The organism is Pantanalinema rosaneae CENA516 (genome assembly GCF_050753385.1).
Classification (GTDB): Bacteria; Cyanobacteriota; Cyanobacteriia; order Leptolyngbyales; family Leptolyngbyaceae; genus Pantanalinema; species Pantanalinema rosaneae.
The window spans coordinates 1-54,859 of record NZ_JBLZFZ010000045.1 but is presented as its reverse complement, the minus strand read 5'-3'; the positions used below and the strand labels follow the sequence as shown (position 1 = coordinate 54,859).

53 protein-coding genes and 1 riboswitch are annotated in these 54,859 nt (G+C 49.2%); of the genes, 23 read left to right on the top strand and 30 right to left on the bottom strand.

From position 1 onward, the window contains the following. Positions 1-42: 42 nt before the first annotated feature. Positions 43-1,968 (bottom strand): CHASE2 domain-containing protein, encoded by a 1,926-nt coding sequence (locus ACN4EK_RS22610; RefSeq protein WP_431660565.1) that lies wholly within the window; start codon positions 1,966-1,968, stop codon positions 43-45. 151 nt (positions 1,969-2,119) lie between these two features. On the opposite strand from ACN4EK_RS22610, the gene ACN4EK_RS22605 reads away from it, so the two are divergent. After that, the gene (locus tag ACN4EK_RS22605) at positions 2,120-3,463 is read left to right on the top strand and encodes a four-carbon acid sugar kinase family protein (RefSeq protein ID WP_431660564.1); all 1,344 of its coding nucleotides are present in this window, start codon (positions 2,120-2,122) and stop codon (positions 3,461-3,463) included. Here the strand turns inward: ACN4EK_RS22605 and ACN4EK_RS22600 are convergent. From ACN4EK_RS22600 to ffh, 6 genes are all read right to left on the bottom strand, one after another. Further along, positions 3,460-3,825: a hypothetical protein gene (locus tag ACN4EK_RS22600; RefSeq protein ID WP_431660563.1), complete on the bottom strand. Its 366-nt coding sequence runs from the start codon at positions 3,823-3,825 to the stop codon at positions 3,460-3,462. The genes ACN4EK_RS22605 and ACN4EK_RS22600 overlap by 4 nt on opposite strands. Before the next feature lie 122 nt (positions 3,826-3,947). After that, positions 3,948-5,123, bottom strand: a complete 1,176-nt coding sequence (locus ACN4EK_RS22595) for an alpha/beta hydrolase (RefSeq protein WP_431660562.1) — start codon at positions 5,121-5,123, stop codon at positions 3,948-3,950. A 206-nt stretch (positions 5,124-5,329) separates the two neighbouring features. Beyond that, the gene (locus tag ACN4EK_RS22590; RefSeq protein ID WP_431660561.1) at positions 5,330-6,286 is read right to left on the bottom strand and encodes a PhoH family protein; all 957 of its coding nucleotides are present in this window, start codon (positions 6,284-6,286) and stop codon (positions 5,330-5,332) included. 5 nt (positions 6,287-6,291) lie between these two features. Next, the gene (locus ACN4EK_RS22585; RefSeq protein ID WP_431660560.1) at positions 6,292-6,666 is read right to left on the bottom strand and encodes a KH domain-containing protein; all 375 of its coding nucleotides are present in this window, start codon (positions 6,664-6,666) and stop codon (positions 6,292-6,294) included. Further along, positions 6,659-6,907 carry a 30S ribosomal protein S16 gene (rpsP, locus tag ACN4EK_RS22580; protein WP_431660559.1) on the bottom strand — a complete coding sequence of 83 codons (249 nt, stop codon included), beginning with the start codon at positions 6,905-6,907 and terminating at the stop codon, positions 6,659-6,661. Before rpsP ends, ACN4EK_RS22585 begins: the two co-directional genes overlap by 8 nt. Positions 6,908-7,080: 173 nt before the next feature. Continuing rightward, positions 7,081-8,544 (bottom strand): signal recognition particle protein, encoded by a 1,464-nt coding sequence (gene ffh / locus ACN4EK_RS22575; RefSeq protein WP_431660558.1) that lies wholly within the window; start codon positions 8,542-8,544, stop codon positions 7,081-7,083. Between the two features lie 383 nt (positions 8,545-8,927). Here ffh and ACN4EK_RS22570 point away from each other — a divergent pair, with 383 nt between their 5' ends. Beyond that, complete coding sequence (locus tag ACN4EK_RS22570; protein ID WP_431660557.1) at positions 8,928-11,255, top strand: GAF domain-containing protein; 2,328 nt, start codon at positions 8,928-8,930, stop codon at positions 11,253-11,255. A 251-nt stretch (positions 11,256-11,506) separates the two neighbouring features. Here ACN4EK_RS22570 and ndhO read toward each other — a convergent pair whose 3' ends face one another. Beyond that, positions 11,507-11,740, bottom strand: a complete 234-nt coding sequence (gene ndhO, locus ACN4EK_RS22565) for an NAD(P)H-quinone oxidoreductase subunit O (RefSeq protein ID WP_431660556.1) — start codon at positions 11,738-11,740, stop codon at positions 11,507-11,509. 80 nt (positions 11,741-11,820) lie between these two features. Further along, on the bottom strand, positions 11,821-13,548 hold the full coding sequence (locus ACN4EK_RS22560) for an MBL fold metallo-hydrolase (protein WP_431660555.1): 1,728 nt from the start codon (positions 13,546-13,548) through the stop codon (positions 11,821-11,823). Positions 13,549-13,952: 404 nt separating this feature from the next. Here ACN4EK_RS22560 and ACN4EK_RS22555 point away from each other — a divergent pair, with 404 nt between their 5' ends. Then, positions 13,953-14,624, top strand: a complete 672-nt coding sequence (locus tag ACN4EK_RS22555) for a DNA-3-methyladenine glycosylase (protein ID WP_431660554.1) — start codon at positions 13,953-13,955, stop codon at positions 14,622-14,624. A 27-nt stretch (positions 14,625-14,651) separates the two neighbouring features. Here ACN4EK_RS22555 and ACN4EK_RS22550 read toward each other — a convergent pair whose 3' ends face one another. The 3 genes from ACN4EK_RS22550 to ACN4EK_RS22540 form a co-directional block, all read right to left on the bottom strand. Next, the gene (locus tag ACN4EK_RS22550) at positions 14,652-15,275 is read right to left on the bottom strand and encodes a DUF3611 family protein (protein ID WP_431660553.1); all 624 of its coding nucleotides are present in this window, start codon (positions 15,273-15,275) and stop codon (positions 14,652-14,654) included. Positions 15,276-15,372: 97 nt separating this feature from the next. Next, positions 15,373-16,875, bottom strand: coding sequence for a bifunctional aminoglycoside phosphotransferase/ATP-binding protein (locus tag ACN4EK_RS22545; protein WP_431660552.1), 1,503 nt, complete (start codon positions 16,873-16,875; stop codon positions 15,373-15,375). A gap of 141 nt (positions 16,876-17,016) precedes the next feature. Further along, positions 17,017-17,229, bottom strand: a complete 213-nt coding sequence (locus ACN4EK_RS22540; protein ID WP_431660551.1) for a YqaE/Pmp3 family membrane protein — start codon at positions 17,227-17,229, stop codon at positions 17,017-17,019. Positions 17,230-17,422: 193 nt separating this feature from the next. On the opposite strand from ACN4EK_RS22540, the gene ACN4EK_RS22535 reads away from it, so the two are divergent. Next, positions 17,423-17,797: a phage holin family protein gene (locus ACN4EK_RS22535; protein WP_431660550.1), complete on the top strand. Its 375-nt coding sequence runs from the start codon at positions 17,423-17,425 to the stop codon at positions 17,795-17,797. Between the two features lie 72 nt (positions 17,798-17,869). Here ACN4EK_RS22535 and ACN4EK_RS22530 read toward each other — a convergent pair whose 3' ends face one another. The 4 genes from ACN4EK_RS22530 to ACN4EK_RS22515 form a co-directional block, all read right to left on the bottom strand. Then, positions 17,870-19,222: a recombinase family protein gene (locus tag ACN4EK_RS22530; protein ID WP_431660549.1), complete on the bottom strand. Its 1,353-nt coding sequence runs from the start codon at positions 19,220-19,222 to the stop codon at positions 17,870-17,872. Beyond that, positions 19,219-20,571 carry a hypothetical protein gene (locus ACN4EK_RS22525; RefSeq protein WP_431660548.1) on the bottom strand — a complete coding sequence of 451 codons (1,353 nt, stop codon included), beginning with the start codon at positions 20,569-20,571 and terminating at the stop codon, positions 19,219-19,221. The genes ACN4EK_RS22530 and ACN4EK_RS22525 overlap by 4 nt, the downstream gene beginning before the upstream one ends. 132 nt (positions 20,572-20,703) lie before the next feature. Beyond that, positions 20,704-21,171 (bottom strand): bis(5'-nucleosyl)-tetraphosphatase, encoded by a 468-nt coding sequence (locus ACN4EK_RS22520; protein WP_431660547.1) that lies wholly within the window; start codon positions 21,169-21,171, stop codon positions 20,704-20,706. A gap of 7 nt (positions 21,172-21,178) precedes the next feature. Then, on the bottom strand, positions 21,179-21,763 hold the full coding sequence (locus ACN4EK_RS22515; RefSeq protein ID WP_431660546.1) for a DUF3611 family protein: 585 nt from the start codon (positions 21,761-21,763) through the stop codon (positions 21,179-21,181). Positions 21,764-21,833: 70 nt separating this feature from the next. Between ACN4EK_RS22515 and ACN4EK_RS22510 the strand changes: the two genes are divergently transcribed. The 3 genes from ACN4EK_RS22510 to ACN4EK_RS22500 all read left to right on the top strand — a co-directional run bounded on the left by ACN4EK_RS22510 (position 21,834) and on the right by ACN4EK_RS22500 (position 24,169). After that, positions 21,834-22,508, top strand: coding sequence for a response regulator (locus tag ACN4EK_RS22510; protein WP_431660545.1), 675 nt, complete (start codon positions 21,834-21,836; stop codon positions 22,506-22,508). Positions 22,509-23,033: 525 nt separating this feature from the next. Further along, the gene (locus tag ACN4EK_RS22505; protein WP_431660544.1) at positions 23,034-23,417 is read left to right on the top strand and encodes a PadR family transcriptional regulator; all 384 of its coding nucleotides are present in this window, start codon (positions 23,034-23,036) and stop codon (positions 23,415-23,417) included. Between the two features lie 203 nt (positions 23,418-23,620). Beyond that, on the top strand, positions 23,621-24,169 hold the full coding sequence (locus ACN4EK_RS22500) for a cofactor assembly of complex C subunit B (protein ID WP_431660543.1): 549 nt from the start codon (positions 23,621-23,623) through the stop codon (positions 24,167-24,169). 158 nt (positions 24,170-24,327) lie between these two features. On the opposite strand, the gene ACN4EK_RS22495 is transcribed toward ACN4EK_RS22500, so the two are convergent. After that, on the bottom strand, positions 24,328-24,651 hold the full coding sequence (locus ACN4EK_RS22495; protein WP_431660542.1) for a DUF3155 domain-containing protein: 324 nt from the start codon (positions 24,649-24,651) through the stop codon (positions 24,328-24,330). 375 nt (positions 24,652-25,026) lie between these two features. Between ACN4EK_RS22495 and ACN4EK_RS22490 the strand changes: the two genes are divergently transcribed. Further along, complete coding sequence (locus ACN4EK_RS22490) at positions 25,027-26,433, top strand: sensor histidine kinase (protein WP_431660541.1); 1,407 nt, start codon at positions 25,027-25,029, stop codon at positions 26,431-26,433. Between the two features lie 166 nt (positions 26,434-26,599). On the opposite strand, the gene ACN4EK_RS22485 is transcribed toward ACN4EK_RS22490, so the two are convergent. Next, entirely contained in the window at positions 26,600-27,856 is a 1,257-nt protein-coding gene (locus ACN4EK_RS22485; RefSeq protein ID WP_431660540.1) for an S-layer homology domain-containing protein, read from the bottom strand. Positions 27,857-28,421: 565 nt separating this feature from the next. Here ACN4EK_RS22485 and ACN4EK_RS22480 point away from each other — a divergent pair. Then, positions 28,422-30,563, top strand: coding sequence for a PAS domain-containing sensor histidine kinase (locus ACN4EK_RS22480; protein WP_431660539.1), 2,142 nt, complete (start codon positions 28,422-28,424; stop codon positions 30,561-30,563). Here the strand turns inward: ACN4EK_RS22480 and ACN4EK_RS22475 are convergent. Next, entirely contained in the window at positions 30,553-31,452 is a 900-nt protein-coding gene (locus tag ACN4EK_RS22475) for a DMT family transporter (protein ID WP_431660537.1), read from the bottom strand. The genes ACN4EK_RS22480 and ACN4EK_RS22475 overlap by 11 nt on opposite strands. Before the next feature lie 224 nt (positions 31,453-31,676). Here ACN4EK_RS22475 and ACN4EK_RS22470 point away from each other — a divergent pair, with 224 nt between their 5' ends. Next, entirely contained in the window at positions 31,677-32,111 is a 435-nt protein-coding gene (locus tag ACN4EK_RS22470) for an FKBP-type peptidyl-prolyl cis-trans isomerase (RefSeq protein ID WP_431660536.1), read from the top strand. A gap of 389 nt (positions 32,112-32,500) precedes the next feature. Here ACN4EK_RS22470 and acsF read toward each other — a convergent pair whose 3' ends face one another. Both acsF and ACN4EK_RS22460 read right to left on the bottom strand, forming a co-directional pair. Continuing rightward, on the bottom strand, positions 32,501-33,571 hold the full coding sequence (acsF, locus tag ACN4EK_RS22465; protein WP_431660535.1) for a magnesium-protoporphyrin IX monomethyl ester (oxidative) cyclase: 1,071 nt from the start codon (positions 33,569-33,571) through the stop codon (positions 32,501-32,503). A 201-nt stretch (positions 33,572-33,772) separates the two neighbouring features. Beyond that, positions 33,773-34,063 carry a hypothetical protein gene (locus tag ACN4EK_RS22460; RefSeq protein WP_431660534.1) on the bottom strand — a complete coding sequence of 97 codons (291 nt, stop codon included), beginning with the start codon at positions 34,061-34,063 and terminating at the stop codon, positions 33,773-33,775. 735 nt (positions 34,064-34,798) lie between these two features. Between ACN4EK_RS22460 and ACN4EK_RS22455 the strand changes: the two genes are divergently transcribed. From ACN4EK_RS22455 to ACN4EK_RS22425, 7 genes are all read left to right on the top strand, one after another. Continuing rightward, positions 34,799-35,011 (top strand): hypothetical protein, encoded by a 213-nt coding sequence (locus ACN4EK_RS22455; protein WP_431660533.1) that lies wholly within the window; start codon positions 34,799-34,801, stop codon positions 35,009-35,011. A 135-nt stretch (positions 35,012-35,146) separates the two neighbouring features. After that, complete coding sequence (locus ACN4EK_RS22450) at positions 35,147-35,638, top strand: hypothetical protein (RefSeq protein ID WP_431660532.1); 492 nt, start codon at positions 35,147-35,149, stop codon at positions 35,636-35,638. A gap of 267 nt (positions 35,639-35,905) precedes the next feature. Beyond that, positions 35,906-36,520: a hypothetical protein gene (locus ACN4EK_RS22445; protein ID WP_431660531.1), complete on the top strand. Its 615-nt coding sequence runs from the start codon at positions 35,906-35,908 to the stop codon at positions 36,518-36,520. Between the two features lie 543 nt (positions 36,521-37,063). Further along, positions 37,064-37,150: a hypothetical protein gene (locus tag ACN4EK_RS22440; protein WP_431660566.1), complete on the top strand. Its 87-nt coding sequence runs from the start codon at positions 37,064-37,066 to the stop codon at positions 37,148-37,150. Positions 37,151-37,166: 16 nt separating this feature from the next. Then, a complete protein-coding gene (locus ACN4EK_RS22435; RefSeq protein ID WP_431660530.1) occupies positions 37,167-37,478 on the top strand; it encodes a DUF433 domain-containing protein in 312 nt (103 codons plus the stop codon). Next, complete coding sequence (locus ACN4EK_RS22430) at positions 37,479-37,796, top strand: DUF5615 family PIN-like protein (protein WP_431660529.1); 318 nt, start codon at positions 37,479-37,481, stop codon at positions 37,794-37,796. 156 nt (positions 37,797-37,952) lie between these two features. Next, entirely contained in the window at positions 37,953-38,105 is a 153-nt protein-coding gene (locus tag ACN4EK_RS22425) for a hypothetical protein (RefSeq protein WP_431660528.1), read from the top strand. Positions 38,106-38,251: 146 nt separating this feature from the next. Here ACN4EK_RS22425 and ACN4EK_RS22420 read toward each other — a convergent pair whose 3' ends face one another. The 6 genes from ACN4EK_RS22420 to speB all read right to left on the bottom strand — a co-directional run bounded on the left by ACN4EK_RS22420 (position 38,252) and on the right by speB (position 43,522). After that, a complete protein-coding gene (locus ACN4EK_RS22420) occupies positions 38,252-39,028 on the bottom strand; it encodes an ABC transporter ATP-binding protein (protein WP_431660527.1) in 777 nt (258 codons plus the stop codon). Positions 39,029-39,041: 13 nt separating this feature from the next. Continuing rightward, positions 39,042-39,893: an ABC transporter permease gene (locus tag ACN4EK_RS22415; RefSeq protein ID WP_431660526.1), complete on the bottom strand. Its 852-nt coding sequence runs from the start codon at positions 39,891-39,893 to the stop codon at positions 39,042-39,044. A 36-nt stretch (positions 39,894-39,929) separates the two neighbouring features. Beyond that, positions 39,930-41,147, bottom strand: a complete 1,218-nt coding sequence (locus tag ACN4EK_RS22410) for an ABC transporter substrate-binding protein (protein ID WP_431660524.1) — start codon at positions 41,145-41,147, stop codon at positions 39,930-39,932. Next, positions 41,096-41,803, bottom strand: a complete 708-nt coding sequence (gene hypB / locus ACN4EK_RS22405; RefSeq protein WP_431660523.1) for a hydrogenase nickel incorporation protein HypB — start codon at positions 41,801-41,803, stop codon at positions 41,096-41,098. Before hypB ends, ACN4EK_RS22410 begins: the two co-directional genes overlap by 52 nt. A gap of 119 nt (positions 41,804-41,922) precedes the next feature. Continuing rightward, on the bottom strand, positions 41,923-42,294 hold the full coding sequence (gene hypA, locus ACN4EK_RS22400) for a hydrogenase maturation nickel metallochaperone HypA (RefSeq protein ID WP_431660522.1): 372 nt from the start codon (positions 42,292-42,294) through the stop codon (positions 41,923-41,925). Between the two features lie 16 nt (positions 42,295-42,310). Further along, positions 42,311-43,522 (bottom strand): agmatinase, encoded by a 1,212-nt coding sequence (speB, locus tag ACN4EK_RS22395; RefSeq protein WP_431660521.1) that lies wholly within the window; start codon positions 43,520-43,522, stop codon positions 42,311-42,313. Between the two features lie 111 nt (positions 43,523-43,633). Then, positions 43,634-43,754, bottom strand: a riboswitch (guanidine-I (ykkC/yxkD leader). A 245-nt stretch (positions 43,755-43,999) separates the two neighbouring features. On the opposite strand from speB, the gene ACN4EK_RS22390 reads away from it, so the two are divergent. Both ACN4EK_RS22390 and ACN4EK_RS22385 read left to right on the top strand, forming a co-directional pair. Continuing rightward, positions 44,000-45,478: an alpha-amylase family glycosyl hydrolase gene (locus tag ACN4EK_RS22390; RefSeq protein ID WP_431660520.1), complete on the top strand. Its 1,479-nt coding sequence runs from the start codon at positions 44,000-44,002 to the stop codon at positions 45,476-45,478. A gap of 456 nt (positions 45,479-45,934) precedes the next feature. Then, a complete protein-coding gene (locus ACN4EK_RS22385; RefSeq protein ID WP_431660519.1) occupies positions 45,935-47,542 on the top strand; it encodes a sensor histidine kinase in 1,608 nt (535 codons plus the stop codon). A gap of 61 nt (positions 47,543-47,603) precedes the next feature. Here ACN4EK_RS22385 and ACN4EK_RS22380 read toward each other — a convergent pair whose 3' ends face one another. Next, positions 47,604-48,326 carry an amino acid ABC transporter ATP-binding protein gene (locus ACN4EK_RS22380; RefSeq protein WP_431660518.1) on the bottom strand — a complete coding sequence of 241 codons (723 nt, stop codon included), beginning with the start codon at positions 48,324-48,326 and terminating at the stop codon, positions 47,604-47,606. Continuing rightward, positions 48,319-49,857 carry an ABC transporter substrate-binding protein/permease gene (locus ACN4EK_RS22375; protein ID WP_431660517.1) on the bottom strand — a complete coding sequence of 513 codons (1,539 nt, stop codon included), beginning with the start codon at positions 49,855-49,857 and terminating at the stop codon, positions 48,319-48,321. The genes ACN4EK_RS22380 and ACN4EK_RS22375 overlap by 8 nt, the downstream gene beginning before the upstream one ends. A 297-nt stretch (positions 49,858-50,154) precedes the next feature. On the opposite strand from ACN4EK_RS22375, the gene ACN4EK_RS22370 reads away from it, so the two are divergent. The 3 genes from ACN4EK_RS22370 (at position 50,155) to ACN4EK_RS22360 (ending at position 52,799) form a co-directional block, all read left to right on the top strand. After that, on the top strand, positions 50,155-50,754 hold the full coding sequence (locus ACN4EK_RS22370; RefSeq protein ID WP_431660516.1) for a TetR/AcrR family transcriptional regulator: 600 nt from the start codon (positions 50,155-50,157) through the stop codon (positions 50,752-50,754). A 194-nt stretch (positions 50,755-50,948) separates the two neighbouring features. Beyond that, positions 50,949-52,133, top strand: a complete 1,185-nt coding sequence (locus ACN4EK_RS22365) for an ABC exporter membrane fusion protein (RefSeq protein ID WP_431660515.1) — start codon at positions 50,949-50,951, stop codon at positions 52,131-52,133. Positions 52,134-52,163: 30 nt separating this feature from the next. Beyond that, on the top strand, positions 52,164-52,799 hold the full coding sequence (locus ACN4EK_RS22360) for a CatB-related O-acetyltransferase (protein WP_431660514.1): 636 nt from the start codon (positions 52,164-52,166) through the stop codon (positions 52,797-52,799). Between the two features lie 42 nt (positions 52,800-52,841). Here ACN4EK_RS22360 and ACN4EK_RS22355 read toward each other — a convergent pair whose 3' ends face one another. Further along, complete coding sequence (locus tag ACN4EK_RS22355) at positions 52,842-53,057, bottom strand: hypothetical protein (RefSeq protein ID WP_431660513.1); 216 nt, start codon at positions 53,055-53,057, stop codon at positions 52,842-52,844. Between the two features lie 367 nt (positions 53,058-53,424). Between ACN4EK_RS22355 and devC the strand changes: the two genes are divergently transcribed. Continuing rightward, on the top strand, positions 53,425-54,591 hold the full coding sequence (devC, locus tag ACN4EK_RS22350; protein WP_431660512.1) for an ABC transporter permease DevC: 1,167 nt from the start codon (positions 53,425-53,427) through the stop codon (positions 54,589-54,591). The last annotated feature ends 268 nt before the right edge of the window (positions 54,592-54,859 follow it).

Below are 54,859 nucleotides of genomic sequence, written 5' to 3'. Positions count from 1 at the left end.
AGATGTGTATAAGAGACAGCCCCACTCCCCACTCCCCACTCCCTACTCATTCTGTCCCAGAACTCGATAGACCTCGACAGTTCGTTGTTTACCGCGCAATTGCAGACTACCCCAGGACTCTACCTGAAAGCGATCGGCTAAATACTCTAGCGTCTGCCGCGCAATCAAAATCCGGCAGTGGTCAGGTTGCCGATCTTTTTCGCAGCTTTCCAGCCGGGAGGCAATATTGACACTATCCCCAATCACCGCATATTCCAGCCGATCTTTACCCCCCAAACTTCCTGCCATCACTGGTCCAGTAAAGATGCCCACCCGCATACTCACAACCGGCAAGCCGCGTTCCTGCCAATCTCGATTCAAGGCTTGTAAGCGATCGCCCATCGTCACTGCACAGGCAACCGCTCGTTGGGCATCTGCTGCCACCTCTGCCCAGGTGGTGCGGGGTAGTGGCACACCGAATACCGCCATCAGTCCATCTCCCAGGAACTTGTTAATAATCCCATCATAGGTACGGACGGTCTGAGTCATGGTTCGCATGTACTCATTTAACCAGTGCAGTACCTGGTCTGGCGATCGCTGCTCTGAAATGGTGCTGAAGCTTTTGATGTCGGCAAACATTACCGTGACGGTCAAGCTTTGTCCTGCCAACATCCCCGATTGCAACAAGCGATCGCGCGAGTTCCATAGGGCAGCGGCGACCTCGGGTGATGTTTGTTGCCCCAATAGTTTCATCACAATTTGGCGTTGCTGATGTGCTTGCTGCATCTGGTAAGCGATCGTAAAACTGCCGGTAGCGATCGCCGCAACGGCGGGAGTTGCGATCGGGATCCAGATCTGGTGATTAAACAGATAGAATCCAACCCCAAATAGCATCAGGAGTAAACTACCTTCCAGAACAATCAGCACGACCGGATACCGCACTCTCCAGGCAATTCCCCCCCCGATCGCTGCCCAGCCGATAATCCATAAAATTTCTGCACCTTCTGACCAAAAGCGAAACAGGGGACGCTGATCGAGCACAGCCGCCAAAACTTGACTCACTTGTTGAGCATGGATCATCACTCCCGGCATCGTGCGGTTTTCAGTAGCGGCGGCACTATAGGGGGTGAAAAACAAATCCTTTAAGCTAATTGCCGTCACCCCAATTAACACAATCCGATCCTGCACCCACTCTGGTTGGAAGTCTCCATTCAATACCTGGGTGAGAGTGACAGTTTGCGCCGGACTTCCGCCAGAACGGTAATTGAGCAAAATCTGATAGCCCCGATCGTCGATCGTTTGATAGCCGCCTGAGTGCGATCGTAAGCGGGGAAACACTGTATTGCCTAACTGGAGTTGATCATTCGGCGTTACCCGTCCCGGATCGCGGAGATACAGCATTGCCAAGCGTAGCGAGAATGAGGTGAGGGTTTCCTGCCCATCGGAGGCAAACATTAGATTGCGGCGGATTTTACCATCGGGATCGGTGACAACTTCGCTAAACCCAATCTGCAACTTGGGCATAACGGGTGGCCCAGGAATGGCATCCTCCGATGTATTGCCAATGTAATTAATCGCAATCACATTGGGACGTTTCAGTTCAGGCACTAACTCTGCATACCCCGGTTCGTTCGGAATATCGCGGAATAAATCCAGTCCGATCGCCCGTGGCTGATATTGCTGAAGCTGCTTTAACACCTTTGCTAGAGTGCGATCGGACAAGGGCCAACGGCGTTTGGCTCGGATATCGGCATCGGTAATCGTGACAATGAGTAAGCGCGGATCAGGAGGAGCATCCGATCGCAGTCGCACCATCTGATCATAGATTGCCAGTTCGCTCCCTTCTAAGCCACCAATATGACGAATGCCCAGCAGTATCCCGACGATGCCCACTCCAGCCAGCACAATGGTTTTAATGTCGATCGAAACTCCAGATAACGACCCTTTTTGCCATCTTGATAGCGTTTGACGAAGTACCTGAGCAATCAAGGAAACCCTCTCTGAATCGACTCAACCTCCTGAGCCTGGGCAGAGGCAACCCGTTCGTTATTGTCTCAATCTTATCTATAACCTGGGGCTACGGCGGAATTGTTACCAGGAGCGATCGTCCTTAACGGCATAATGATCACAGGTTTACCCAATGTTTCCTCGCCTGATTATGACCAGTAACCCCAAAATAATTGTTCTGGATGATGACCCCACGGGCTCCCAAACCGTCCATAGCTGTCTGTTGTTAATGCAGTGGGATGTCGATACGCTGCGATTGGGGTTAGCTGATGAGGCACCAATTTTCTTTGTGCTGACGAATACCCGCGCTCTGACTCCCGAAAAAGCGGCTGCCGTGACCCAGGAAGTTTGTCACAACTTAAAAGCCGCGATCGCGGCAGAAAACATTCATGACTTTTTGGTAGTCAGTCGATCGGACTCTACTTTACGAGGACATTATCCGATCGAAACCGATGTGATTGCGGCAGAACTCGGTGGCTTTGATGCCCATTTCCTCACACCCGCGTTTTTTGAAGGGGGACGCACCACCCGTGATAGTGTGCATTACCTGAAGGTCAATGGAGTGGATACTCCAGTGCATCAAACTGAGTTTGCCAAAGATTCCGTTTTTGGCTACAGCTACAGCTATTTACCCGATTATGTGGCTGAAAAAACCCAGGGTCGCATTCCGACCGATCGCGTTGAACGCTTCCTACTAGCAGACATTCGGGCGGGGGTGCGCGATCGCTTAATGCAGTTGCACGACAATGTTTGTGGTGTGGTTGATGCCGAAACCCAGGCGGATTTAAATCAATTTGCGATGGATATTTTAGCTGCCGCCGCTCAGGGCAAACGTTTTCTCTTCCGCAGTGCCGCCAGTTTGTTGACCGCCTTAGCTGCCCTGCCACCGCAGCCGATCGCGCCAGAAGCAATGGCGAAATATGTCCGGGCAGGGAAACCGGGAGCCGTCATCATTGGTTCCCATGTCAAAAAGACCACTGAACAGTTAACGGAATTATTACAACAACCCGGAATCATCGGAGTCGAAGTCGAAGTGGCGCGGTTATTAGATCAATCCAGTGACCCGCGATCGCAACTTTTGCAGGACATTAGCCAGCAAGTCAATCAAATCCATGCAGATGGAAAAACTCCAGTGATCTATACCAGTCGGCAGGAGTTAACGTTTGAGGATGCCCAAACCCGGTTAGATTTTGGTGAAGCCGTTTCCGGTTTGTTAATGGACATCCTGCGCCAACTACCGTCGGATATTGGATTTCTGATCAGTAAAGGAGGGATTACCTCGAACGACACCCTCAGTACCGGACTGGCGCTGAGAACGGCTCGGTTACTGGGTCAGGTCATCCCCGGAGTTTCGATGGTACGCACCCCGGCGGATCATCCCCAGTTTCCGGATCTGCCCGTCGTCTTGTTTCCCGGTAACGTGGGAGATGCGTCGGCGCTGGCTACCGTCTATCAACGGTTGAGCCAACCTGGCTAGGTACGAGTTAAACGTTGGGAATTAATCCATCCCTCCTGACCCCTAGCACCCGTGATAAACACCCAAACCTTACCACTGCGATCCTTATAGGAACGGCTGACCGTAACCAATTCATCCCGTTTCACCTTAGCCACCTCATACCCCTGATCCTTATTGGGGTGGCTAAGTAGCTCTAAGGTATTTTTAGACAGTACCTTTGCCGAATAGGGTTGAACGGTTTCCCCTAAGGTTTGCGTTACCTGATCCGCACTGTCACTGCCATTGGGATTAGTTGTTCCAGAGCAACCCGTTACTCCCGCTGAAACCGCGATCGCCATTAGCAGCCATACTGCCCAACCAGATTTTTGCCACAGATTCACCATGCTTATTACCTCCTGAATGCCGGAATCCGCTAGGCATCACGATAGCAAAGGAGATAGAAAAGATCAGCGAATTTTGATTTTTTGATCTCTCCTATCTTCCTTACCTCCTCTATCTCCCCCACCTAAAGGACTGCTGGCACAGGCGGTAAATCCACACTCTGATCCAGGTTACTCAAATTATCGCGATCGACCTGCCCCGTCGTTAAAAAGCGGAACGTCTCTTGATACAGACTTTGCCAGAACCGATTACTCATCCCCTGGCTAACTTCCGTAGGGTCAACCATCGGATGGGGCACTAAATCACTGGCAGGGTAGAAATGATACTGATGCCCATTGGCTTTACCCCCAATCTTAGAGAAAAAGTCCTGATTCGTTTTAATGTCCGCCGCATCTTCGTTTTCGGTCAGCACTACAAAGGTCGGTAGGGTTTGCAACGTTTCCAGAGATTGAGGACTTAACACTACGGTACTACCGAAGCGATCGACTGCCGTTAAGGCTCCCACGGGAAACCGTAGATCCGGATCCCAACCCGATTCACTGATATCTAAGGGACCTGCTAAATTCACGTAACGCCGCCGATCGTCACCATAAATTCGCAATAGAGGCGCATAGGCCACCGCTTGCTGGATGCGATCGGGACGACTAGCCGCTAACGCTAATGCCACCGCCCCCCCGACCGATAACCCCACTGTAAACACGGGTCCCGGCATGGCTTCTAACTCCGCCAACCGAGCCTGGGCATTGGTCAGGTAGTCCAGATGGGAGGAAATAAAATAACGGTCAAAATTAGGATCATGGGGAGTTTCGATCGCTTGCACAATCTCTAATAGCCGGGGTTCGATCGCCACCAACCGAGCCATTAAGGCGATTTGCTGCACTCGATTCGGACGGGTGAACTCTCCCGAACTATGCTGCAAATTCGCAAAGTAGTTTTGCAGTACCGGATCCTGCTTGACCTTAGCCTTTAATGGCTGGGCAATTTCCGGTTTTAGATCGATCTGCGGCCAGGTTCGCGCCGGATTGAGGTAAACATGCCCCGCGATCGCGGGTTGATAAACATTAAAGCCATTCCGAAACAGATAATCCGCTAACCGCCACAGTTGATGGGGTTTGGCACTAAAGCCATGAAACATCATCACCGTCCCATAAATCGGCTGTCCCGGTTGATGCAACAGGGCGTATGGATAGGCTCCCTCCCGCCGCTCTGGATTCGCATCAATCTGCTGAACGTAAGCCGCGATCGCTTGCTGGGTTTGCGTAATTTGAGCCGCCGTCGGGGAAAAAGTTTTGGGGTTCATAGAATACTGAAGTGACACATGACACTGGGGACAATGGTGCTTGCCGTCAATAACCTAGCATTAAGCCAACCGCCGGAGAAATTTTCATGCTTCCTCAGGCTGTCAGGATCATCATGGGCTGAGTGCCACAATCCGGAAATCCGATCGGGTCGGGAGGATGCAGTCCGGAAACCCCTAACAAAATTCTGGAGAGCAGCCCGGACTGCTCAAGCGTCTTCGTAATGTTCGTAAGCAGCGACAATTCGTTGGACTAATGGATGCCGTACCACATCTGCCTTCGATAAATGACAGAAAGCAATCCCTTCAACAGATTGAAGAATCCGTTGAGCAACCGCCAAACCCGAAGATTGATGAGTGGGTAAATCGGTTTGGGTTAAATCGCCCGTCACCACCATCCGCGATCGAAAGCCCAATCGGGTCAGGATCATTTTCATTTGTGCCGGAGTGGTATTTTGTGCCTCATCCAGAATCACAAAGGCATTATTCAGGGTTCGTCCCCGCATATAGGCGATCGGAGCCACCTCAATTACCCCCCGTTCCATCAAACTAGGAATTTTTTCGGGATCAATAAACTCGTACAGCGCATCGTAGAGTGGTCGCAAATAGGGGTTCACCTTCTGCTGAAGATCCCCTGGCAAAAAGCCCAATCGTTCCCCCGCTTCCACCGCCGGACGGGTTAAAATCAGCCGCTCGTATTGATTCGACAGCAACGCCTGTACAGCCAACACCGCCGCGAGAAATGTTTTTCCCGTACCTGCTGGCCCGATACAAAAGGTTAGATCATGGCTACGAACCGCCTGAATATACTGGCGTTGGCGAAACGTCTTTGCCCGGATTTCTTCACCCCGCCGAGTTCGCGCTAAGACATCTTGCTGTAAATCTTGCAGTTCATCCTGCCGTTGGGTGTCCAGGGCATGGCGGGCAGTCATAATATCTACCCCAGTGATTGCCCTACCCTGTCGCCAGAAATCTGCCAAAGCTTGAACCAGGCGATCGCAGAGATCCACCTGGTTCTCAGTTCCCGAAATCAGTAATTCTTGACCTCGCAGAACCACCGTTGCACCAGTTTGGCGCGATAACACTTTCAGGTTTTCCTCTCGTTCTCCCGCTAGAGCGATCGCGCTATCAATACTGGGCAACTGAATGGTCAATGAATCTGCCATGCAGTCTACCTGGAAGCTCCTTTAGGACTGGGACGGCGAGAAGGTCTACTACCACCATGATGATGAGCATCACGAGAGTCCCCACCTCGCTCAGAACCACCCTCGCGACTATGGGGGGCACTGCCATACACATCCAGATGGGCAGAATGCCCTGCTGTGCGAGCTACAGCCTCTAGAACGGTTTTAATCGCCTGGATATTGCGTCCACCCCGACCATATACCCGTCCTTTATCACTGCCCTCAAAGGCAAGCCGCACCCATACCCGCGATCGGTTCTGGGATACTTCACAGTCTACTTTTAACGACTCTGGTGATTCCAGAAAGGGTTGGATTAAGAATCGGATCAGTCCTTCGTAGTTAGGAGCCACAGGTTCAGGCATTGAGTTGTTCAAAAACGTTAGCTTTTTGTAGGATACTCCGCACCGTTTCGGTAGGTTGTGCGCCTTCCTGCAACCGCTTGACGATCGCGGGAACATCCAGACGGACTTCATCTTTCCGGGGGTTGTAGAAGCCAAGTTCCTCTAGAGGCCGACCATCGCGGCGATCGCGGCTATTCATTGCCACAATCCGGTAACTCGCTTCACGCTTCTTGCCCAATCGCTTCAATCGCAGTTTGATCATGCTGACGTTCGGTGTGTTTCCTGGTAATGAGCAGCGATTCGCTATTGGAGTAGCGGCTCGCTAAAGAAAAAATTTCATGGACTACCTATCATATCACGGATCACGAGAGCGATCGAGAGTTTGAGGTCATCTTCTCCCCCATCTTCCCGACCTGCCCCAGCGTCCGATTGAGGCTACAGCGTCCCAAACCCCTTCTTTTTCTTCTCTTTCTTTTTCTTCTTACCCGGAGCCGCCCCCCCTGGATACCCGCGCCAACCGGGTTGGGCACCACCTCCATAGGGATTCCCCATTCCCGGCATTCCCATTCCTGGCATCCCCATTCCCGGCATTCCCGGAAAGTTGCCCTGTCCTAACTGTTGCATCATGTTCCGCATTTGTTGGAACTTGCTGACCAGTTCGGCCACATCCGTCTCGGCATAACCGGAACCTTTGGCAATCCGGCGACGACGACTGGGCGAACTCGATAACAGATCGGGATTTTTGCGTTCCTCGATCGTCATGGAGCCAATCATCGACTCGGCTTTTTTCAGTTCCGACTCGCCTTTTTCCAGTTGTTCACTGCTGATTTTGCCCATACCGGGGATCATCTTCATGATGCCGCCGAGGGAACCCATCGTTTTGAGTAAACGAGTTTGCTTGAGAAAGTCCGTGAAGTCGAATTTGGCGGAGAGGATCTTCTCCTGCATTTTCTCGGCTTCAGCAAAATCAACTTCTTCCCGGGCTTTTTCCACCAGGGTCAGGACATCGCCCATGCCTAAAATCCGGGATGCCATGCGATCGGGGTAGAAGGGTTGCAGCGCTTCCACCTTTTCCCCTGTGCCAATAAACTTGATCGGTTGTCCCGAAATCCGCCGGACTGATAAAGCCGCCCCGCCACGGGTGTCGCCATCCATCTTGGTCAGGATTGCCCCCGTGATGCCAATCTGCTCATGGAAGGTGCGAGTCAGGTTCGCCGCCTCCTGACCGGTCATGGCATCGACCACCAGCAGAACTTCGTGGGGCTGCACTGTTTCCTTGATTTGAGCCAGTTCCGCCATCATGTCCTGGTCAATCTGCAACCGACCTGCCGTGTCAATAATCACGGTATCAATGCCATCGGCTTTGGCTTTTTCCACCCCTTGCCGCGCAATCTCTACCGGATTGGCATCTTTACCCAATTCAAAAACTGGCACATCGATCTGCCGACCCAGAGTAATTAACTGATCGATCGCGGCGGGACGATACACATCCGTTGCCACCAATAACGTGCTGCGCTTTTCTTTCCGCAGATGGAGAGCTAGTTTGGCGGTTGCCGTAGTTTTCCCAGTTCCCTGTAACCCTGCCATTAAGACGATCGTCGGGGCAGGTTTCACCTCCGCCAGGGGGATATTCGTTTCCCCCATTACCTTAACCAGTTCGTTGTAAACAATCTCAATGAACTGTTGGGCAGGGCTAACTCCGGCGATTACAGAAGCCCCTTGTGCCGTGGTTTCCACTTCCGCCACAAAGTCTTTCACGACCTGGAGGTTGACATCTGCCTCCAGCAAAGCCCGTCGGACTTCTCGTACCGCTTCCTTAATATTGCTCTCCGAGATCTTGTCTTGACCTCGCAGCTTTTTCCAGGCAGATTCCAGGCGATCGGACAGTGCTTCAAACATACGTTCTGCTTCGGAATTCTCTAGCGTTCAGCGATCCATACGCTGCCTAATGGCAACCGGGATGGAAGTTTAAGTTTTGTCTATTTACAGATTAGCGCTTCCGGAACCTTGGTCACTGGATCAGCAAGATTAAACATCAGAGATGTAAATTTTTCTGATCGTTGGAGAAAAACCCTGAAGTCGGTAAACTAGCGGATCGATGACGCTATTATTCAGGGCTGGCAAATCTATTGTTCCGGATATCCGATTCGTATTCCTACCTATGCGGGATAGTTGACAACTGATAATCTGTACCTCAGTCAGTCTGTTTAGTGGAACAAACGAGGAACAATAGGGGGTAATTTTCGTTCCGATCGTCAAAAAAGCTTTAGGGAATTTGCCCTATGCCAATGTCTGAGTCAGTATTTCATTCCCAAACCAACCAGCGCTCGTTCTTAAGGTCGTCTCAGCCTGTTACCGCCGGAGATATGCCAGAGGATCTTGAACTCAATCAGAGCTTGCTGGACTTGGCGGCTCAGTTACCGCGATCGCCGGAACTTCAGCAAATCCAGTTCTGGGCAGAACAACTGAACTGGTTAAACTACATTCAACGCTGTAGTCGGCTATTGATGGCAGTCGTGGAACCAACCACCCTAACGGTGCGGTATGCCAATGATTATTTTTATGAATTTTTGGGTTTACCGGAACGGGATGAGCAGCACAATTGTCCCGCGATCGCGTTGGCGGCAGTTCTGAGTCGGCTGGCATCGGAGGCGGATCATCAGGCGGTTCAGAGTCTCTATCGTCGGCATATTTTGCACCTGGTACTGCGCGATTTTTATCAGATCGATGCCCATAGTTGTCGATTACTAGAGGCTCCGGTCATGGTGGCAATGCGGAGTCCCTTGTTTCGCGAGACGCGCTACATCGAGTTTTGGTTGCGTTCCGAGCAGTTACAGATCCGCCGATGCGATCCCAACCTGGATGAGTTTGCCGATTTACAACTGGGTTATCTGTCGCAGGAGGTGGTTGCCAACCAGTTAGCCAATCTAGATCAGCTTCAGGCATTAGAACAACGGCTGTGTCTGGAGAACTACGAGATTGAGGGGCAACTGCTGCTAGAGGGGTTGGATGTCACTCCCCAGGAAACCATTCGGCGGATTACCCAACTGTTAATCGATCGCGATTCCATCCTGCATCCTCGCAAGTTTCGGCAGGTCAATCGTCAGATGCGATCGCTGTTTCGAGCCTGGAATACGGTGATTGCCAGTATTGAATCCGATGAAATTCGGCTATTCATGGGGTCAGTGGGACGCGAGCTAGAAACGACTTCCTACCCCTTGTCATCCTTACAAGGGTCGTCGCTGATGCAGGCGATCGCCACGAATCGCGTTATTCCTGTCACCGATCTGACCCAGGAGGCAGGAACCGACTGTGGTAAACACATGCTGGAGCTAGGAGTGCGATCGCTGTTACTGATTCCTTTGGTGTCGCAGGTCGGTGGGATGGGAACTCATGCGCCCCATACGCAAGTCATGGGATTAGTGGGAGTCGTTAGCGATCAACCGAATAATTTTGATGCCCTGGATTGTCGCTGGGCTGAACAACTAATTCCTGCCTTTACCAGTGCCCTGACCTCGGCGCAACGGCAACTGGTACAACAACGGTTTATCACCAATATCCATCCGGCGGTGGAATGGAAATTTCTGGAGGAAGCCGAACGCCGCAGTTTGGGATTACCTGCCGAACCGATCGTCTTTACCAATGTCTACCCGCTCTACGGCATTTCGGATATTCGGGGGTCGTCCGAGGAACGAAATCGGGCGATTCAAGCCGATCTGCTCGAACAGTTAAATTTGGGTTTAGCCGTTGTTGAAGCTGCCTGCCAGGGACAGGAGAGCGCTTTAGGCGAACAATTGCGGTTAGATTTGCTGGAACGGATTCAGAATTTGCAAGAGCGCCTGACGGTAGATGCCGAGGTTTCAGAACTGCGCTATCTGCGCCACCATCTAGAGGTGTATTTTGATTACTTTAAGCAATGTGGTGAAGCGGCAGTAACGGCGATCGCGACCTATCAATTTGCCTGTGCTAATGATCACCAGTGTGTATATCAAGCTCGGGCGAATTACGATCAAACGATCGGGCGAATTAACGCCATTCTGCGCGAAACCTGGGAACGCTGGCAGGCGCGAATGCAACAGGTCAGCCCCCATTACTGCGATATCGAGACGACAGATGGGATTGATCACATGATCTACGCTGGCGACTCGATCGATCCCAAGTTCGGCAGCTTTCAACTCCGGAGTCTACGCTACGAACAACTGCGGGCAATTTGCGACTGTGCTCGGGCGGCGATGCGATTACAGGCAGAAGAAGGCTTAGCCCTACCTGTTGTCCACCTGGTACTGGTGCAGGATTCTACCGTAGACATCTTCCACGACGAAACCACCGAAAAACTCTTCGATGTCCGGGGCACTCGCGATACCCGTTACGAGATTGTCAAAAAGCGGATCGATAAAGCGATCGATGAACAAACCCAAACCCGGATTACCCAACCTGGGATGATGACGCTGGTTTATTCGACTAATGAAGAATGGGACGAGTACCAGCAATATCTCCGCTACCTGATGCGCGAAGGCTGGATCGACAGCCCAATTGAACATGGCACCGTCGAACCCCTCCAGGGAGTCACGGGATTAAAATTTGCTCGGGTTCGGGTGTTACCTGGTTAGGGGCAACGCATTCGGGCAAAAATCTCCGAAATTCTTGCAGGGTCGATCAACCAAAGGCTTCGCCCCTACGATGCAATTCGGCGTTACTGCATCAAAGGATGAATCATCAGATCTGCCCACCCTACGGGAAGCAAGCTACACCCCAGCCCTCTTCCGAGGGAGAGGGAACAAAGCTTCTAGCTCCCTTCTCCTTAGGGAGAAGGGTTGGGGATGAGGGTAATCATATTTGCATTCAGCAACGCCTGAAACTTTTATTTAAAGGCTTCTAGTTGATCGACTCGCAGCCAAACATTGGGAGTGGGAACAATGCCGAACTTGACGAGAGCATAATCACCACTTAAATCGACGACCTCACCTTTGGTATCAAAGATATAGGACGGGAACCGAGCATCACTGGCTTTGGCTTCCAGGCTATTCTCTAGTTTTTCTTTGACTGCCCGCACCATATCGCCGCGTTTGATTGCCATAACCTGTTTCTGTAACATGAAGACTACTCAATCAGCATTCTAAGCTGCTTCCGCGATCGTGCCTATGGGAATTTTGCCGCCTCTGAAGGGACGATCGCCTATTCCTCCTCGTTTTCGTTGTCTGGCTCCCCTTCTTCGAGGATCTGTGCCGACTCAAACACCGGACAGAATCCCTCCGGAGTTACCTTAAATTCAAATAAGGGAGAGGCAGGATTCCAGCAGCGCTGCCCCCGGTAATGGCGACAATTACCACAGCAGTTGCGTAACGGCGAGTTGGCATCCATCCAGTCCAACAAGCGATCGCCACCCTGCCGCAACAGTTCTCGCTGCGTTAATCCCCGTAAAACCAGTTCATCCCCCTGCCAGCGAGCCTCAATCAGTCCCGTATCTGCTAGAGCCTGCCAGCGTGGATCGGCGGTCACGGCATTCGGCAGAGTAATCGTGATCACTGTGTCTAATTCCGTCAATTCCCCTTCGTAATTACTTTCTGGGGCAGCCGGTTGCATGAAGGTTTCCCCGATCGGGAGGTCTACCAAACTCCCAGTGGCAGGGGAGTGGAGTTGATAGCGATGTTGCAGTTCCTCCAGTCCGGTTAAATCTGCCAGATAGGTGGGTGAACCATGCACGAACACCACATGCTGCGGACGCAGATTATGGATTAATTGGGTGGTTCCCGGCCCATCACAATGTTGAGCTAGTAGGTAAGTTTCCGTTAAGGGGCTGGGGGTTGCCTGCATCGGCTCCGGTTGCGACTTACCCTTAGTTCCAGGCTGATCTGGCTTAGCGGCTTCCATCGCTTTAAATCGGGAGCGGTGCGGCTCCTGTGGCAGCAATACTAACCACTTTTCGGGTTTAGCGTGATAATACTGGCGTAGATCCGTGGCTTCATCCACCAGGACGATCGCCGGAGTCTCTTCCCAGTTAGGGGGGTACTCTGGATCAAAGCGGCGCACTCGGGGACGAATCCGTTCATCCCAGAACAGCGATTGATGACGGGCAAAATTTTGGACAGAGGTAGGCAGATGCGGCAGGATATCCAGATATAAATCACAGCCTGCTGCGACCGAGCGATCGACCCAAATATCGATATCTCTGCCTGTGAAGTAATGATGGCTGCGTAGCAGCATTAACAATTCCTGTCCCAGTCCTAAGGGTGAGGCAGGTAATAGAATCGACTGCTGATTAGCTAGTGCCCGATTGATGCGATCGGCGAATTGGTTTTCCTGCTGGCGACGATGGGGATGTCGAGCCGTACCGTAGCTCCCTTCAATAATCAGCACATCGGGCGACAGCCCCCGTAACTCCTCTAAGGGAAACCCTTCCACTAACCGAGAGTTAGACAAAAAAAAGTCACCCGTATAAAACACGCGATAGGAGCGATGAGTTAACTCTCCCGATGGAGTGGGAGTGTAGGTTAACAGAATGGCTGCCGCTCCGGGCAAATGTCCGGCAGGGTAGATCTCTGCGGTTAAGCCATCCAGAAACTCGACTGGAGTTCGCCAGGGCAACGCCTGACAAAATACAGGGAGTTCATCGGGAACGGTCTCAAGCCAATTAAACGGTAATAATTGAGTCGTAACTTCGCTAGCGTAAATTGGTAGCTTGGGAAATTCTTGATGCAGTTGCAATAAGCCCCTGGCATGATCCGCATGGGCATGGCTACACAACACAACATCTGCTGGAGGAATGCCTTTACGAGTAATCAAGGGAGTCAGGTTGGCAAGCCCACAATCCAGCAGAATGCGATATTGTCCAATCCGCAGTAGAAGACAAATTCCTTCATCTGCGTGACCAGCACCATAAATCAGGCATTCTAGCTCTATCACGTTGCTGTTGCTGCTTAAGCATAGCGATCGCAAAATTCCCCACAGTTGTTAGTGGAGCAATCCCGCGATCGAGAATTATCTCTTTCTAAAGACTATTTATGAATGACGCAAATCGCCAATCACCCGCTGTTAACGATGAATTACGATCCTGAACGATGGTCTAGTGAGCAGATCCATTGCCGTGATAATTGTCAGAATCGTAGAATCCATTCCGAGTGCCAAAGAACAGGCAAGCTACTGTGAAAATAACTGTCAGCACCACCAGAATTAATTTGACATCCATTTTTTTTATGGCTCTTGAGGACAAACTAGCAGGTTACAAAATGATACACAGTCTACACATGGGCGAACCCAACTTGCAGGCATTGTAAAACAGTTTTGCCGTATCCTACCAATTCCCTGGTTTGAGAAACAAGTCCTCTCCCCACTCCCTATCTCCCCACTCCCTATCTCCCCACTCCCTATCTCCCTTGCCCCCATCCCCCATCTCCTCCTCCTGGCTATCCCAACCTTCCACCCAAGTCGCCCCTGACCTGATCGGTTGTACCCTGGTGCGGCAGATGCCAGATGGTCAGATGATTCGAGGGCTGATTGTGGAAACAGAAGCCTATGCCCCAGGTGATCCGGCTTGCCATGCCTATCGTCGCCAAACGGCTAGAAATCGGGTGATGTTTGGTCGGGCGGGGATGACCTATGTGTATTTAATTTACGGAATGTATCACTGTTTAAATATTGTCACCGATCGCGAAGGGATTCCCAGTGCAGTATTAATCCGGGCGTTACAGCTAGACTGCATTCCAGCCTGGATGGATCTGACCAAGCGACCCCAACTCGATCGCGTGGCGGCGGGCCCCGGTAAACTTTGCCGCACCTTACAAATTGATCTGAACCACACAGCGTTACCCTTACAGCCTGGACAACCGTTATGGTTAGAACATCGTGATTCGCCATTTCAACAGCAGATCGATCGGGGGGTACAGTCCTTAATTCAAACGACTCGGATTGGATTGACGCAGGGAGTTGATCTCCCCTGGCGCTGGTATCTATCAAACTGTGCCGCCGTCTCTAAACTTTAAGAGGGGGCTTGCGTTCCGATGAATTGCCTACTCTTCCATCCCTTTGATCACCAGGGACGACGGAGCCGTATGGCGATCGACCCGGTTGAGCAACCACAATGCCGCTACAACCCCGACCGTGGCGGCAGCAATGCAAAAAAAGTCTGCCTGAAGCGCAATCATATTCATGGGATTAATCAAGCTATAGGGACTCAGCACCATTGAGTCTGGATTTTGAGTCACCACTCTCGACCCCGGTGGTAGACTCAGCAACCGCACTAATAAATTACCAGTTTGACTAATGCCGATAATCGTTGCACAACTAATGCCGACAAGATTCACGACCAATCCTGCCCATAGCTGTTGGATCACCCTGACTTTGGATGGACGACGTTGCGGATCAACCAATTGGATGGCTAAGCGAGTATAGCGATAACACCAGTACAGACTAAATAACAAAATCACTAAACAGGCATAGGCAAGGGTGACTGACAGATTGAAATAGGTTTGGGGCGGATTGCGGTGAAAGAATAGAGCAAACACCAAAATAAAAATTGGCATTGCTCCCAGTAAGGCTTGAGCGGTTAATGCCGACCACCCAACCCAACGAAACGTATCAGCCACCTGGCGAATGGTAAGCGGTGGCGAGGAAGAACTACCAAGATCAAACATAGGCGATCGCAGGAGGGAATGAGAGGCAAGTCATGATCCATTATCTATGACTAACCTCTAAAATTCTCTCTTGGTAGGCAAGCAGGAGGAAATTTTCTTATTGGGTTGTATCTACGGTCGTGAGATATGCCTGTTCACGATCGCTGAAGGGTTCCATTGATTGCTGCAATAGGACATCCACCGTGGCATCGGAAATATCCCCTTGTCGTTGGCGCAACCGATCTTGCAACACCTCAATGGGCGCTGTGCAATGAATAATTTGTAGGGGTAACCCACTGGCCTCAGCTTGTTCGATCGCAGGTTGGCGTAATGCCTGTCGATCGTATTTAGCATCCAGAATCACGGGATATCCTTGCTTTGCCAATGTGATGCCCAGTTGCAGTAAGCGATCGTAGGTTTTCTGAGTCATTTCTGCACTGTAGAGGTTGGCATCCCCCGCCGCCTCCAAGGGCACCCCTGCCAAATGTTTCCGAACCGCATCCGATCGCAAATGGACTCCTCCCAGTTGGGCGGCTAACTGCCGAGCCAGGGTACTTTTACCCGATCCTGACAAGCCAGACATCAGAATTAAGCGACCCTCACGCGGACAAGTATAGTCCCATGCCAAGCGATAGTAACGGGCAGCAGAGGCGGCAATTTCTTGTTTAGCCGCTTCGTCAATCGAGGGATCGTCCAGTAGAAAGGAAGTCACTTTTGCCCGAACGTAGGCTTGCCGACTGAGATAGAGCGGTAACACCTGTAACCCTTCCCAGTCACCCATTTGTTCAACATAGGCATTCATGAACCGATTGCTTAAATCTTGGCGATCGCGCACATCCAAATCCATGATGATGTAAGCAATATCGAACATAACATCGACAAATCGGAACGATTCATTAAATTCAATGCAATCGAATAAATAAATGCGGTCTTGCCACAAGGCAATATTCCGCAAATGCACATCACCGTGGCACTCACGAATCCAATTCTGCTGTATCCGTTGATTAAATAGTTCAACCTGCTCAGCAAATAAGCGATCGGTATATTGCCGAGTTTCGTCGAATTGCGCTTGAGTTTGTGCCAGACCAATATATTTTTGAGTTTGCTCGTAGTTTTCGTCGATCGCTTGCCGAATCTGCGTCACTTCACCAAAACTACGAATGTAGTCATTGATCGCGGCTTGGCGATGGAACTCTGCCAATTCTCGCGCCAGTTGTTCCAGTAGCGATTCGGTTAACTCACTGCGATCGTATACCTCAGTCAATAACGCCGATTGGGGAAACTGCTGCATTTTGACTACATATTCCACCGCTTCCCCATCTCCATCCAACTGAAACTGATCCCCTATCTGGACGATCGGCAGAACAGCTAAATAGAGTTCGGCGGCTCCCCGTTGGTTCAACCGCAGTTCTTCATTACAGAAGTGATGGCGCTTTTCCAGGGTGGAGAAATCCAGAAAACCAAAATTGACAGGCTTTTTGACTTTGTACGCAAAATCGCCTGTCAATAACACGTAGGAAACGTGGGTCTGCATCAGTTTAATGGGTGCCGTCACCGGGTGGGGATAGAACTCCGGCTGGGTCATTTGCTGAATTAGTGCGGAAAGGGTTGCTGCTGTCATTGCGTGGCTGATTAGGAGTAACTGATTGGCGACGATCGCCATGATTCGGCATACTCCACAATACTCTAGAAGGTGGCTCCTGCTGCCGCTAACCTGTTCATTTGCCAGCCAAGCTTAACCCTCAAACGCAACCTAAATGCGTTATCCAAGCTGACGGTTGTAATTTTCTTCATGCTTAGCGATCGCCCACAGCGCATGAATACTTCCCGGCAACCAACCTAATAGCGTCAAGCCGATATTAATCAAGAAAGTGACATTAAATCCAAAGGTGAGAAACACACCTAGCGGGGGTAGAAAAACTGCCAAAATTAACCGCAGTAATCTTGAGGTTGAAACAGTATTATTTACAGCCATTATGGTTCTATCTCCTGAATATCTATTCCTTCTATTTTGAGCAACGGCAGTCAGGCACATCGTCCCTCTCTGGGTCGATCCACTGGTGAGAAGCGGAATCTATCTTTTTATAGAAGTTTAATTTGATCGGAGATCACAAGATTGAATAGTGATATTGAAATTGCACATTTTTGAGCGTTTTGAGGAAAACACTATGCTTGGATTCTTTTTTACAACCTTAGCTACGGCATTAAGTCTTTTAGTCGTCGATTTAGCGGTTCCTGGTGTGGATATTGCCACATTTCCGGCGGCAATCATCGCTGCGATCGCCGTTGGTTTAATTAACTCTTCCGTTCGCCCTACCTTGTCTGCGTTAACAATGCCGATCAATTTCCTCAGCCTGGGAGCCTTTTCTCTAGTGGTAAACGGACTGTGCTTCTGGTTAGCCGCTGTCTTGGTTCCGGGCTTTAGAGTGCATGGTTTGCTGGCGTTTATCCTCGGACCCGTTGTGCTTTCCTTTATCAATACGTTCTTGAGTAAGTATTTTGCAGAACGCAAGCCAGAGTTGAACATTCAAAGTCGTGCTTAATCGCTACTCTGCGATCGTCATAGAACTTTGAGGGGCGTTGAATTAAGCGCCCCAATTGCTGTTTAAAGTGATTCAAAATTCAAAAATAAAAATGAGTTTTAACTGCCAGCTTGAATTTGGCGCAGTTTGATGCCGAATCAATTCAATCTGCCGAATAAACTCTCGAAAATAAAATCGGCGTTCTGATTCCGATAGATCTAACCAGAACTGGGGAATTGATACTGCTTGCGCGATCGACTGGAGGTTTACCGGCGGTAATTGAGCTAACTTCGTTTCTAATTCGGCAATTTCTGTGCGTAAGTTGTAACTACGGAGATCGGCGGTTTCCTGATCTAAAACGCCACTACTGATCAGAGATGGTAATTGCTCCAGAATGGCTTGCTTCGCCGCGATCGCTCCCGTCATTCCCTGTTTAATCTGATCCACATCCGGCAAATCCATGCCAGTCACCGCCCGAGGTAAATCCTCACAAATGCGCTGAATCGTCGTTTGCAGAATTTGGTCGTAGGCGATCGCGGGACACTTGGGACGCTTGGGGCAAGTGCGGGGACGCAGATATAAATAGGCTTTTTCCCGTCGGGGAGCGGATACGTTAGCCACCGTCATCGGTGACTGACATTCACTACAGACCACCAATCCCGCCAGGGAACGGGGGGCGCTGGCGGTGCGAGAGGGCAACCGGCGATTGCGGCGTAACAGACGATCGACCTGTGCAGCTTCTTCCCGAGAAATAATCGGTACATGGGTATCCCGGATCAGTTGTCCGGTTTGGTAGACCAAATCACCCCGGTAGGTCGGATTGGTTAACCATCGCTGGCCGGTGGACACGGCAATTTTCTTGCCATATTTTTTCGCTAAATGTCGCACCGCCCCTCGCAATGAGCCAAACAACAAAAATTGGTCAAAGAACTCCTTGACGACCGGAGCCGTACTGCGATCGAGAACATAGCCACTTCTGCCCCGCCGATACCCATAGGGAGCTTTCCCCGGTGGCGGCAGTGCTTTTACCCGATTACGGGCATGTCCCTGCCGAATGCGCTGACTGCGTTGGTGATACTGAAGTTGTTGCAGTAAGGACAGCAACTCCGATCGCACATTCGGCTGATCCAGGGCAATTAGTTGGATACCTAGTGCCTCTAACGCCGTCAGGCGATCGCCCACAGCCTGCACTGACCCCCCCAAATCTTCCAGTCGCCGCACTAATACGGCATCAATCTCCCCCTGTTCGCAGTCCTGAAGCAATTGCTGCCATTGGAGACGATCGGGGAGCGATCGGGATTTACTTGCCTGCCGGGAGTCTGATTTGTGGCTGCCTGCGGTTGCCAGATCTTGATAAGTCTGCTCTATCTGCCACTCTCCCCAAATCGCTGGACTGGGGGCAGGTTCCAGCAAGGGGTCATAGTACACATAGGCAACAACCTTCATCGTTGGCGAAATCCGGCAGCCGCTTTCCGTTTAGACTTCTCTTTCGGCTGGCTGTCCTTCTTACTTTTATGCACCTCTAGCAGAGCATCCTGAAATAAATCATTCAAATGAATCGGTACACTTGCCGTCTCCGGTAGTTCGGGCTTAATCGGTTTGCCAAACTCCTGCAAAACTTCATCCAGATCGGTCTGGAGGTTAAAAGTCGGGCGATCGAGTACCGTCTGCAACACATTCTCTAGCGATTGGGGAAACTGCTCCGCTAAACGATGCCACACAAACGCATTCATCTCTAGGTCTTCTAACGCCTGTCGGACGACTTTAGCGGCATTCGGTCCACTCTGCCAATCTTCAGCGACAAGCAGGGCTTTCAGCACCGGATAACGGCTTAGAAACAACTGTCCCCAGTGGGGATGGGATAGCATTGTCACTTGATCCGCTTTTTTCAAGGCATCGGGTAGGGCAATTTTAGGGGCGACCATTTCCGGTTGTTTACCGGCTTTCAGATCAGTCAATGTCTTTGGATCGGCACCCATCGCTTCCGCTGCCTCGGCAATCTCATCATCTGACAGCCCTGCCTCTGTGGCTAGCTCTTCCAGGGATTTGGACGGATCAATCCCAGCCGCCTCAAATCGCCGTTCAGTAATCACTTTCTGGAATTCCGCCAGCTTCTTGTCGAGTTGATACCCCGGTAGCGTCAATTCCTCACTGCCAAAGAACTCAACAAATTCCTCATGATACCGAGCAACGGACTTCCAGGCTTCCGCCAGGAGTTCTGGCGCATCACTATAGAGATAGTTTTTGTAATTATCTTTAAAGCTGCCGATCGCCACAGCTAACTTCGGTTTGCCCAGTTTTCCTAATAGAGCGGGTGGATGGAAAAACATCCAGGCATCATCTGTCACCGGAGCGATCGGCGCTAGCAAAATATCCCCCGCTTTCAACCGCGCCAGTCGTTCTTGTTCACGCGGGTCTTGCTCTTTGACCTGATAGTGTTTAGCGGTCGTCCAACTCATTAACTCAAAGCCATCGGGCAGCACTTGCATCACTTCAAACAAGCCCATAAAGGTACGCGACCAGTTTTGAATTAAGGTGCGATCGTTCGCAGATAAGGACGCTTGCTCCTGCATAAACACCTGCAATGGCGTTTGTTCCCCGACTTGACCTTCCAGTAGGAATAGCGTCATCACCAATTCCCGCAGACTCCCCGTTTGCTGCGGCGATTTCGAGATCTGAGCCAGTTTGGCAGCACTATACGATTCCAATGCCACCGCTAAATCGCCTTCTGCATCCAAGACAAAATCAATCACTGCCTCTCGTAGTTCCTTTGCTTGTGCCAAAAGCGCTTCCATGACAACCTCTTACTGCTATGCTGTGCATCAGCTTAAGCCACCCTTTAGACAGACAAGAACTTTCTCAAGGTAGAAATTTTCCCATCTCCCCCATCCCCCTCATTACCCCTATCTCCCTATCTCCCTATCTCCCTATCTCCCTACCTCCCTACTCCCTACTCCCCCCTCCTGCTGCAAATACTCACCCACCTGCATCAAAATCTGCTTCGACCCCTTAAAGGTCAACTGCTCGATCGCAGTCTGGTAGTCTGCCCAGATCGAGGCTTGGATCTCAGCTTCCTGATGGATCACCGACTCTGATTGCACCCAGGCTGGAAAGTAGACCACCGTTTTCTCATACCGAGTGCCATTGTTGGTAAAGGCATACTGTTCCACAAACGACACATCTGCCAACACCTGATAGTCCGTAATCCCCGTTTCTTCCACAAACTCCCGACATGCTGCCGCGATCGCGGTTTCCCCGGGATCAGCGTGCCCTTTGGGAAAGCCCCAGTGCCCAGCATGGTGTTGAATGAGTAGGAAGCGATCGATCCCGTTCTGGCGCAGAATCGGCACAATCCCAAAGGCTTCATCCGTCGCGGTTTTCTCGTGTTTACCCATCTGCCCCTTACTTACTCATCCGATTCAATAACCATAATGCCGCAACAATGCCAGCAAACTGCGCCAGAATCACATTAATACTGGCTTGCACCACAAAGGTATCGGCTGGCTGAATAAACCGACTGGGATCTACCGCCACCAACCCCCCAATCCCCTGACTTAAGGCTTTGCCCACCAGTAGCCCTACGATCGTTTCCGCCCCCAGAATGGCTAACAACATACCGACCAGGCTGACCGTCAAGCCAAACCGAATTGCCTGGATCGTTTCTGATTTCCTCGGGCGCACCATCTTATTCCCACTCAACCGTCTGCCAAAGGCAACATAGCGAGTTAGTGCCCAATACATATTAAATGCCAGCACAGCAATGCCCAGAATGGTTAACAATCCACCTATTCCGGTGCCAGGGTTTGTGCTACCTCCCCCGGTTGCCGGATTGGGATTGCTCCCCGAGGCAGCGGCAAAGACCAGGGTAATCGTAGAAATGACGGTTAAAACTAACTGCACCCAAAAACTGATCCAGCCGGTCTGGCGAAACGTTTTGGCAATTTTTTGCAGATTAACGGAAGAATCCTCCGGAAGGATATTGCTCATAACTTGATTTTCCAGTCTCAGGTAAGAGAACCTTGCAGTAGTATAGGTCAGACGTACATGGCTGTTCCCTATGTCTGATGCTACTGTATTCCCCAATCCCGCTTCAGAGTTGCCGATCTTACGATTACTGCTGGTCGAAGATGACCCCATGATGCAACTGGGATTAGAGCAATCTCTAGAAGACTATCCCCACCTGAAGGTGATTGGTCAGGCAGCCGATGGTTATATGGCAGTGGAAGCGGCACAACGCCTAAAGCCAGACATTGTGGTGATGGATATTGGCTTACCCCGTCAGGATGGGATCGCGGCTACTCAGCAAATCAAGGCGGCGATGCCAGAGGTTCGGGTTGTGATGTTGACCTCCCATACCACCGAGAATGAAGTGATTGCTGCCCTATCCAGTGGCGCTGATGCCTATTGTATTAAGGGAACCAATGTCGATCGCCTGATTGCCGCGATCGCAGCGGCTCAAGAAGGAGCAACTTACCTGGATCCCCAAATTGCCCGTCGCGTGATTGACCATCTCAAGACTCCGGCTATCGCCCCCACTGTTGGTCAGTTATCCCAGCGAGAAATGGATGTCTTGAAGCTGATGGTAGAGGGGTACAGCAATCCCGAAATTGCGGCGGCACTTTACCTTAGTCCCAACACAGTGAAGACCCATATCCGTGGGATTATGAACAAGCTAGCCGTAGACGATCGCGTCCAGGCCGCCGTTGTTGCCTTACGGGCTGGACTTGTCTAACCTAGGGTAGATTTTTTTTCTTTGTACCTATGTATTCCTGGCAAAAAGCTGGCTTTTAAAGGCTGTAAACCTTTCAGGGTAGGCTTTTCAGACATTAATGCTTTAATGACAAAAAAATTTGCCCTTTTTTTTCTCCAAACTTAAGATGGAAGGGTAAGATTTATGCGCTATCCCTAACAAATTTCTAGTTAGGGGAGCCAAAACCAACACTTGTGGCAGCGGGGGTATTCTCGACATAGGCTTAGCCACCGGAGAAACTGTCTACCAGATTTCCTAACCGTTGTTTAGCAACGTTACAAAGAAGCGGGTGACCAGTCTCTCATAGCAGGTGAACCAACCTGTGGACAGTACATACTGTACTAACCTAAAGTAGCCGGGAATTTTTTCCTTATAAGGCAAATCTAATGCTTTAGGTTGATGTCGGGGACTAGAGTGTTGTTGTTAGGTTGATGTAGAAACTTTTGTAGGAAGATTTTACTTCTTACAAATCCACTCACTATTTGACTGTTTGCCTGGATGGGAAAGATGACGTTTGACGATATCTATAACTTCTTTCAAGCTCCACCGCCTTTCTATCTCAACAAAGAACTGGCGGTCTGCTACGTACTAGCGGTTTTATCTCGGGGCGACTCCTATGGAACCGAGTTAATTCAGCTTCTAGAAACTGAGTATCCCACTTATCGTCTCTCTGATACTGTACTTTACAGTGCCCTAAAGTTTCTTGAAGAAGAAGAGATGATTACTGGGTACTGGAAAAAGGTTGAGGGGCGGGGGCGGCCACGCCGGATGTACCAAATCAAGCCAGAAGCTCAACAACGATCTCAAGAGCTGTCTGACCTCTGGTTCAACTATGTGAAGGACTATCACAGCTTACCAGCCGCAACGGGATTAGTTCAAACTCCTGGCTAAGGCTCAAGGATTAAATCAGGACGCTGTTGACTAGCAGTTAGCAATTTGCTACGGCTAGCAACACCGGATTTATACCTATAGTTGACAGTTGCTCCAGCGTCACGGTTGTTCAGGGCAAAGTCGGTGCTTACTGCCAATCTCAAGAGTCGCCAAGTTTACTAAACTTAAACTATTGGCAATTCACTCCGATGAGGCTGGTAACTATGAGCAATCCGATTTTGTCCTCAACGTTTTTTCTGACGCTATTGCTGGCGATCGGACTGTTTTTCTTTATTCGAGCCTCTGTGAAGGATCGAACTCAACTCGTGACGCTGGCATCTGAACAACCCGAGTCATCCCTGGTCGAGCAATTGCAACAGTATTTTGCTCAACGTGCCTATCATGTTACAGCCGTCAATGCTGACCAAACTCAGGTGACATTTGAGGGTCAGGTGCGTCCGAGTTGGTTTTTGGCAATCTTTTTATCCCTACTTGCCGCGATCGGTATTCTTTGCCTGGTACTGGTGCTCTCCATTCTCTCTCCAGGCTGGTCGGTGGGTCTATGGTTCCTGGTGCTGCTAGCGCCTTTAGCAGGTGTGTTTTACTGGCGAGGGGCATCTCGTCCTGAGCAGGTGCGATTAACAGTTGAACCGACCACCGATGCCAGTACAGAGGCTCAAAGCCGGATTACGGTGACAGCCCATCGCGATGAGATTTTAGCCCTTCAGCGCCTGCTAGCCCTCAAGCCGGTCGATCAGCCCAGCTTGCATTAGTCCAATTGGCACTGACATCCGGGCTACCAATGAGGAAACCCCACCTGAGCGAGCAACTCAAGTGGGGTATTTTATTTAGATACTCTCTCCGCCACCGGAAGTAACCTTCCCAGGCTTAAGAGAGCAATTGCGATAAAGACTAACCTGCGATCGAACGCTTACCGAGCGCGGGCGGTAGTGGTTACTACCATGCTCTCAGGTACTTCGTCTGACAGACGCAGGCTAGGAAATAGAAAATGATTCTCCTCAACGTATTGAGCCCCAAACAAACCCTTCTCTGCCCAGAAGTACCGATCCGTGGTATGCTCGTTCCGCTTCACTAATAGTAGAGCGGGCGGAAGAATGCCTTCAGAATGGATAAACTTACGAGCGGCGGTAACAGGTTTGTCCTCCCCACACTCGATGCTGAACTGAGGCACGTTCTCAAGAATCCGACGCCCCTCTTGCCGCCGACGGCTCTTACGCTTGCGTCTCCTTGCCAATCCCCTTACCCCCTTTTCTAGCGAATAAGTGTAGTGATAGTTACAAAAGCCGTCGCTAAGTATATCGGCTTGGCATCAAAAATTCAACTTCTTTTAAACGATTGATACAAACTTTAAATGCCTCAGCAACGATAAGTTCAAGCTTTTCAAGGGTTTTAGCGATTTCCCTGCCTCGGGTTAGTTATAAAAAATTTATTAAACTTAAATTAGCTTACCAGATAAAATCAGCGACTGTTAAGCTCTCTTGTCCTTACATACTCCGTCATTAGAGATAGAACGCTGTAACAGCGTAAGCAAACTTAATCCTTCAGGTAGGATTGCTATAGAGTTATTCCACCCTTCTGAGCGGGGATCTTTGTCTTCCAGGAACTGCTGATGTTGTTACCGACGAGTTCTGAATTTGTTGCCCTCTGTCGGGCGCAGGTCAATCTCCTGACCCAAGGGTTAGGGGCATCCTTTAGTGCGGTTTACTTAACATCCGATCTGGTGGAAGGCTCTCAACCACGGTTAGTCCCGATCGTCACCTATCCTGAAGCGGCGGTTCGCTGGGAAGCTGATTGGGTATTGTCCCTGGTGTCTGCGGCGACTCCCATGCCTCCGGCAACACCACAATTGCCTGCCGATGCCTCCTCTAGCCAGCCCAGTCACTTACCTGCGGCTCCCGTTGCTCAGGCTCCCCATCTCACCCTGCCTGGAGAGTCGCTTCAGTCGCCTGAGTTACCTGCTCTAGTGGTGACGCAACGGCAAATGGTGTTGCCCCTGTGGCATGAGGAGGCGATGTTGGGGTTATTGGTGACTGGACGCAACGATCGCTCCTGGAGTAGTTGGGAGCAGGCTCAGATTCGCCAAATTGCTAACACCTTAACGCTTGCCTGTGTCCTGGATCAGCGTTATCAATGGCTGGAGCGCGATCGTCAACAACAACAGGTATTTCAGGCGCAGCAGCATGACATGATGGATAACCTGCTGCATCAATTTCGCAATTCCCTCATGGCATTGCAAACCTTTGGCAAGTTAATTCTCAAACGCTTACTGCCAGGGGATACTAATCGAGAAATTGCCAATAGTATTGTGCGGGAAGCCAGCCGGTTACAGGAGCTATCCCAACAACTGGAACTCCTATCGGGCAGCAATACAACCCCGTTGCTGGCAGCTTCACCCACCACTGACACCCAGAACAAGACACCTGAGGCGGCTATTGCCCCCTTACCGCCCTCACCCGGTCTGCTCGCTGGGGCTAACTTAGTGTTAGAACCCTGTGCCGTAGCGGCGATTTTGGAACCGCTTCTGGCATCGGCAACTGCGATCGCTCAGGACAGGGGATTAACACTCAAATCTCGCCTTCCTTCAGACTTACCTCTGGTTTGGGCGAATCCCCAGGCTCTACGAGAAGTATTGAATAACCTGATCGAGAATGCCCTAAAATACACCTCTGAGGGCGGAGTCGTCTTGGTCACAGCCGCACCAACACCCTGCCAATCCGAGCTAGAAATTGCTATTACCGATACGGGATATGGGATTCCACCCGCAGACCTGCCGCATATCTTTGAGCGTCATTATCGTGGGGCGCAGGCTGAGTCTGATATTCCGGGAAGTGGATTAGGTCTGGCGATCGCGCAAACACTGGTTGAGCAGATGCATGGTGAAATTCAAGTCGTCAGTCCAGCCCAGATCAACCCCCGCAGCGAGGATGAGATCTCTGCCCCTTGTCAGCCGCCGCCTGGAACAACGTTCATTGTCCGGTTGGCGATCGTGCCCCCTTCAAGCCCATCTCCTCCCTAACCTGCAACTGCACCATAGGGGAAGGGTGTAGAGCGATCGCTAAATGCACCCCCTACACCCTTGCCATGGTTATGTTCATGTCAGTATCCCGACAGGCGAGCTAAACCGGTAGAGACAAACCCTCAGGTCATGCCTCTACCTGCGATCGCGGCTGATGCCAAGCAACCTACTGTCCACTGATCGTCAGATCGGAGTTTAGGGTCAGGCTAAGGTCACTGTTGGGTACCACTGATAGCAACGTGATTTGGTTCCGCCCAACCACGGCTCCTAGTAACGTACCAGCTGCGGTTCCCGTTAGCACTTCCCAGGCCTGAATCTTGCGATCGCCTGTCACCGCTGCAATCCCCGCTGCCGCACCGCTACCCACTGCTGCACCTGCCAGAAGTTTACCGACAGAAACACCCTGAGTTACGGTTTCGGTAGTAGTAATCACTTCAGAGGTCGCATTAACAGCGAGGCGATTGTTGGAAGGTAGGACGATTTCACTGGCAACAAACTGTGCCCCAGTTCCACCTTGAACCACCTGGAGTTGTCCAATCACATCACTACCTGCCGGAATCAACACCCGACCACTGGAAGTGACAACGTTTTGTGCCACTTTCAGCACCAGAGGAATGGGTGAAGGCTCATCCTGCGATAGCAGAATCTTCTCTGCCCCTTCATAGCGGATTGGAATCGCAGTTCCTGCCGGAATTCGGATTGCCGACGGTTGAGGTGCCTGTGCTCCCACAATATAGGGGGAATTAATCGCCGCCACTTGTCCAGTGCTGACCAATGCCTGGTAGATTAACGCAGCTACTTCGGCTCGGGTCGCCGCCCGATTGGGGTTAAAGAACTTAACATCGGGATAGTTGACGATCATCTGCCGTTGGGTTGCCGCTGCCACCCCAGGACGGGCATAGGCAGGAATGCCAGCCGCATCACTGAAGGCTGCCGCCAGGATGGTTTCAGCATTTGCCGTAGCGGTATAGCCTAAACCATCGGTTAACGAAACGGGGATTTGCGTCCGAGGAATATTCTCGTCAGGACGGAATTGGTTCCCAGGATAGCCCGTCATAAAGCCAAGGGAATAGGCACGTTGAATTTGTGTCGCTGCCCAGTAGCCGGAGGGCACATCGACAAAGTTAATCGGGTTGCGAACGGCTGTCCGACCGCCAAACGCTCTCGCAATCATCGAGGCATATTGAGCCCGGGTGACGGGTTCTTCAGGACGGAAAGTACCATCTGGGAAGCCCGAAATCACCCCTGAGGAAACCAGGGCGTTAATGAATCCGTTTGCCCAATAATTCGATGGCACATCTGGGAAAGCAGATTGGGCAACGGCTGGAGCCGGGTTCATGATCATTGGGGCAACAGTGCCTGTTGCTACGCCAAAGGTTAACAGTAAAGCGGCTCCAGATTTCCAAGCACGAGAGGACACCATGAGAGAGTTCTCCAAAGAAACATCGACTATTCGTTAGTTATGTAGACCTTGTGTAAGATAAAAGGTTCCTACGTAAATTCACCGTAAAAAACGAAAAATTTTGGCAGGATTCTACCAATATTGGGAATTGATACCAAGGCATCTCCCCACCACTGATTCTAAAGACGCATCATGATTCAATTTAGTTCTCCTACAAACACAGCAAATTTAGTCATTCAGGCGATATGCTAACGTCACAACCTTAATTGGGACGGCAATCCCTACCATCCCTGGCTGCGATCGCTGTATCAGTCCTGAACTGCCGCCTGGAGGGATGCACACAGATGAAAAGGTGCTGGAAACCGTTACCCAGGAGGGCTATTCCTAGCTCTCGCCCTTGATGATACTCGCATCCGCTGGAGATGAACGATTAATCTGTTGGCAACTAATTACTAACCTCTGCTCACTAAATAACGATTTACCTTAAATTCTTTCGTAGTAACTGTGGTGCAAGCTGTTTTATGTCGGAATGATGGCGTTAGCAACCAAATTAGGCGGTTACTACACTCATAGAAATGAGGGCAAGATGTTGGGTTCGGATCAGTTAGACGCAATCCGGGAGTGTTGTCGAGATGATGCCGCATTTCAACAACTAATGGGAATTCTGGAACCACTATTGCACCACACAGGTTGCCATCCTGGTTCCAGTCAAAGTCAAGCGCGGTACGAAGCGATGTTGAACCTGATGCCCGATCGTGTCTTCCGGGTGAGTCGCGATGGTGACAACCTGGACTTTAAGGGCACTCAGGAAGATACCGAACATGGGGTAGTGCGGGAGACAGTGATTGGCAGTAATCTACGTCAGTTTGTGCCGCCGGATGTCGCAGAACGATGTTTAGCCGCGATCGCCCAAGCGTTGGAAACTGGAACCTTGCAAGTGTTTGAGTATCAAATCCCCAAAGCCTGGGAACCGAATGCGGGAGAACTCCGGGATTATGAGGTGCGGGTTGTGGTCAGCGGGGCGGAAGAGGTGTTGGCGATCGAGCGCGATATTACCGATCGCAAACGGGCAGAGGTTGCTTTACGCCGGAGTGAAGAACGGAATCGCGCCTTTTTAAATGCCATTCCCGATCTAATGTTTCGGATTGCCAGAGATGGGACATATTTGGACTTCAAAGCCGATCACGAACAGGATTTTGCCTTCTCGCCAGAGGAAATGTTAGGACGCACTGTTCATGATATCCTGCCTGCCGAGGTTGCCCAGCAACGCATGTACTACATTAAACAGGCATTACAAACGGGAGAAACGCAAATTTTTGAGTATCCGTTACTGAATCATGGGGAAATTCGGGATTATGAAGGGCGGATTGTGGTCAGTGGTGAGGATGAAGTGCTGGCAATCATGCGCGACATTACCGAACGAAAACGCACCGAAGCCCAGTTGCGACTGAATACAGAACGCGATCGCTTACTGGGGCAAATTGCCCTGCGGATTCACCGATCGCTGAACCTGGATCAAATTCTGACCACCACCGTCGCAGAGGTACGCCAGTTTCTCCAAGCCGATCGGGTCTTTATTGGTCAAATTGATCCCACCTGGCAGGGGCGAGTTGTAGCAGAATCCGCTGCGCCTGAATGGGGATCGATTCTTGCCTGGATTGCCGATGACATTTACCTGCGGGAGATCCGGGCGTTATTTGAACAGGGACAGGTGCAAGCGATCGACGACACGACGGCAGCTAACGTTTCGCCCCTACTGGCAGAATATTATGCCCGGTGTCAGATCAAAGCCAGTTTAGGCGTACCGATTACCCTAGGAGACGATTTCTTTGGGGTGTTGATTGCCAACCAATGCTCGACTCCCCGCCACTGGCAACCCTTTGAAGTCGAGTTGCTGTCTCAGTTATCAACCCAGGTTGCGATCGCCATCCAGCAGGCGGAACTCTACCAGCAGGTGCAGACACTGAATGCCAACCTGGAATACCAGGTACAGGAGCGTACTGCTCAACTGCAACAAAAAATGCTGGAGTTACAAGACCTGAATCATCTTAAAGACGACTTTCTCCATGCCGTTTCCCATGATTTACGCACTCCGGTCATGGGTATGTTGCTGGTATTGAAAAATCTCCAGAATAAATGTAACGACACGATTACCCTGTCGCGATCGATACTGGATCGGATGGTACAGAGTTGCGATCGGCAGCTTGCCATGATCAACTCTCTGCTGGAAGCCCATTCCAGTGAAACTCGCGGTGTCATCTTGAACTACGAATCGGTGAACTTGGGTATCCTCACCCGCACGATCGCAGCGGAACTGGATGCCTTGCTGGTAGAGAACCAGGCAACCCTGATGAATTTAGTTCCCGATGATTTACCGTTAGTTACCGCCGATCCGGCTCAGATTCAACGGGTGTTTGAAAATCTCCTGACCAATGCCCTCAAACATAATCCAGTGGGGCTAACCGTCACTTTAAATGCCACCGTGGAGGACGAGTGGATTCGCTGTAGTGTGCAGGATACCGGACTGGGGATTCGGCAACCGGAACAGGACTCGTTGTTCGATCGCTATGTGCGTGGTTCGCGGGCGGGTCGTTCGGTAGGCATTGGGCTGGGACTTTATCTCTGTCGGCAGATTATCACCGCCCACGGGGGACAAATTGGGGTGATCAGTGAATTCGGACAGGGAGCGACCTTCTGGTTTACCTTGCCGCTCGCGGCTAACGGCTAAACAACAGCCAAATACCAGCGCTGGCGACGAACACCCCCAGAATAGCTCGCAGACTAACCGTTTCGCCCATACCAATCGCGATCGGCAACATAAACACCGGGCTAGTGGCGAGTAACGATTGAGCCACTCCGGCGGCAGTATATTTGAACGAGATTTGTTGGAGCCACAGAGCTAAATAGGTGCTGGCAAAGGCAGTCGCGATTAATGTTATGAGCAAACGCCGATCGCGTAAAGGTTGAAATTCCTCCAGGGAACGACGCTGCCAGCCAGCCCATAGCAGCAGCACGAACTGTCCTCCCAGTAATCGCACTAACGTACTCCATAAGGGATCAATATTACTACCCGCCAGAGCCGCCCGCGATAACACGCCGCCCCCTGCCTGACTGAAGGCAGCGAGGGTACCGAGCATGATTCCAGTTAGGAGTAGTTGGGAAGATGGGGGAGATGAGGGGGTTGAGGGGGTGCGTTCGAGGACAACCCAGGTGACACCTGCAACGGTGAGAAGAATGCCGATCCAGGCGATCGCGGGTAACTGTTCCTGAAGGGTGGTTAGGGCTAATAGGGCAGCGAGCGGAGGCGCTAATGATTCTAATACCAATGTCCGCCGAGTGCCTAAACGATTGAGGGCAGCAAAGTAGGCGGTATCCCCTAAGCCAATGCCAATCACACCACTAAGGAGTAGGATGCCTACGGCAGAGAGTGATACGGGAGGAAATAAACTGCTCCGCAGCAGTAAAGTCAAGAGTAATAACCCGATCGCGACTATACCCTTGGCTAAATTCAGTATTAGCGGCGAGAGGTATCGCCCCATGTGGGTGTAGATCACTGAAGCCACTGCCCAGATTAGCGCTGCACTGAGGGCAGCCAGTTCACCCCGAAACTCACCCATAAATTATGAATAATCAACAGTTAACAGTTAACAATGAATGGTTAATTTTTGCCAAAATCACGGCTGGCAATGAATTGTCTGGCATCGAGGGTCGTGGCTGGTTCATTGTTTAAATCATGCTGTTGACCTATGAAATCCTCAGGCGGTGCAACGTATAATTCACCCAACTTACTGAGGTAGCTCAGTACCATCCTTAGTTGAAACGAAAGATAAGGAGTACATCCATGACCACAGCGAAACAAGGCGATACGGTGAAAGTACATTACACCGGGAAGCTAGAGGATGGCACAGTATTTGATTCTTCGGCTAATCGTGATCCGTTAGAATTCACGATCGGGACGGGCATGATTATTCCTGGCTTTGAGGAAGCGGTTTTGGGCATGAGTCCAGGGGAATCGAAAACTCAAATCATTGCCCCAGATATGGCGTATGGACCTTATTTGCAGGAAATGGTAGTCGTAGTCGATCGGGCACAGATTCCCGATGAAATTGAACCGGAGGTGGGTCAACAACTCCATATTCAGCATGACTCAACCGGACAGTTGATTCCGGTCGTGATTACCGATGTGTCTGGTTCCGCCGTGACCCTGGATGCCAATCATCCCCTGGCTGGAGAAGATTTGACCTTTGATATTCAGCTTGTAGCGATCGATCAGTAGCCAGCGATCCGCTCACCCCTTGCCCTAGTACGCCCGTAGGACTTAATCCCCCATTCTGAGGAACTTGGTAGCTAGTTTCCCCAGAATTGGGGGGCTAGGCTGTGTCTTAAAACCCTTTGATCCTCCCTAACCCTCGCGCTACGCGCCGCTAACGCTAGTAAAAAGGAGGGAACCGAACCGTTCAAAGTCCCCCTTTTTAAGGGGGATTTAGGGGGATCACTCCAGTAGCAATTAATGAACCAAAAGGTTTTAAAACACGTCCTAAGAGAGCAAAGTGCAGAAGGCTGAAAACCTACTTCTACCAAGAAAAACCGCCTCCAACCTGTGTTCCCGACAGTTGAAGACGGCTGCAATAGATGGATTTTATGAGCAAGCGTTTCAGAACAACGTCACCGTACAGTTCCCCGCAGGGCTTCCGCGTCGATCGGTTTGATCAGATATAACCGGATAAAATGCCCGAAAATGCCTAATTGCAGGGGCAGTTTACGCAGAGCTTTGACGAACTTGGGCTGTTGGGATTTATTAATCTCAGACATCTTCAAGTTCAAATTAGAACAGGCTTGTAAGCGGGGATAAAACTCGGGATGCTCGGTATTTAACACGCTGGGAAAAGCCCGCGCTGAGGTGTCATTAGTCTCCCGAATCACTTCTTTGTCAAACTCGGTTGGATCAATGCCCAACAGGTGATAGAAGCCCGATCGCTCATGCACCGTCAAACTATGGGTGACAAACACAGTTAGCAGGAAAAAGCGGCTCCAGAGTCTAGCTTTCCAGGTTTGCCAAAGTTGAGGCTGCGATCGAATCAATGCCTTGAAAATATCCCCGTGACGATTTTCGTCCTGACACCAGCTTTCAAAATATTTGAATAGCGGATAAAACTGGTGTTCGGGATGTTGTTGTAAATGACGATAAATAATGATGTAACGCCAGTAACCAATTTTCTCTGAGAGATAAACCGTGTATAACACCCACTCCAATGGGAAAAAGGTGTAATTCCGGCTCTTGGTTAACTGTCCCAAGTCCAGGGTGAGGTTGAAGTCCCCCATAGCTTTGTTCAGGAATCCGGCATGTCGGGCTTCATCCCGCGCCATCAGTTGAAACATTTCTGTCAGCAATGGGCTATGACCTTTCAGCCGCCGCGACAATTCCTTAAACAGCAGGAAGCCAGAAAACTCCGAGACACAGGAACGTTCCAGGTAATCAATAAACGCTTGGCGCGACGCTCCATCGATATGTGCCCAGGATTGCTCAAATTCGTCGTTACGGACGAAATGATGGCGGTTATAGTCTGCCCGCATTTCTTCCAGCATTGCCTGTAGCTCGGTTTCCTGAGCCGAAAGATCGAGCTTGGCAGCCGTGTCAAAGTCGGTGGTATAAAACCGGGGGGTGAGCAAATTCTCTTTGATGGCAGCTTTTTTGCCTGTTTGCAGTTGCTCGGGTGCCGGTAGAGTATTGACCATGAGTTGTCGCTTTTGATAACCGAATAGCTATTAAGCTATACCAAGATGGACACTTTGGCTAGAACCTTTACCTGAACGATACAAGCGGTAACTTTAGCATGAAGCTTTGTTAAGAAAGTCTACCCAGCCAGCGCTCAATTATTTAATCGCTTAATAGCTATCAAGTTTTCAAAACGTGCGGTTTGGCAATCGGGAGGCTCGCTAATGTAGTCGATGTCCATACGCTAGGGCATGGGCAACGGTTAGGGGGGAGTGAACCTCTACCGTCGGGATAGTGTAGTCCGATGAGGCAAGTTCGCGAGGTAAGGGCGATTGCTGCCATTCTGGCTGCCGATCGGGTTCTAACACTTTAGGATAGCGATCTGCTTCTAATAACTTGGGTGGAAATATAATTTCTTCTCGACAACGTCTGCACAGCCAATACACACTACCCGATCGCACATGCCGCAACAATACATGGGAACAGAATGGGCAGCTAGGAGCACGATTCATTTGATGTTATTTATCCATTAAATAAAAAATTTAAATGCCCTAGCCAAGCCAGTTCTGGACTTTGATTTTCCCTTTGATTAATTTTATCCAAAGACTCGAAAGCCGCTCACCCAGCCTCTTCAAGGCTAAACAAACGGCTTTTACTTGGCTAAAGTATCTTGTATTGTAACGGTACTAGCAAGTGCTGCCACCTACCCTACGACTGAGACAGCCTTCATCCTTTGGCATACACCGTGAGACAGAGATAATACATGGCTAGGGAATGGCAAGAAAGCAACCTACTCAATTCCATAGCCATGACAAAATCTAATCTATAGACTACTACATTCCGATTGCCTTTCTATAGTTAAATTTAAGAGTAAATAATAGCTCTAAGTTAGAAGAATTCTTGTAGCTCATTAAATTGAAGATAATGATTCCATTTACATTAGCAAGTTCTCTAAATTTCCGTATGCTTGCAAAGCAAAAAAGTATAAGCGCTAACAACTCATAAGCTTCCCTAGTTTACTCCCCGATCGCGGCTTTTTTCCTCGCTCCAGTAGTCGTAACCGCAAAAGTCCTGGCTGAGATCGGGATGGGTGGTGATCGGAGGAACGATCGTCCTGGCAAGAAACTCATGATTAACCAGCCAACCTGACGAGTAGCCTATCGCAGCCAAAACTGAAACTACAAATTTGCCGTCTAAATCCGGAATTTTGGGATGCGATCTCGTAGATCAAACTAGATCTTTAGAGGATGAAGGGGTATGCAGCAATTGTGACGTTGAAGCGATCGCTAGATGCCTCAATTAGAAGTGGCGACGGTTCAACGCGATCGGTTGACAGCCACAACCCGATTTCTCTGAGTCTCTATCTCCACCTGGAATCTGAAATTATGCGGAAAGATTTAGCCTATTTAGCCCAAGCCGCCTATTATGCAGAAAGTTTCTACCGAAACAGTAAATATTGAATATTATGCCGAATCATTCTGCCTATCCACCCTAAAACGGGATCTTAGGCGGAAATTTTCAGCCCATTCATTGTTAGACAGAGCACCTCTACTCAAAATAGGATCAGTTAGGATCGTTGATCTCTTGAGGTATAAATGCAAATTTCCGCACCAGTTGCAGCTTTGCTTGGAGCCTGTATAGGCGCAGTTTCTTCAACTTTGGGAGCTTTTTTATCAAACTATTTGGGAGCTAGAAGAGATAAAGCAAAATGGCTACTTGAGAAAAAGGTAGAAGCTTACTCAAATTCCTTGAGATACCTAACAAGAGTACTCAACCGAAGAACTGCTATTACTTCAAGTGGGCAAGCAATATTAGAAAAATCAGGTGTTTCTGAATGGCTGAATGACTTGTGTGAAGCTCAAATCTGGTTATCTTCCTTACAGATGTACTGTTCTAATAAAAATCGAAAAGTTCTTGAAAGTAGCTTAGATCGGTTAAGCGGAAGAGTTCATGAGTTTATGAACTCTTCTATGAACGTGCAGTCCTCTACCCTAGAGTCTGATACAGAAACATTGTCATTTGCTCAATTAATTCAATCAGTTTATGAAGATGTTTATCGTTGCGCTCGCAATGAATTAAGCTCATGAAATATCCTAATTCCTGTAGCTCTTTTGTCAATCTTTACAATTAGTTGTTTTATGTGTCTAACAACCGCACTGCACCGGAACGCCCCAAAAGGATCGGTTGAGTTGCAAGGTTATCTGCGTCCGGTGAGCGCGATCGTTAGGCTGCTTAGTTTTTGAGTGGAATGATGCCGAACACTTTTGAAATTAAATGATTGTATAAATACCATTAGAAAATGAGAGGATATGCGCAAATCACGAACCTACGCAGAGACCTTTGCTATATCAGCAATGTCTAACCTTCTAACAAAATTGGGACACAGCGTTAAAACAAGAGATGACATAACTGATAAGCCTGATTGGGCGTTTAGCTTAGACAATAAGATTATTGCTGCTGAATGTACTTATCTCACACTAGAGAAGTTTATGCAGTGGAATAATCAAGAATTTCCTGTAGACGGGAAAGCCCATAAAATCATAATTCCAGTGGAACCACATATGTGGATGGAGAAAATAATCAAGTCTAAGGCTAAGAAAATACCACAGTATAAGGCAAATGCAGGTGCATCAGAAGTATGGCTGATTCTTCACACTGATCCAATTGACTTGTGCTTACTAGAAACCAGGAATGAAGTGCAAGAACGCTCATTAATTTATCCACTTGCGATGACTGCTACAATTCTTCGAGATCAGCATTCTTTCTCTCGAATATGGCTAGTAAGGAAACAAGGTATTACAGAGGTTTGGACTGCAAAAAATTTGAGTCAGTATATTGGAAAGCACAAAATTGACACTATCTGCTGTACAACTACATTCGCTAAATGGGATAGTCAAAAAGGTGTTTCAATTACTGAAACAGCATCCTCAATCAAATTGCCTAATATAGACAATAACTTTGCATGTTAATTACTATGTATGGTAATTAATACTAGAGAACTTCTTAATACTTGCTCATAGGTTCTAACATAGCAACTTGGGTAGAGTGGGCTGTCAGGGGATATTGTCGTGTCGCAAAAATTGCTTGCATCTGTTTCAGGATCTAAGCGCTCTCAAACAACACATGAAGTCAGGCAGTGAACAACAGCGTATAGATACTTTGTTCAAGGCTCTTGCCTATGGAAAGGCTGGTCTATCTCTAATCATTCAAGCCTTAGATGATCCATCCCAACCAGTTAGAGAAACAGCAAATTCATTGCTAGCCCAGTATCAGTCAGCGCGAGCTAAACAAGCCTTATGGGATTACGTGTCTGACTGACACATCTTCTCGTATCACTTAAGTCCAGTGATTTTGGGCAGAAATCATGACTACAGTCGCTATCCTGCCCATCTCTGATGCTAACGGTGAACAATCCGATCGAGCGATCGTAGGTGACAAATACTCTGTCGGTAAAACGGCGGGACATTGAAGATCAAGGGTTATTAGGCGAATATTCTGATTGGGTCAGAGTTATGAATACCTTGGCATTTAACCCTGACGGAAAATTACTGGCTAGCGGCAGCCAAGACTATACTGTAAAGGTATGGCAACTGAGCTAGGTGACAATGAAGTAGTATGCTAGCCCTGAGTTACCCACATATTGAGAAGCCAGAGAACCAACCGGCAAGATTACAGCGATTGCCACGGGTTCGAGTCGCCCAGATTGTCATGGATTATCTTGCCTATGGTTGGTCTGTCGAGGAAATATGCCGACAGCACCTTTACTTAAAACCCGCCGAAGCTCATGCGGCAATGGGCTACTATTTTGACCATCAGGAAGAAATCGACCAAGAAATCACCCAAGAATGGGAGCAGGTGCAAACTAGCATAACGCAAGTGGCTAGATCACCTTTTTACACCAGAATGAAAGCTAAAGGGCTACTGTAAGTGGCAATTGCTTTGTATATGGATGTTCACATTCCTCAAGCGATTACTGATCAGTTTCGTCGTCGGGGTGTAGACGTATTGACGGCATTTGATGATGAATGCCAAGAACTCCCTGACGATCAGCTTTTGTTAAGAGTGACTCAACTGAATCGAGTTCTGTTTACCCAAGACATTCGATTTCGTGTTTTAGCCAAAACTTGGCAAGTGGAAGGGAAGCAGTTTTCTGGACTGATCTTCGGTCATCAGCTTGGAGGCACAATTGGTCAGTTTGTCAGAGATTTAGAATTGATTGCCAAAGCTTCAGAAGTGGATGAATAGATCAATACAGTTGAGTATATTCTGAAGAAATTGCTTCAGAGCATATGCTTCTCGACCAACTTGCATCGACTGAGGCAGTAGTCTGGTTTCCTCAAGCAGACAGTGAGGCAGTTCAAGCCTTGTCAGATCTGCTGATGGCTGCAAAGGAATCGACCAATGCTTGATGGGCAGCGCTATTCTTTTACTGAACAAATTGATAGTGCTGGGCGCTCTGTCATCATGCCGTATTTACCCTTGATTCTTACGTTGGGCGATCGTTCTGTAAAAGTAACGGCATTGCTAGATACAGGGGCGAGTGTCAATTGCTAGTGAAGCCTTTAAGCTGGGTAGCTGCTTCATCGGGCGAAACAAGATGGTTCTGTGCAACCCGTTTCAGGCGAGGATGTCTTAGCTCAAGTTAGACGGCTAATTGAGCCATGAGGTGTGATGAAAAGGTCGCAAGTAGTTGAAACCGCTTAAGCCACGGCTAGAGCAGCTTCCTGTCCATGTCGGCGCAACAGATCCATGAGTTCATCTCGATAGTCGTGGAAAATGGCATGACGTTTAATGGTATGGGAGCGATCGGGCAATTTCACCTCAATTTCCTTCCGTACCGTTCCCGGACGTGCCCCTAACGCATAAATACGATTGGCGAGAAACACCGCTTCTTCGACATCATGGGTAATCATGAACACAGTAATGCCCGTCCGTTGCCACAAATCAATCATAAATTCATGCATCGATTCTTTCGTATGAATATCCAACGCACCAAACGGTTCATCCATCAATAACACTTTCGGTTCCGAAGCTAACGCCCGCGCGATCGCCACCCGTTGTTTCATCCCGCCCGACAGTTCTTTGGGTAAGGCTTGGGCAAATTGCGATAATCCTACGACATTGAGATAGTAGCTGGCTTGTTCGCGGCGTTGGCGTTTTGGGACTCCTTGCAGTTTTAAGCCAAATTCCGTGTTCGCTTGCACCGTCATCCAGGGAAATAAGGTGTAGTGCTGAAATACCATGCCGCGATCGGGACCTGGGCCTGTCACCCGCTTACCATCAATCCGCACTTCCCCGGTCGTCGGACTATCTAACCCAGCAATTTGCCGCAGTAGAGTTGATTTACCGGAGCCAGACGCGCCAACGGCACAAATGAATTCACCTTGAGCGATCGTCATGTCAATATCTTTCAGTACCACTAATGTGCCTGTTTGAGTGGCAAAATGTTTGTTCAGTTGTTTGATTTGTAGAAACATGATCTCAACTCCCTTAACGTTTTTGACTCGCCCATTTACAAGACACGCGCAACAAGTATTGAAATAACAGATCGAATGATAAGCCAATAATGCCAATCACGATTAATCCGACAAAAATTTCATCGGTTTTGAGGAAACGTCCCGCCACGCTAATCCTTCGACCTAGCCCTTCCGTTGCCGCAATCAATTCAGAGACAATCACCAATTGCCATGCCGCCGCTAAGTTAATTCGGCAAGCATCAAGAATCCCTGGTAACACATGCGGTAGAATCACCTGGGTCAACGCTTCCCAACGGTTACCACCTAGCATATAGGTGGCTTCGATCAAATCCTTGGGGACAAACTTGACCGTATCCATCACCATGAGGGAATTAAAGAAAAACACGCCAATGAAGATCAGGGTAATTTTTGGTGCTTCCCCAATGCCCAAGTAGAGGATTAATAAAGGAATAAACGCCGGAGCAGGCATGTAGCGCATTAAGCCAAATACCGGCTCCAGCAAGGCACGAATACTGGGAAAACTCCCCATCAAGACACCCACGGGAATGGAAAACAGTGCCGCTAATAAAAAGCCCACTCCCACCCGCCACAAACTGGCTACGGTATCCTTTAACAATTCGCGAGTGCCCCATAACCGCCCAAAGGCATCCATCACCTGAGCTGGAGACGGCAAGAATTTGGGATCGATCGTGCCAAAGGTCGTCACTAACCACCAGAGTAGCAGGGGGACGGCGATCGAACTCACCATTAAAGCGGTATTCAAAGGGCGGGGAATGTCCTCAGCTAACCGCCAAAATACCGTCGGACGAATCGATTTTGGCTTAATCAAGGATTGGATCGATCGCGGATCACTGCTTTGGTTCATGGTAACAACAGGGGAATAATGGAGTCATGCAGCGGACTAAGCGGGTTGCGTGTGGTTTTGGGCGTAGGCTTTGACAAAGCGATCGTCGAATAACAACGTGGTATTGGGTTTCGTTTTTGCCAATCCCACATCCATCAGAAATTGACTCATTTCCTCCGCCGCAAATAGCAGGGAAGTCATATCATGACCGGGTTGAAACGCCTGTAAATTTTCTTCTAAGGTGAACAATCGAGTGCCATCGGCGTAGTCCTGGTATTCCTCGATCGAGACTCCCGCTCGCTTCGCCATAATCTCGTAGGCTTGAGTTGGATTTGCTTTCAGGTAATCTAATGTGGCGAACCAGGCATCGACTAACGCTTGCACCTGTTCTGGATGTTCATACACAAACTTACGGGTTACTACTAAGTGATCGGAAATCGCCCCCGGAAAATCTTTAGAACTAAATAATTCTCGACTCCCCGATCGCTTCAAGGCTTGGGTGGTAAACGGCGCAAATACGGCGGTCGCATCCACCTGACCTGCGACAAAGGCTGCCGCCGCTTTCCCTGTTTCCAGGGGGATGAATTGAATATCGTCAGGCTTTAAACCCGCTTTCCTGAGTCCTAGCAGTAACAGAAAATGATCAACGGTTCCCTCTTCAGCCGCAACCTTTTTCCCTTTTAGATCCGCGATCGTATTGATGCCCTCTCGCACAATAATTTTGTCATTCCCGGTGGAGTTGTCATTGACTAAAACGACAACCTGATCCGCACCTCCAGAGACAGAACTCACCGTATCACCCAAGGTTTGGCTATTGGCATCAATTTGCCCCGCCGTCAGCGTACTGATCGATTCTAAATAACCGTCGAACCACTTCAGATCAACCGGAGCCGCCTTGGCTTGAAAAATTCCTTTCTCTTGCGCCACCTGCCAGGGAAACCAACCCGGCCAGGCACTAAAGCCTAAATCAATCGCATCACTACTCACAGCAGCCGTAGCCGCTTCGGTTTCAGTTGTCGTTTGAATATAAACCGCCGGATTCGTGCAGCCAACGGTTAATGTAACCGCTAGCAAAAATAGTAGACAATTCGTAAACAGCGATCGGGGAATTAGCGTAAACATCAAACCGGAACGGACTTTCATGATGTATTGTCCCAAAACAACCAATGCTGTGTCTGAGCGGACGGCGGGAGCCTGTAGCGTCAACTCCCACCACCCACCACTTAGTGAACGGTAGACAAAGGGCGATCGACCATCTTCGTTTGCTCTACACAACTGCGTAACCAGGCAAACCAGGTTGCCAAGCCCTCACCTGTTTTGGCGGACACCGGAATAATCACGCAATCCGGATTCATCTGCCGCACATTGGCGATGATCTGCTCCAGATCAACATCGACATAAGGGGCAAGATCTGTTTTAGTAATCAGCAAACAATCCGCTTCTTGGAACATCACGGGATATTTTAATGGCTTATCTTCGCCTTCGGTCACACTGAGTAGCGCCACTTTCCCATGTTCGCCCACTTCAAACTCTGCCGGACAGACCAGATTGCCAACATTCTCCACTAACACCAAATCAAACTCAGTCAGATTATATTCATGGGCTAATCGATGAATCCCACCTGCCACCATTTTGGAGTCGAGATGGCACGATCGCCCGGTGTTAATCGCAATCACCGGCACATTGTATTGGCGCAAGCGATCGGCATCCAGTTCAGTGGTCATATCACCTTCAATTACCGCAATTTTAATCTCCTGATTTAAGGCGGCTAAAGTCTTTTCTAGTAAGGCAGTCTTACCCGCGCCGGGACTGCTCATCACATTCAAACAGGTAATCCCCCATTGATCGAAATGGGCGCGATTATGGTCGGCTCCTGCCTGGTTGGCATGAAGTAAATTGATTCCTAAAGCAGCGTCAAACGTCTGGTGCATAACGTCATCTCGATTCACAGTAAGGGATGTAATCTGGTGTAGGAATGGGTTTTAGCAATGCTTCAACGGTTCACAGGATTAAACTTGCGGCTAAGCCTACCCTAACTAAGGAATAGGCATTAATGACTGATGCCAGCTTCCTCCGTCGCGTAGGCAATCCGCTCAATCTTGAGTTCCCGCCCCGATCGAATATCCTCCATCGGCGATCGACAGTCAGGGCAGGCGTATTGGATGCCAATTTCCGGGCGGTAGTCCTGCTGGCAATGGTGACAAAAGGCAATCAGTGGCGTTTCTTGAATCACTAATTCGGCCCTGGCAAGAAAGGTATTCCGGGTTTGCACCTCAAAGGCAAATTGCAAACTGACAGGTTCAACACAGGTGAACTGCCCAACTGTGAGATAAACCTGGGAGATTTGCGGGCGATCGGGTTGCGTTTCCCACCAGTCTTTGACGGTCAGAATTAACGCCTTCGTCATGTCTGTTTCGTGCATGTTCCAGCCTCACTGATTAGCTCCATGCCACATCGACCGCTAAATTGGCTTGCGGATCGATATAAGCGGGTTTCTCCCGACGCGGTAATTGCCCCGATAACACCAGATGCGCCATCGTGTCGCAAATCACCCGTGTTGCCATCAATGCCGTCATGTCGCTGATGTCGTATGGGGGCGAGACTTCAACCACTTCTAGACCGCACACAGGTACACGCTGGACAATTCTGGCTAAGAGTCCCAATGCTTCACGGGGCAGTAAACCACCAGGTTCGGGCCAACCTGTACCGGGGACAAATCCGGCATCAATACAGTCGATATCAAAACTAATCCACACGCAGTCTGTCCCATCCGTTGCCCGTTCTATGGCAAATTCTGCGGCGGCATCTAGCCCCATTTCGGTAATATCCGTTACCGTTAGAATATTTGTTTGGCGTTCTCGGCAGACTTTCACCCCCTGACGCGGCACTTGCCAACCCCCAATCCCAAGCTGCACCAGATTCTTTGCCGGAGCATTTTTCATATTTGTGGCATGAAACCACGGGCAGGTATGCATCCGTTCATCCAGATCCGTTTCCTGGGTATCGACATGTCGATCGAAATGAATGATGCCAACCTTTTTATCGCCTAAGTGCCGACAAATTCCCCTGACTGTAGGAAAACCGATTGAATGATCGCCCCCTAAGATAATTGGGAATGCTCCAGAACTAAAAATGTGAGCAATCCCCTTAGAAATTTGATCAAATGATTTTTCGTTGTTGGCAGGAATGGTGAAAATATCACCCACGTCACAGAGTTTGATTTGTTCCCGTAAATCAACCCCCAGTTCAAAGTTGTACGGGGTATAGAGTGCCGAGATTCGCCGGATGCCTTGCGGCCCAAAGCGTGTCCCCGGACGGTAGGTAGTGCCCGAGTCATGCGGTACACCGACGATCGCCACATCAAATTCCCCGACCCGCCGCACATCTTCGATATAGGGCGCTTTCATAAAGGTATTGATGCCCGCATAGTGGGGCAATTCCCCCCGAGAAAAGGTGGAAATGGTGCGATCGCGAATACTTGCCGCCGCTTCTAAGCCATACTCCAATCCCTGTGAGACTTCCTGTTGCCAACCGGTTAACGGTAATTGGCGTTCCAGTTCCAAGGCTCGTTGTGCCTCAGTCGGAACATGTCCATTACGACTATCGCCAGGGGTTTGAAACAAAGGATTTTCCGCCGGATTGCTGGTCATACGTACTCCAAAACAGTTCAAGCTAGGGTCAGATTGCCAGTTACTCAAGCAAGTTTGTTGGCAACGCGAAAAACCCGAAGAAGAACACAATCAGTTGGCTGCAACTGATGTTCCTCCCGGGCTTTTCTCCCGCCGTGTAACTGGCAAAAAATCTAGATGATTGACCAGTTTGCCTCTCTCGGACCAGCATTCAGATTAACGCATCTAAACCGGAACCCTAGAAGCCATAAATTGTCATCCTGGTATCTGTTGTAATGATACTCGAAACTCTACAAAAACTGGTTGTGATCCGTTCTTCTACAGTTGCGCCTGGTAATTGCTTGATTCACTTTCCCTGAGAGCCTAGCAATAAACTCGATCGGCAATATGTCATCCCAGCTACAAAATTGCATCGTTAATTTAAAGGTTTGTTAACATAAGCCAATGTTGATGATAGGTAGAGGATAGAACACAGGCACAACCACCGAGGAGCGATCGATGAATTCCCCCCGTTACCCAGCGTTATATCAGGTAAACACGCGCGTTTGGATGCAGCTATTAGCCAAGCAAATCGGTCGTCCGGCAACCCTGGATGATATTCCTGATACCACGTTAGATGAATGGGCGAATTTGGGGTTTGATTGGATCTATTTCCTGGGTGTGTGGCAAACGGGCACGATCGGGCAAACGGTATCTCGCGCCAATCCAGAGTGGCTAGCAGAATATCGCCGCATCTTAAGTGATGTCTGTGAAGAGGATATTTGTGGTTCTTGTTTTGCCATTACTCACTACACCGGACATACCTTACTCGGTAGCGATCCAGCAATTCTACGGCTGCGCGATCGCTTGCATCAACGCAGCTTAAAACTGATGTTAGATTTTGTGCCCAATCACACGGCTTCTGATCACCCCTGGGTACAAACCCATCCCGAATTTTATGTCACGGGAACTGAGGAATTATTAGCACAACAACCACAAAACTATTGTCGAATTACTACCCCAAGTGATGAAAAAATTCTTGCCTATGGGCGTGATCCTTACTTTGCTGGCTGGTGCGATACGTTGCAACTGAATTATGGTAATCCTGATTTGCAAGCTGCCATGATTAATGAATTGCAACATATTGCCCAACTCTGTGATGGAGTCCGGTGTGATATGGCAATGTTAGTGTTACCCGAAATTTTTCAGCGCACCTGGGGAATTACCACTCAACCCTTCTGGCAATCTGCCACGGATCACGTTCGGAGACAGCATCCCAGTTTTGTGTTTATGGCAGAAGTGTATTGGGATTTGGAATGGGCGTTACAACAACAGGGGTTTGATTACACCTATGACAAGCGACTGTACGATCGCTTAGAGATACAACAGACTCGTTTAGTTCGAGAACATTTTTGGGCAAATCTTGATTACCAGCAGCGATCGGCTCGTTTTTTAGAGAATCATGATGAACATCGTGCTGCCGCCGTATTCCCCCCCGATGTGCACCCAGCCGCCGCTATTTTGACCTATTTCTGTCCTGGTCTGCGGTTTTTCCATCAAGGGCAATTTGAAGGGTATCAACACCGGATCTTTATCCACTTGCATCGGGGCCCGGTTGAAGCGATCGATACCACTTTGCAAGCGTTTTACCAACGGTTACTCACCTGTTTACGCTTACCGATCGTGCGCCAGGGATACTGGCAATTAGCTGATAGTTTACCCGCCTGGGATGGGAATTGGACATCGGACTGTATCATTGCCTTTCACTGGCAGAAGGGTTGCGATCGGCTGTTGGTTGCCGTCAATTACGCTCCCCATCAGAGTCAGTGTTATATCAAGCTACCGTTTGAGGAGTTGGCAGGTCAAACCATTCAGTTGCAAGACTTAATGGGTACTGTGCAATACAATCGCTCCGGTGATCACCTCTTGGCTGAAGGATTGTATCTCGATTTACCAGCCTGGGGATACCACGTATTTACCTGGCAGGTCATGACGTGATTTCAACCAATATTGATACCTATACATCTGCCAGCAATAATTCTGTGACTGAATCAGCCCCCTCACCAGCCAGAAATGATACTCGGGCTGCGTAACAAAAGAACGTTATTTTTAATACAAATCACCTTAATATTGCTGCTCCTGAGAGCATAATTTAGACCTTTGTTTAAGGTCAGTATACTTCAGCCTGCTTAAGAATATCGGTCAGGTTCAAGTATCGCTTGTCTGAAAAAATACTGAGGTTAAGTTGCCAACTTACACCCATTTTTAACTAGAATGAAAGAATAATAGCTCACGTCGATCGTGCTCGTTGTAGCATCCTACTGGTTTATGCGTCTTTGTTTTTACCTAATGTTGCTGATGTTCTATCCCTAATACTGACCAGAGATGCATTGTTTTAATCGTCAGGAGCCACTTTACTTCAGTGTGGCTCTGACAGTGCCAAGAGGTAATCCTGTGGAACCCAACTCAGTAACGAGCAATTTTAATTCCAAGCTATATGCGCTGTTAGCAGAAACAACGAACGTTCCAGAGGAGCAACGGGTAGCGCTGATATTACAATTACTAAATCAGGAAATAGAAGCACAAGTTCAAGGTAGAACACTAGCCTTACAAGATGTGACGGAACGCCAGCAGCTTGAGGCAATCTTACGATCGCAAATTCAAAAAGAACAAACCTTAAGCCGAATTATTTTAGCGATCGCCTTTGAGCAGGCTGAATTAGCTCAACAAGTGCGCTGTTTAAATCAAAAACTGGAACAACAGGTGGCATCCCGCGCCGCAGAATTACGTCTGGCGTTCTATTTTGAGGCAACTTTGAAACGAATTACGGATGAAGTGCGAGATTCGTTAAATGAAAGCCAAATTCTGCAAACGGCGGTTCAGGAATTAGCGCTGGCATTGAACTTGAGCCGTTGTACGATCGCCCTTTATCAGCGGAGCGCTGGCAGTTCAACGAGTGATTATCACTACCCTGCCACCACTCCTGATCATCCGGCGCTGTGGCTCCAGGATCAGGAATTTCCCGAATTAACTCAGCAACTTCTACAGGGGGAGTATGCCCATTATTGCACTCTCCCCAACCTGCTTGGAGCGGAGGCTGAACACCTACATTCAATGACTTGTTTAGCCTATCCCTTGTGGGATGATCAGGGGGCCTTAGGGAATTTATGGCTGTATAAACCCTCTGATCAAGCGTTTAACTACCTGGAATTACAGTTAGTTCAGCAAGTGGCAAACCAATGTGCGATCGCGCTGCGGCAATCCCATTTATATCAAGCGGTACAAGCCCATGCTAAAGAGTTAGAAAGCTTGAATCAGATGAAAGATGAATTTCTCAGTACCGTGTCCCATGAGTTGCGAGCCCCGATGGCAAACATTAAAATGGCAACTCAAATGTTAGAACTGGTGTTAACATCCCAAAATTCATTAGACGATCGCTCTAGCCGCTATTTCCAAATTCTCAAAGATGAATGCGATCGGGAAACCAATTTGATTAATGATTTACTCGACTTGTCTCGATTAGAATCTGGCAATGTGGAACTCAAGTTAACCACACTCAACTTAAATGAATGGATACCAACACTGATCAAATCGTTTCAAGAACGCAGTCAGAAGCAACAACAGCAATTAAGTTACCATTTAGCTACGAATCTCCCTCAGATCACCACAGATGTTACTTACTTAGAACGAATTTTGACTGAACTGCTTCACAATGCCTGCAAATACACACCAGCTCAGCAAAAAATTATGATGACAATTACCACTCAATTACCAGAACAAGCCTGCCCGATATTAGTAGTTAATGTAACTAACACAGGCGTTGAAATCTCAGCCCCAGAACAACAGCGAGTATTTGATAAGTTTTATCGCATTCCCAGCAATGATCCCTGGAAACATGGCGGGACTGGATTAGGGTTAGCCTTGGTCAAACGATTGAGTACCTGTTTAGGTGGTTCAATTCAGTTAGAAAGTCACTCTGGGCAAACCCAATTTATTCTATCTTTACCACTAGAATCCTTACCAAGATCCGCTAAGCCTGGTCATCTCCAGGTAGACAACTAAGAGAATGTTTAACGGGTTCTTTTGCAAGTAGCAATAAACACAATCCTTTTCGAGAAGCCACTCACAGCATTTTATCTAGAAACTGCTTGGCACGATCGCATTGGGGGTTTGTGAAAAACTGTTGAGGCGTAGTATCCTCCGCTAGCTTACCTTCATTCAAAAACAAAATTCGGTTTGCCACCTCTCGGGCAAAGCCCATTTCATGGGTGACGATCGCCATTGTCATGCCACTATTCGCGAGATCGCGCATCACTTCCAACACCTCTTTGACCATCTCTGGATCGAGGGCAGAGGTCGGTTCATCAAACAACACCATTTCGGGTTGCATCGCCAGTGCCCGCGCGATCGCCACCCGTTGTTTTTGTCCACCTGAAAGGCGAGACGGATAAATATCTGCTTTTTCTGCCAGACCCACTTTACGCAATAAATCCATCCCGATCGCGTTAGCTTCGTCCTTCGCTAACCGCTTGACTTTAATTGGCGCATAGGTGATGTTTTGCAGTACCGTCATGTGGGGAAACAAATTGAAGTGTTGAAACACCATGACAATATTGGCGCGAATTTTGAGAATGTCACATTTGGGATTAGTGATCTCAACTTCTTTAAAGTAAATTTGTCCCGAGGTCGGTTGCTCTAACAAATTGAGACAGCGCAAAAAAGTAGACTTCCCCGATCCGGAAGGCCCCAAAATTGCCACAACTTCGCCCTGTTGCAGTTGAACTGTAATATCATCTAACACGCGAAGTGCCCCAAAGGATTTATAGAGATTATTGACGTTAAGCACTGCGTTGTAACCTCTTCTCTAACACCGATGTTCCCATCGTCAACACCATTACCATGACGTAATAAACGATCGCCGCAATAATCAACGGCTCAAAGTACAGATACTTCTCCGCCCCCACCACCGTCGCCCGCCGCAGCAGATCCGCCGCCCCGATCGTAGACACCAAGGCTGAGTCTTTTAACAAATTAATTCCTTCATTCGCTAAGGCAGGCAGAATATTTTTCAGGGCTTGCGGCAGGATGATATCCTTCATCATCAACCGATACGGAACCCCCAAAGATAATGCCGCCTCTCGCTGCCCTTTGTCCACTGCCAGAATTCCTGCCCGGAGCGTTTCTGACACATACGCCCCAGAATTGAGCGCAAAGGCAATCACCCCTGCCTGAAATGCTGGGATATCGTAGCCAATCAACTGCGGAGTGGCAAAGTAAACCAGAGCAATTTGTAGAATTAATGGGGTTCCCCGGAATATGGACGTATAAGCATTAGCCAGCCACCGGAAGGGTTTAAATTCAGAGATTTTCAGTAATGCTAACACCACTGCCCAGATGAATCCCAAGACTGCTGAGACGACGGTGAATGCCAAGGTTACTCCAATGCCACCGAGGATGTAGGGAATCGATGGAATGATCTGCTGAAAGCCAATTCCCGCCGGTTTACCCTGATCTTCAAACCATTTTTTCGCCAACCGCTCCAATGTGCCATCCTTCCGCATTGTGGTTAGCACTTTATTGAACGGTGCCACCAGATTAGACCCTTTGGGAAAGGCGATCGCATATCCACCCTCATTGTTTTCGATCACCGTAAATTGCAGATCGGGATAAACGCCGATATAACCCTGAGCTACCGTATCTTCCACCACTGCCGCCGCAATCCGATTAGCTTTAATTTCCTGAATCAGATCAGAAACCCGGTTCCGTGTCACCAAATTAATCGCCGGTTGCTTCTGCTTCGCTGCCTCCTGATTCATGGTTTTCACCGCTTCTTCCTGAGTGCTGCCTAATTGCGCCCCTACCGTTTTGCCATATAGATCCTCGATCGTCGTTAAGTTATTGCCCTGTTTAGCAATGATGGTATTGCGGGCTTCATAGTAAACCTGCGAGAAATCAATATTGCGCTTGCGTTCTGGCGTGGGGGTCATACCTGCCATGACAAAATCTACTCGCTGACTTTGCAACGCCGGAATTAAACCATTAAAATCCATATCGACAATTTGCAATTCAAACCCCAAATCCTCTGCTAAGCGTCTGGCAATGTCAACATCAAAGCCAACAATTTTGTCTTCACCGCTAGAGGTATCATGAAATTCAAACGGCTTGTAATCTGCCGATGTTCCCATTTTTAAGGTTTTGGGAATATCTTGAGCCACCGTCGGTACAGAGAATGGCGCGATTAAATTAACGGTGAGGACGATCGTCAGGAATGTGAAAACAGCGAACTTCCAGGGCGATCGTCTTAGTTTGGCTAACCAAGACAGAAAGATAGACCGCCGCACCGCCACGAAACCAACTTGCCCAAATCGAAATCGCATCTTAAATCAGATTCTTTAACCAGAAGAGAGTGTTACTGAAGGAAAGAGAAGCAGTCGTTAGCCAGTAGATTAAGCCGTTTTGAGGAGAAAATAGCGTACTGATTGATACGGAATTCTCCCATCTGTTACTTCGGGCTGTCACACCAGACGATCGCCGCTATGCAGGTCACGGTAGCGCAACTGCCCAAGCCAAGCAATCAAGCTTTACAGAATGCAAATTCAGCAGTATAAATATATCAACCGTTCGATATAAAATCTATTAATCCAATTGTCCACCATCGGGTCATTGCCGTACCCATGCCCAAAATTGTTGATCACGATCAGTATCGTAAAGAACTGTTAAGCCAGTGTTTAGATATCATTGCTGAAAAAGGCTATGCTGCGATCACAATGCGTCAGATTGCCCAGGGGTTAAATGTATCCACTGGGACGCTTTATCACTACTTTCCCAGTAAAGAAAGTTTGTTTGAACAATTAGTGGAATATATCAGCTACCAGGACACCTCAGAACAGATGGTAGCGGAACTGATTAATCTCCCGACGATCGCCGATCGCCTCAATAAAATTTTCCAAATTATTGCTCAAAATGAAGATTATTTTTTGCATCAGACATTAATGCTAATTGATTTTTGTCGGCAACGTCGTCGATCGGAGATTAACCACAATCATGTCTTAAAACATGCAGGAGAACGGTATGAAAAGGCAGTCATGAGGATTTTAGGAACTGAGGATGTGAATTTAGTCATGTTGGTGTTGCATGTGATTGAAGGGATCTTAATCCGGCGGGTCTATCTCGGCGATCGCGTGTCTTTCACAGAACAATTGCCGCTATTGACTGAACTCGTCACGCATCATCTGACTACTCACAGTCAATTCACCCAATCGGAGAACCCGTAGGGAGGATGTCTTGTTCCCCCACCACTCAAGATGATGAGTGATATATCAACCGTTCAATATAAGTTACCTGGATAACAGAGCTTCATACGCCAATCTCAGCCATAATTTGGACAAAATATATCGAATGTTCGATATACCGATCGTTGCCCCCCTGGACTTCCCCCAAATCTCCCTCAACAGAAGCCGGATGAGTTATGAGTCTGCAACCTGTTCCGAAACTGCTTAGGCATCGCTGGATCATTGGGCTAGTCATCACTGCCACTGCCCTGACGGGAGCCACCGTGATTTATGGCATGTCCCAACTGCCGGGAAGTAACCCACCCAGCCCTGCCCCGACCGCCGCTCCTACCACACCTAAAATTACCGCTTTAGGACGTTTAGAGCCAGAAACCGATGTCATTCAAGTTGCCGCTCCCCAAGCGCTGGATAGCGATCGCTTAGCCGAACTATTCGTGAAACGGGGCGATCGAGTTCAAGCCGGACAGGTGATTGCTGTATTAGATTCCCGCGATCGCTTACAAGTGGCGCTACTCCAGGCTCAGAAACAACTGAGCGTCGCTCAAGCAAAACTAGCCCAGGTGCAGGCAGGGGCACAGACCGGCGAGATCGAAGCTCAACAAGCCAACATTGCCCGGTTGGAAGCGCAATTGCAAACAGAAACGATCGAGCGGGAAGCCGAAATTGCCCGAGTCGATGCCGAACTCCGCAATGCGAACCGCACCCTACAGCGCTATCAAGATCTCTATCAAGAGGGGGCTGAAACAGCCGTGATTGTGGATGAAAAACGCGAACGGTATGAAACCACCTTAGCCCAACTGAATCGCGTTCAGGCACAACGAGATACCACGGTAGCCACCTTAAGAAAACAGATCCAGCAGGAACGTGCCACCCTCGATCGCATTGCCGAAGTCCGTCCTGTCGATGTCAGGATTGCCCAGGCAGAGGTGGAAGCCGCGATCGCTGCCCTGAAAAAAGCCGAAGTTGACTTGAACCAGGTGTTGATTCGATCGCCGATCTCTGGACGGATTCTGGAGATTCATACCCGTCCCGGAGAAACCATTAGCAGCAACGGAATTGTGGAACTGGCGGAAACCGACCAGATGCAAGTCGTTGCTGAAGTGTACCAAACGGATATTGGCAAAATTCGGGTGGGGCAAGCGGCGACTATTACCAGTCCCTCCTTTCCAGGAACGTTGTTCGGCAACGTTGAGGTGATTGGGTTACAGGTAAGTCGCCAAAATGTCTTTAGTGATCAACCGGGCGAAAATCTCGATCGCAGGGTGATCGAAGTCCGAATTCGGTTAACAACGAAAGACAGCCAAGTTGTCGCTGGACTGACGAATTTACAGGTGCAAGTGGCGATCGAACCCAACTCCTAATCCAACTATATCTGGAAGGTAATGTAGCCTATGCCCAGCCAACACGGCCCTGACCCCAATCGTCCCTATCCCATGGCAGACCAGCGACGCGTCTGCTTCATTAAACCATTCATCAAATCCCCCAATATTATTGTCGGAGATTACACCTACTATGATGATCCAGTTGATCCAGAGGGCTTTGAGCGCAACGTTTTATACAATTACGGGAGTGATCGCCTGATCATTGGCAAATTTTGTGCGATCGCGACTCACGTTACCTTCATCATGGGTGGGGCAAATCATAAATTAGATGGCATTTCCACCTATCCCTTTCCGATCTTTGCCCACGGCTGGGAAACGGCAATGGATCAAGTGATGAATTTACCCAGCAAAGGCGATACCATCATCGGCAATGATGTTTGGTTAGGCTACGATGCCATGATTTTACCGGGGGTGCAGGTGGGAGATGGGGCGGTGATCGCCGCTCGATCGGTGGTCACCAAGGATGTCCCTGCCTATGCGATCGTGGCTGGTAATCCGGCGCGGGTGGTGAAACAGCGATTTAGTCAGGCTGAGGTGGCTCAGTTACTTGCTTTGCGTTGGTGGGACTGGGAGATAGATAAGATTACCCGCAATATTCACTTGATTATGGGTGGCAATATCCCCGCCTTAAGCGTGGCAACTTAACAATAAAACTACTGGACTATAAATTGTTGCTAACCCATTACCTTAGTCATTCACGACCTTAATGATGCCCATATCCATGCGTTTCATCACTTGTCGCAGCAACACCATATCCTCATCCGTAAACGAGTCATCGGAGGCTAAAGCCTGGAAAAACACCAGTTCGTCCGCCCGCGTGATTTTTCCCGATGCAATTACCTGACGCATGATTTGTCTTAACGCGATCGCAGAGCGAATACTGCTACTAGAAATCGGTTTCATCTCTCATCATCCCCTAGTAAACCATGAAGCACTGTACCTATAGAGTCCCCTATTTGCTGCCATTAACACACCCTCTGAATAGACAGACTCTGATCACCTAACTGTTTCGACCGATCGGATGAACGGATAACCGTCCACCCTGATGTGTATCTTTAGTTATCAGTGATCAACAACGGCTATGTCTGTGATCTAGGTCAATCGGTAGATGACAATTTACCCTCTAGTGATTAATTCATACCAGTGACTCAAACTACTACAGCTAAATCTTTTTCTGTCAGTGATCTAAATCAGTTTTAACCCGTAATTTCGCGATCGTCTGACCCAATCCCGGAAACTCTATCTCTGCTTTTGTCTCGATCGGTGGATTATGTTCCTTAAATTTTTGCGCAAAATTCCGTTGGCATGGCTGCAAGTTACCCGCGAGAAGAATCGCTTAGTTGTGGCACTAGCTGGCATTGCCTTTGCCGATATCCTGATGTTCGTACAACTAGGCTTTATGGAGTCGCTCTATGAAGCTGCCATCAAACCTCACCAGGCATTGCAGGGAGATCTGTTTATGATCAATCCGCAGTTTGAAACCCTATTTTCGGTGAAAAGCTTCGCGCGGGAACGGCTGATCCAAACGGCAGGATTTGAGCAGGTGGCATCAGTACGATCGCTGTATATCGCCACCGGACAATGGCGCAATCCAGAAACCCGCATCGATCGCCCTATTCTGGTATTTGGTGCCGATCCTGCCCAACCCATTTTTGATTTGCCGGAGGTGAACCAGCAACTAGATAGCCTCAAGCAACTGCATCGAGTCGTCTTTGATCAGGCTGGACGACCCGAATATGGCGAGATCGCCACTCTATTGCAACAGACTACCCCCCTTCCAGTTCAAGTAAACCGTCTGGATATGCAGGTAGCCGGAGTGTTTACGCTGGGTGCTTCCTTTGCGGCGGATGGCAACGTGATTACCAGTGACTCGACCTTCCTGCGGTTATTTCCCGATCGTCGTCCCGATCGGATTGATGTCGGTCTGATTCACCTCAAACCAGGTGTCGATCGCCAGCAGGCACAAGCCGCCTTACAAGCCCATCTATCCGATGATGTATTGGTTTTAACCCTGGAAGAATTTGCCAATCGAGAAAAGGCTTACTGGGCAAGCAGTACCCCGATCGGATTCGTGTTTGGCTTTGGCACGATTATTGGCTTCATTGTCGGCATTGTGATCGTTTATCAAATCCTGTATACCGATGTCTCCGACCACCTGCCGGAATATGCCACGCTGAAAGCAATGGGCTATAGCGATTTCTATTTAGTCGGTGTCCTGGCGCAAGAAGCGTTAATTCTCGCCATCCTGGGCTTCATTCCCGGTAGCCTGTTGTCGATCGGGTTATATCACCTGGCGCAAACCGCGACCATGTTGCCGATTGGCATCACTTTAAACCGCGCCCTCCTGGTGCTGACCCTCACTATTACTATGTGTGTTGGTTCCGGCGCGATCGCGATGCGAAAGCTTCAGTCTGCTGACCCTGCCGACATTTTCTAAGGAATGGGAATTAAATAATTCCGCATCTTTATCTTGTTGTACGGGCGCGGCATTCGGTAAAAAGTCTTTGTCATTACCCCAGAAATCCCTGCTGAATGCCACGCCCCTACGCAAAATTACACCTTAATAAATCTGCAATCCTAAGGAACCCCAATAATACAACCCCCCATCCTCAATTCCCCTACCTATTTACCTGCCACAAATTCATGTCACCAACTACCGCCATCACCGCCTCCCCCACTACTACCACTGTCTCTTATACACATCT

Bases quoted from the DNA above. Each gene is read 5' to 3' on its own strand.
- ACN4EK_RS22540 (WP_431660551.1), bottom strand. From the start codon at position 17,229: ATGGCTGTAAATAATACTGTTTCAACCTCAAGATTACTGCGGTTAATT.
- hypA (WP_431660522.1), bottom strand. From the start codon at position 42,294: ATGCACGAAACAGACATGACGAAGGCGTTAATTCTGACCGTCAAAGAC.
- ACN4EK_RS22605 (WP_431660564.1), top strand. From the start codon at position 2,120: ATGTTTCCTCGCCTGATTATGACCAGTAACCCCAAAATAATTGTTCTG.
- ACN4EK_RS22500 (WP_431660543.1), top strand. From the start codon at position 23,621: ATGAGCAATCCGATTTTGTCCTCAACGTTTTTTCTGACGCTATTGCTG.
- ACN4EK_RS22390 (WP_431660520.1), top strand. From the start codon at position 44,000: ATGAATTCCCCCCGTTACCCAGCGTTATATCAGGTAAACACGCGCGTT.
- ACN4EK_RS22590 (WP_431660561.1), bottom strand. From the start codon at position 6,286: ATGGCAGATTCATTGACCATTCAGTTGCCCAGTATTGATAGCGCGATC.
- ACN4EK_RS22425 (WP_431660528.1), top strand. From the start codon at position 37,953: ATGCTTGATGGGCAGCGCTATTCTTTTACTGAACAAATTGATAGTGCT.
- ACN4EK_RS22510 (WP_431660545.1), top strand. From the start codon at position 21,834: ATGTCTGATGCTACTGTATTCCCCAATCCCGCTTCAGAGTTGCCGATC.
- ACN4EK_RS22440 (WP_431660566.1), top strand. From the start codon at position 37,064: ATGAATACCTTGGCATTTAACCCTGACGGAAAATTACTGGCTAGCGGC.
- ACN4EK_RS22415 (WP_431660526.1), bottom strand. From the start codon at position 39,893: ATGAACCAAAGCAGTGATCCGCGATCGATCCAATCCTTGATTAAGCCA.
- ACN4EK_RS22595 (WP_431660562.1), bottom strand. From the start codon at position 5,123: ATGAACCCCAAAACTTTTTCCCCGACGGCGGCTCAAATTACGCAAACC.
- ACN4EK_RS22475 (WP_431660537.1), bottom strand. From the start codon at position 31,452: ATGGGTGAGTTTCGGGGTGAACTGGCTGCCCTCAGTGCAGCGCTAATC.
- devC (WP_431660512.1), top strand. From the start codon at position 53,425: ATGTTCCTTAAATTTTTGCGCAAAATTCCGTTGGCATGGCTGCAAGTT.
- ACN4EK_RS22530 (WP_431660549.1), bottom strand. From the start codon at position 19,222: ATGAAGGTTGTTGCCTATGTGTACTATGACCCCTTGCTGGAACCTGCC.
- speB (WP_431660521.1), bottom strand. From the start codon at position 43,522: ATGACCAGCAATCCGGCGGAAAATCCTTTGTTTCAAACCCCTGGCGAT.
- ACN4EK_RS22545 (WP_431660552.1), bottom strand. From the start codon at position 16,875: ATGACAGCAGCAACCCTTTCCGCACTAATTCAGCAAATGACCCAGCCG.
- ACN4EK_RS22520 (WP_431660547.1), bottom strand. From the start codon at position 21,171: ATGGGTAAACACGAGAAAACCGCGACGGATGAAGCCTTTGGGATTGTG.
- ACN4EK_RS22455 (WP_431660533.1), top strand. From the start codon at position 34,799: ATGAAGGGGTATGCAGCAATTGTGACGTTGAAGCGATCGCTAGATGCC.
- hypB (WP_431660523.1), bottom strand. From the start codon at position 41,803: ATGCACCAGACGTTTGACGCTGCTTTAGGAATCAATTTACTTCATGCC.
- ffh (WP_431660558.1), bottom strand. From the start codon at position 8,544: ATGTTTGAAGCACTGTCCGATCGCCTGGAATCTGCCTGGAAAAAGCTG.
- ndhO (WP_431660556.1), bottom strand. From the start codon at position 11,740: ATGTTACAGAAACAGGTTATGGCAATCAAACGCGGCGATATGGTGCGG.
- ACN4EK_RS22370 (WP_431660516.1), top strand. From the start codon at position 50,155: ATGCCCAAAATTGTTGATCACGATCAGTATCGTAAAGAACTGTTAAGC.
- ACN4EK_RS22375 (WP_431660517.1), bottom strand. From the start codon at position 49,857: ATGCGATTTCGATTTGGGCAAGTTGGTTTCGTGGCGGTGCGGCGGTCT.
- ACN4EK_RS22460 (WP_431660534.1), bottom strand. From the start codon at position 34,063: ATGAATCGTGCTCCTAGCTGCCCATTCTGTTCCCATGTATTGTTGCGG.
- rpsP (WP_431660559.1), bottom strand. From the start codon at position 6,907: ATGATCAAACTGCGATTGAAGCGATTGGGCAAGAAGCGTGAAGCGAGT.
- ACN4EK_RS22450 (WP_431660532.1), top strand. From the start codon at position 35,147: ATGCAAATTTCCGCACCAGTTGCAGCTTTGCTTGGAGCCTGTATAGGC.
- ACN4EK_RS22515 (WP_431660546.1), bottom strand. From the start codon at position 21,763: ATGAGCAATATCCTTCCGGAGGATTCTTCCGTTAATCTGCAAAAAATT.
- ACN4EK_RS22360 (WP_431660514.1), top strand. From the start codon at position 52,164: ATGCCCAGCCAACACGGCCCTGACCCCAATCGTCCCTATCCCATGGCA.
- ACN4EK_RS22505 (WP_431660544.1), top strand. From the start codon at position 23,034: ATGACGTTTGACGATATCTATAACTTCTTTCAAGCTCCACCGCCTTTC.
- ACN4EK_RS22420 (WP_431660527.1), bottom strand. From the start codon at position 39,028: ATGTTTCTACAAATCAAACAACTGAACAAACATTTTGCCACTCAAACA.
- ACN4EK_RS22490 (WP_431660541.1), top strand. From the start codon at position 25,027: ATGTTGTTACCGACGAGTTCTGAATTTGTTGCCCTCTGTCGGGCGCAG.
- ACN4EK_RS22525 (WP_431660548.1), bottom strand. From the start codon at position 20,571: ATGGAAGCGCTTTTGGCACAAGCAAAGGAACTACGAGAGGCAGTGATT.
- acsF (WP_431660535.1), bottom strand. From the start codon at position 33,571: ATGGTCAATACTCTACCGGCACCCGAGCAACTGCAAACAGGCAAAAAA.
- ACN4EK_RS22435 (WP_431660530.1), top strand. From the start codon at position 37,167: ATGCTAGCCCTGAGTTACCCACATATTGAGAAGCCAGAGAACCAACCG.
- ACN4EK_RS22585 (WP_431660560.1), bottom strand. From the start codon at position 6,666: ATGCCTGAACCTGTGGCTCCTAACTACGAAGGACTGATCCGATTCTTA.
- ACN4EK_RS22535 (WP_431660550.1), top strand. From the start codon at position 17,423: ATGCTTGGATTCTTTTTTACAACCTTAGCTACGGCATTAAGTCTTTTA.
- ACN4EK_RS22480 (WP_431660539.1), top strand. From the start codon at position 28,422: ATGTTGGGTTCGGATCAGTTAGACGCAATCCGGGAGTGTTGTCGAGAT.
- ACN4EK_RS22445 (WP_431660531.1), top strand. From the start codon at position 35,906: ATGTCTAACCTTCTAACAAAATTGGGACACAGCGTTAAAACAAGAGAT.
- ACN4EK_RS22570 (WP_431660557.1), top strand. From the start codon at position 8,928: ATGCCAATGTCTGAGTCAGTATTTCATTCCCAAACCAACCAGCGCTCG.
- ACN4EK_RS22600 (WP_431660563.1), bottom strand. From the start codon at position 3,825: ATGGTGAATCTGTGGCAAAAATCTGGTTGGGCAGTATGGCTGCTAATG.
- ACN4EK_RS22365 (WP_431660515.1), top strand. From the start codon at position 50,949: ATGAGTCTGCAACCTGTTCCGAAACTGCTTAGGCATCGCTGGATCATT.
- ACN4EK_RS22550 (WP_431660553.1), bottom strand. From the start codon at position 15,275: ATGTTTGATCTTGGTAGTTCTTCCTCGCCACCGCTTACCATTCGCCAG.
- ACN4EK_RS22485 (WP_431660540.1), bottom strand. From the start codon at position 27,856: ATGGTGTCCTCTCGTGCTTGGAAATCTGGAGCCGCTTTACTGTTAACC.
- ACN4EK_RS22355 (WP_431660513.1), bottom strand. From the start codon at position 53,057: ATGAAACCGATTTCTAGTAGCAGTATTCGCTCTGCGATCGCGTTAAGA.
- ACN4EK_RS22470 (WP_431660536.1), top strand. From the start codon at position 31,677: ATGACCACAGCGAAACAAGGCGATACGGTGAAAGTACATTACACCGGG.